Below are 57,671 nucleotides of genomic sequence, written 5' to 3' on the forward strand. Positions count from 1 at the left end.
ATCTCGTAGGCAGAAGTAAAGATTTCCCGGATGAGAAATATACTCAAAAACAAATCCTACAAAAGGTTGCCGAAACTAAAGCAACCTATGCCAGTGAAGATATAGAGAAAATGATCGTACAAAAGCAAAAAGAGATGGAAGCTGCAGCGAAAAACCTTGATTTTATAAAGGCGGCTAAGCTTCGTGATGAAATTGAAGCTTTAAAAGCATAAATAACAGAAAAATCTGATTGTTAGGAAACAGTTTCGGCGGCATCTTCGATGCCGCCGAAACTGTTTCCCTAAAACTTATAAGTCTTATTTTTAGGCTGAGTATAATTTACCGTTCCCCGAATCGGAATCAGCAGATCCATCAAACCATTCAGTTTTATTTCGTAAATCGTTGAAAGCTGCATACCAAGCTTCCCTTTAGGCATTCCTTTTCTGTAAAACCATTCAAGATAGCTTATCGGTAAATCAGCAAGCACTGTTCCTTCATATTTCCCAAAAGGCATTTTAACGACACAGATTTCTTTTAATATCTCCGGATTTATTCCTTCCACAACTTTTATACTATTAAATCAATTTTTTTATCTAAATCATCGTCCTTGTCCGGTAACTGCAATTCCGGGGTATCTTCATCTGAGAATTCATTTCTATACACCTGAATCAGCAGAAGCGTGAGAGAAATCAGAATCGGTCCAAAGATCAGTCCCATAAAGCCAAATAGGTTCATTCCCATGATAATCCCGAAAACCGTGTTCAGCGGATGAACATCTTCCAGCTTTTTCAAAAGGGTGAAACGCAATAGATTATCTGTTAATCCGACAACGATCAGACAATAGGCTGCCAACCCCAAACCGGGCCCTGTGCTTCCTTCAGCGATCATATAGATACAAACCGGAATATAAACAATCGCGGCCCCGACAACAGGAACCATCGATGCAGCCGCTGTTAAAGCAAAAAGTAAAACAGGACTGGGTGCTCCAAAAATAAAGTACCCAACCAAAGCTACAATACCCTGCCCCATTGCTACCACAGGAATTCCAATTGCATTGGCCATAATCAGCTTTCTCATCTTGTCTCCGATCAAAGAAACATTAGCTCTTTTCAAGGGTGCGGACGAAGCAAGAACCCTTTCAAAAACCCTGGGTCTTTCCAGCATAAAGTAAAGAATAAAATACATGGACATCACTACCGTAAGGGTATTGAAGGTTCCACTGAGTGCGGAAGTCGAAACTTTTCCTACCGAACTCTTTAATTTATCCATATTCTCTTTACTCAGGATATCAAAACCTGTTTTTGAAAAAATGTAAGAATGTATTTTTTCCAGAAAAACATTAAACTTAGTCATATAAGCCTGTGCATTTCCGAGTTTTTCAATTAAAAGGTCACCGATAAAATAGATCGGTAAAATAAGGATAATCAGACTCGCCAGCATCAGGAGAAGTGATGAAGCCCATGGTTTCCATTTTTTCTCCTCCTGCAGATAAAAATTATATCTCCGGCAAACTACATAAATAGTAATTGCCCCTAAAACTGAAGGTATAAAAAGAGCGAGGTTAAAACAGATCAATCCCGTCAACACCAAAATGATCGCAAGTAATGAAACCTGCTTTATAGCAACACTGCTTATTTGTTTGTCTTTATTCACCATTATTGTTTAAATACGATTTGTCTTGGTTTTCCTAAAAAGGCACAATATGTAGAATACATTACTGCTGTGATAAAAGTTCCGGTTACAATGATCCCAATACAACAGGCAAAAAAACCGCAGAAGCTCAATATCAGCCCCAGGAATGAAACTCCCAGAAAGGTTCCGTAATTATCTTTTGCAATGTTATAGGCTTTTCCCATTGCTTCCGTTGCCGATGCATTTTCAAAAAGAAGAATCGGATATCCCAACAGGAAAAAAGGGAACACAAAGAAAAACGGAATTCCGCACATGGCCAATGCAATTCTCAGAATAACATGAGTAATCAGACTGTAAATCAGAATATTGACAAAATTCTGTCTGTAACCGATAAACAAATCAGAAAATTCTACCGTGCTTTTTGTATTGTACTTGTTAATAATATAAATCAACCCTACATATAAAGGGGAAAGAACAGCTCCAAGAATACTTGAAAAAGAATAATATAAAGAAAAACCCGGAGAATAATAAGACCTGAAATCAGGAACATTTCCATCCGTATCCCTGATCTCTTCTGCAATATTCCATGAATTAAATCCGGTGATTGACTGTAAAATAGAGTCTCCTATAACATAAATGATCATAGCTACAATCGCGTAGAGAATTACCCCTTTATACATCTCGAAAGCATGAGAAATAATTGATCCCGTATCTTTACCCGGGACGGAACCCTGTTGGTCAAACTCGTTAAATTCAGACATGGTTAAATATTTTTATGATTTTATCAAATTTAACTTTTTTTGACTAAAAAAGTAGTAAGCCGTTTAAAATTTAACTCTTTTCCGAAAAAACCGTTTTATAAAGTGAATAAATCATCGCATTCCAGAATGGGAAAGTAAACAGCCCACCGACAAAGAACAGCATAAACCCGATATATTTAAAAATAAAAGCGACAATGGCACATACCAATATTTCTATAAAATACATTTTCAGTGCTTTAAAGTTTAAACTGATTGCCTCAAAAATCCTTTTATCCGTAAAAAACATCAGTGGAGCCACGAATATCGTTATAAAAACCCACACCACACCGAGTATGATCGTTTGGAATGCATAGCTGAAAACAAAGAACCAGAAAATATAATATCCCACATATTTTAAAAAATTGAAGCCGTTGTATCCTGCAAGTAAATCACCGATTTCCAGTTTTTCTTTGAGATCAAGTTTTCTGTAAATCTGATAAAAACCCAGGTTGAGCGGATATAAAAAGATCGTAGCCCCAATCATTCCCCAGGAAAATCTTTGAAATTCCGGTTGGGAAAGCATTTTGGCAAGATGATCAGAATACACCTGAACGCCGTCTTTTGCATACTTCGCAGTTTCAATATACTGTTCCAGTATACCGTATCTTGAATCAAAGAAAAAGAATACCGTAAGAAAAATCCCGAAATAAAGGATCGAAAACATCAGCTGAAAAACCAATGTTTTATTCCAGTAAAAAAAAGCCTGTTTGAGTATAAAGTCAATTCCCGGTTTCTGAGGATATTTGTTCTGCATTAAAAATATTTTGTGCAAAAGTAAACATCAATAAGTACTTTTGCAGAATGTTTTCAACGAATCATCAAAAATTTATGGAAATGGACGAGCTTTCCCTTCAGAAAGTTCCCTATTTTTTTATCATCGATTTCCTTACAGAGAATGTTGAAATCTATAAAGAAAACGAAATTAAAAAATCAGGCTTATTAATTGATTTTCAGGAATATAAAACACAATACATTCACCATGAATTACCTGAAAAAATTAAATGGAAGTCATACCCTGAGACATTAGAAAGTTTTCAGAAAGGTTTTGACGAAGTTCAGAAAAATATTAAGCTGGGAAATTCTTATTTAGTAAATTATACAAGAAAAACGAGGATTGAAACGAATTTAAGCCTTAAGGAAATTTTTTATCATTCAAATGCAAAATACAAGGTTTTTTATAAAGATTTTTTTGTATTTTTTTCTCCTGAAACTTTTGTAAAGATTATTGACGGTAAAATTTTCACATATCCTATGAAAGGAACTATTGATGCATCTTTAGAAAATGCAGTGGAAATTTTAAGGAATGATAAAAAAGAAAAAGCCGAACATTATACAGTAGTAGATTTGCTCCGGAATGATCTCAGCATGGTGGCGGATAATGTAAAAGTTGATCAGTTTCAACATATTGATTTCATTAAAACCCATCAGAAAGACCTTTACGCCATGAGCTCTGAAATTTCAGGAAATTTAACTCCTGAATTTAACGGGAAAATAGGCAGCATTATGAAAAGACTGCTTCCTGCCGGCTCTATTTTAGGAGCACCCAAACCCAAAACATTAGAGATTACACTCAATGCCGAAGGTTATGACAGAGGCTATTATACCGGGGTTTGCGGTTGGTTTGACGGAAAAAATCTTGACAGCTGTGTGATGATCCGTTTTATTGAAAAAGAAGGTGACCAACTTTATTTTAAAAGCGGAGGCGGAATAACCCATATGAGCAAATTAGAAGACGAGTATCAGGAAATGAAAAATAAAATTTATGTCCCAATTCATTGAAAGTATTAAAGTAGAAGACCAGGAAGTTTTCCTGTTAGATCTTCATCAAAAACGTGTAGATCACACTTTCGCCCATTTCGGGAAAGAAGGCTCAATTGATCTTGCCAAAATATTCAAACATCTGGAACATGATGAAGACGGTCTTTTCAAACTGAGAATCGCCTATGATCTGGATAAAAGAGTCCGTACACAAATGATTCCTTACGCCATTCCTGAAATCCAGGATTTTCAACTGGTAGAAAACAACAGCTTTGATTATTCCTTCAAATTTGAAGACCGGAAAGAACTGGATAAGATGAAAATGAAATCCAAAGCCGAAGAAATCATTATTGTAAAAAACAATCACATTACCGACACTTCTTTTTCCAATCTTCTGTTCCTGAAAGGCAAAGATTGGTTTACCCCGGCCTCCTTTCTATTGAACGGAGTACAGAGACAGCATCTTTTGAAGCAAAAGAAAATCAAAGAAAAGGAAATCACTTTACAGAATATTAAAGAGTTTTCACATTTCCAGCTGATCAATGCTTTGAATGATTTCGACGATATGTTTATTTATCCTATCGACAGAATTATTAATCTGCCCGGTAACGAAGAATATCTGGATCTCTAATTCTCTTTCATAAACTCAAAATAAGCCTTCAGAACATCGGCACTGTTTTTCCCGTAAGTATTCACTTCCAGAATTTTAGGCTGCGTATCCGGTTTGAAGAAATTATCCAGAACCCTGTCTAATGTAGGCTCATCTTCAACTTTAGTATAAGAGAACCCGAAATGCTTGGCCAGATGCTCTGCATTTTTATGGTGTTTCGTTGCGATAAACTCATCCAGCGTATTCGGATTGGCATTTCCCGGTCCCGGAATGATTTTAAAAATATTCCCTTCTCCATTGTTAAAAATAATGATCCTTACAAAAGGCGGGATGTATTGATTCCAGAGCCCGTTGATATCATAGAAAAAGCTCAGGTCTCCCGTGATGAGTAATGTCGGATTAGCATTTTTTATCGCAAAACCCATTGCCGTTGAAGTACAGCCGTCAATTCCGCTTGTTCCTCTGTTACAGTATATTCTTCTTTTCTCAAAATCAAATAGCTGCGCATATCTGATGGCAGAGCTGTTACTGAAATGAACATTATAATTTTCAGGAATCGTTTGTGATGCCTTATTGAAGAAATAAAAATCTGAAAACTCAACTAAATTTAAAAATTGCTGATGTCTTGCATCTTTTTTATCCCTTAAAACATCCCAAAGATTAAAATACGGTCTTGGCTCAAGATTAATGAATTTTAATAATTTGGAAAAGAAAATCTCCGGTCTTACTTCAATTTTCTCCGTTAAGGAATAATAAGTATCCGGCTGCCAGATCTCATCCAGATGCCAATGCTGTTTCGGACGTGCACTTCTCAGGAATTGCTTTACTTTTTTAGAAACCACATTCTGCCCGATTGTAATGAGCAGATCAGGCGCATACATTTTATAATCTTCTTCCGTGAAGTTAAAGATATAGCGGTCAATATGTTTGAAGAATTTTTCATGATGCAGATTAGAATTCGCCTCACTTAAAACAACAACGGAATGGTTTTTCACCAATTGGGTAAGCTGGTTTTCCAGTTCCGGGCTGTAATCTTTTGTTCCTACCAAAAGTAAGATGCGTTGAGAGGTGTTCCAGTCAGCCACTAAATTTGACGGAATTTCATATTCTTTCTGCTTGATCGTTCTTTCAACCGTCGGAAAAGTCGGAAGCTCAGAAACCAATTCATATAAAGGTTCTTCCAAAGGAATATTAATATGCACCGGGCCCTGTTTTTCAAAACAAAGCTCAATGGCTTTCTTGATAATATCAAAATTAATGTCTTCTGCATTCTCCTTACTGTCTTCTATAAGCTGGAAATCTCCGTAAGAATGCTGATGAAAAAGATTATTCTGTCTGATAGTCTGGCCGTCAAAAATATCCACAAAATCCGTAGGCCGGTCAGCCGTTAAAATCAAAAGCGGTATATTCTGGTAAAAAGCTTCAGTAACTGCAGGATAATAATTGGCAGCCGCAGAACCACTTGTACAGGTAATCACCACAGGTTTTTTTTCACTTTTAGCCATTCCCATTCCTACAAAAGCAGCACTTCGCTCATCCACAATACTGAAACAGTTAAACGCATCCACTTCCGAAAAATGGATCGCCAGAGGAGCATTCCTGGACCCCGGAGAAATAACGATATCTGAAATTCCGTACTGTTGAAGAAGATGGGCAAGTAGCTGGATACTTCTTTTGGAAGAATATTTTTTCATTCGGCAAATTTAGTTTATAAATACTTAATTGTAAAATCATTTAATTCAAAAAATATGTAATTTAGCAGTTCGTAAATTTCTAAAAATGGATAAAATACCTAGTGTAGACCTGCGTGATTTCCTTTCGGGTGACCCGGAACGCAAACAGAAATTTGTAAATGAAATCGGAAAAGCTTATGAAGAAATTGGTTTTGTAGCCTTAAAAGGCCATTTTCTTGATGATCAGTTAGTAGATGAATTGTATGGTGAGGTTAAAAACTTTTTTGAACTTCCAACAGAAACGAAGCTGAAGTACGAAATTCCCGGAATCGGAGGCCAGAGAGGCTATGTAGGATTCGGGAAAGAAACGGCAAAAGGTTTTAAAAGAGGAGATTTAAAAGAGTTTTGGCATTTCGGTCAGTATGTATCGGATGACTCAAAATACAAATCCCAGTATCCGGACAACGTCAATGTTGAAGAACTTCCAAAATTCAACGAAGTAGGTAAAGAAGCTTACCAGATGCTTGAAAAAACGGGGAAATATGTTTTAAGAGCATTAGCTTTATATCTTGGTCTGGATGAATTTTATTTCGATGATAAAATCGCAGAAGGAAATTCAATTTTAAGGCCTATTCATTATCCGCCGATCACACAGGAACCCGATGATGCTGTAAGAGCCGCCGCTCACGGAGACATCAACCTGATTACCCTTCTCATGGGATCTCAGGGAAAAGGGCTTCAGGTTCAGAATCATAACGGCGACTGGATCGATGCTATTGCAGAACCTGATGAGCTGATGATCAATGTTGGAGATATGTTATCAAGACATACCAATAATAAACTGAAGTCTACCATTCACAGAGTGGTTAATCCGCCAAGAGAATTATGGGGAACTTCAAGATATTCAATCCCTTTCTTTATGCATCCTGTAAGTGAAATGTCACTGAATGCACTTGAAAACTGTGTGGATGAAAACAACCCGAAACGATATGAAGATACTACCGCCGGAGAGTTTTTACACGAGAGATTAATAGAATTGGGGTTAATAAAAAAATAATCTAAAAAACTGATCTTGCATATAATTTTTTAATTATCTTTACTTAAGTGTCAAATTTTTAATTAAAACAATATGAAAAATTTAAAAAAACTAAGTAACGGCCAATTAAAAAGTATTTCAGGAGCAGGAGGAATAAAACTTCCGGAACCTGAATTTTGTATGTATTACTGCAACGGAGTTGTCATTTGTGCAACCTGCAGCAATGATTTTAAATGCCCTGATGATACTATGTAAGATAAATCATCAGCAAATAATAAGAAAACCGTTCCTTTTGGAGCGGTTTTTATTTTTAATAATTTAAATATTCTGAAATTCACAGGTTATCCGGACTTCACAATCTGTGAAAACTTCTGTAATTTTTATGGTCAAATCAATCAAACAATCTTAACTGCTGATCTTTAGCTCCGGTAAAACCAGACGTTGAAAGCTTCGGAAACTGTTTCCCTTCAAAAAACTTTTTCCGCCCTATTTTAAATGTATTGTGAATCATTTCAGCAATATTCCCTTCTCCCTTCTGCCGGTTGAAATATCTTTTTTCACCAAGCTTTCCGCCCCGCATCGAACGGATCAGATTTAAAACTTTCTGGGCCCGGTCCGGAAAACTGGATTCTATCCATTGTACAAAAACAGGCTCTACCGTGTCATTCAACCTCACAAGCGTATATCCGAAACTCTGGGCACCTGCATCGGAAATTGCTTTTAAAATACTTAACGGCTCGTCACTATTCAAGCCCGGAATTATTGGGGCTACCATTACATTAACCGGAATTTTATTTTCTGATAAAATTTCAACCGCTTTCAGCTTATTTTTTGCTGAGCTGGTTCTCGGTTCCATTTTTCTCCGCAGTTCTTCATTAATCGTGGGAATACTCAAAGAAACTGAAACCAGGTTTTGTTCTGCCAGTGGCTTCAGCAAATCCATATCTCTTAAAACCAATGCATTTTTTGTCAGAATATTGACAGGATGTCTGTAATCAAGACAAACCTGAAGCATTTTCCTTGTAATTTCAAATTGCCTTTCTGCCGGCTGATAGCAATCTGTGTTTCCGGAAAGTAAAATGGGTGCAGCCTTATACCCTCTTTTCTGAAAAAATTTTTCTAATAATTCAGGAGCATTTTTCTTGACCATGATCTTTCTTTCAAAATCGATCCCTGCGCTATATCCCCAATATTCATGGGTAGGCCTTGCAAAGCAATAGGAACATCCGTGCTCACAACCCTGATAAGGATTCATCGAATATTCCATCGGTAAATCCTCACTTTTTACCTGGTTTACAATTGTTTTGGGAAAAACTTCAGTAAAGGAAGTTTTCACAGTTTCGAAATCTTCATCTTCAGGCTCAAAGGTATACTTATCGAAACGGTTGATTACATTTCGCTGAGCTCCCTGACCTTTTATGGTATTTTCGTTCTGCATTATGGTGTAAAATTAGAATGGAATTTTTGTAAAATAATGAGTTTTAACACTAAAGTTTTCCACAAAAAAATCCAACACTTATAAAGCATTGGATTTTCAACATAATTAATATATTTTTTTACTACTTCATCGCATAAAATTCCACTCCGTGATATTCATCGTCGTGGTTTTTCCCATCAAAGTGTCTGTGATAATCTGAATAATAATCACTGTATTTTTTATCTTTTTTGTGTAATATTTTTTTAATGCCTATAAAACCTAGTACTGCTAACAGACCAATTCCTCCTGCCAGCAAAACTCCAACTTCTTTTTTCATATTTTGTCCGATTTATTAATTGGTCTATTGCAAAAAGTATACCTCTTTCTCAATTACCAATTATAATTTTTGTTAACATTCAGCTTCTTTTTTAAAGAAAATATAATCCATCAAAAATCCCTGATTTTAAAATGAATGGTTTAATTATTGTACTAACTTTAGAAAAAATATCATTATGGAAAACCCGGATAACATTGACAGAATGACAACTTTAAGCCAGGTCATGAAAACACTGTCGGAGAGAGGTATACAAAGAGAATTCAGAATGAATGAAAACTGTGAGATGAAATTCGAAAATTCTGACAAAAACTACCAGCCAACTGACTTAACCATATTAAAAACGTACCGTTTTGAGGGTGACAGCAATCCCGATGACAACGCAGTATTGTATGTTTTAAAAGATTCAGCCGGAAATCTGGGCATGATCATAGATTCTTACGGAGCAGACAGCAATTATCCCGGTGAAGAGTTTGATGCATTTTTAAGGGATATCCCGATTCAGGAAAGCGATGAGTTTAATTTTTAAACATTGATATATATAAAACCCGGAGTTACTTTTCTTCGGGTTTATCTTTTTTCTTAAATACGTTTTTCAGAAAACCTTTTTCTTTTTTCACTTCCTCGGGTTGAGGTTCTTCTTTTTTAGTATCCGGACCTTTTATTTCCTTTTTTAATTCTTTAACAGACTGCTTCACCTCTTTGACTGCAGAAACCGTTTTTTGCACCGTTTTCTTGGTTTTATCAATATTGATCCCTATTAAAGTTTTCTTCAAACCATCTTCGATTCCTCTCCAGAATAAATTAAAGAAAGATTTTGTAGGATCTCTTTCCACATTTTCAACAGTAACGCTTTCCGGCAGCTTTCCGGAGTCCGATTTTACCACAAGGTTGGCAACAGCCGTGAGAAATCCTTTTTTCTCTTTATTATTTTTATCTAAAATAGCCACTTTCAACCCTTTATGCTTCAGATTGAATGTCCCATGCAAGCCGGCAGGATTCCCTTTAAAATCAAAAAGCATTTCCTGGATAGTTCCCGTAGCTGTTACATGAAGATAGGGCCGGATAAAAGGATTAATTCCCTGGGCAGGAAGGTTTACTGCTCTTCCCGAAATTCCGAAAACATCATTCTGGTTGGCTACATCGAAGTTCCAGTTTACGGATAATGGTGCCAGATTCATAAATGAGCAGTCGATTTTGATATCAACCCTGGTAGGCTTTCCTTTTGTTTTTGCAGAGTTCAGGTTTTTAACATTCATATTAAAATTGCTGAATGTTAATTTTCCAGGGCCTACACTTTCAGGAGTATCCTCTTCGTACACCAGGACCGAATTCTTCAAATCAAGATTACTGATATACATCGGAATCTTTATGGAACGTAATAATCTTGAATACAAAGGCTTTATTTTAGGATCATCTTTCGGAATTTTACTTCTGAAAATATTAGCATCCGCAGACTGAATAACCACATGGGAAGCATTGATAAACTTATTGTTTGAAAATAAATCCCAGTTTCCATCCGCAATGATCTGATTGGCTTTCAGGTCATATAAATCCCTTTCCACGGGTATCATTCTGATAAACTGGGCTCTCGAAACGAGAGGTTTCATCACAAAGTTATTAACCTGGATTTTATTTTTATTCAGTTTTAAAAGTCCAACACTCATATGGTAGAAATGTGTTTTGTAAGCAAAATTCCTGGTAGTCAGAGAATAATCTTTTACTTTTACAGCAATTCCCGAGTTGTTGGGTTTTGAGCTTAACTCTATATCATTGATTGTTGCATTGAGATCATTAAAAGCCAATGGCTGACTTCCTTTGTCATAAGTGATGTTTGAGTTTTTCAAAATCACTTTTCTGATTATAAGAGGAAACTGAATTCCGTTAATGCCTGCTTTTTTATCCGGTTTATTTTCTCCCGCTTTAATGGTTCCGTTTACATTATTTACCAACACATCTTTCACATCAAGGTTGAGTTTCTTATCAATTATTTCCCATTTATTGATATTGAAAGCAATGTGGTTGGCAGACAAATCCATTGACGTTTTTCCTGAGACGGCACTACCCGGAGTCACTGAAATATTTCTGATCTCTCCGCTCTTAGGGTTTAAGGCAATGCTTTCAGCCTTATAATTCTGGTGATTAGAAAAAAGAATATCCCGTCCAGAAAACTTAAAATCTTTATATTTTACAGGAATAATTTCTTCAGAAGTCTCTTTATTAAATTCAAACTGACTGATATCTAAATTAAGTTTTTTTGCAGAAAGAAGATGACGACCATCGGGCTTCATTATTTCAACTGTTGCGTTGTTCAATTTAATATCATCCAGATCAACTTCATAATTTATTGGCCGATCTGATTTTTTTACAATTGCCCCCGTTGTATATACTAAAAGACTGGGATTATAAAAATCTGCATTGGCAAGAGATACCTTATTTTTTTTCAATACCACATCCTTAAAATCCATTTTTTGAATATCAAACTTAAACAGTTTTGATTTTTTAGGGTAGAACCTTTTAAACTGGGCAAAATTCAGCAATGGGATCAACTGAAAATTCTCAACCGACATTTGTCCGTTTGACGTGCTTATTTTGTTGATTTTTATAGCATAGACAGTATCCGGCCGAAAGAAAAAATTGTTCCCTTTAATATCGTATCGGTCAAAAACAACCGGCAGTTTATTTTCTACCGATTCTTCTGTCATCTGAAGGTTTTCAACAAATAAATTTAACTGTTGTACAGATAAGAATTTTTGTTTTGTATGCCTGAAGATATTGATACTCCCATTATTGATCCTGATATTTTCAAACAATACAGGATTTCTTTTTTTCCCGGTTTTACGATCAACAGGCTTTGCAAGAATTACATTTAAATTGGGGCTTGATAATAACAAATCCGATGAGCTGATCTGCTTATTAAATATGGCATCATAAATCCCGAACCGGCTGATGTTTAATGTATCTATCGTCCCTTGAAGTCCGATAACATCGATATTCTGCGGGTTTTTACTATTGACGGTAATTCCGGTGGAAATAATATTTCCCGAACCCAGATCTACGTCCAGGGTTTTATAAGAGACTTTATAATCTGTATTATTTTTAATATAGTTGGGAAGTTGGGTTTTAAGCCAGATATTTAATCCGAAGTTGGCCAGTAAAAAGAGTACCAGCAAAATTCCAAAACCTATCAGCAGCTTTTTAACCCATTTCTTTTTCATAGTTGTGTTTAGTGTAGATTACATTTTAAATATAAGCTTAATTTTTTATATTTAATTCAACGACATAACCTTCATGCCCTCTTATATTGATAAAATGACCACCTTCAAAACCAAGATACTGTCCTTTAATCCCTGTTAACCTCCCCATAAACTCAGGCTTTTTATCCAGTGTGAAAGAGCTTACTTTCTCGGGTTTTTCGAAAGGATAGTCAAATTTCCACAGATCTTCTCCTTCACTATAGAACTTCTGGAAATCTTCCGGAAAATACTCTTTTATTTTCTGCTGGAAATCAGCTAAATCCATTTCACCTTCAAAATCATCCTGAAGCATTTTTTTCCAGTTTGTTTTATCCGGCAGATGATCTTTCAGCGCAACTTCTATCATTCCTGCTTCATAGCGGTTTTCCGTTCTGGCTATCGGCAGGGCAAAAGTGGCTCCCTGGTCAATCCATCTCGTAGGAATCTGTGTATTTCTTGTAACGCCCACTTTTACATCTCCGGTGTAAGCCAGATATACGGTATGCGGCTGAAGCTGAATTTCTTTTTCTATTTCAAGATCGCGTTCTGCTACACCAAGATGTGCAGTAGAAAGTTCAGGACGAATAATGGTATCGCTGGCATACGGACTTTCAAAAAAACAGCTTTTGCAAAAACCCATTCTGTAAATCGGTTTGTTTTCACCACAGTTTACACATTGGAATCCTGTATGTTTTATCGTAAGTTCTTTTCCAAACAATTCATTCATATGAATCAAATCTCCGGAAAGATTCAGATAATATTGTATGGGTTGATCATCATAACTCGTCATCTTTAAAATTTGCCCTTGAAACTGCATATTAATTTTGTATTACTTTTTTAAGTAAATTTAATAATTATATTTTCAAAACGTAAATTTTATATTTTTGTGCTAATAAAAAACACGGATGACATATCTAGTAACAGGAGGAAGCGGATTTATTGGTTCTCATTTAGCAGAACAATTATTGAAAAATGGACATTCTGTCATAAACGTTGACAATTTTGATAATTTCTACAGCTATAAGACAAAAATTGAAAATACTTTAGAATCTATTGGAGATTTTTCGGATTTTGATTTCTCGGATAAGGAAAAAGACATTGAAACTCTAATTTCAATTTCAAAATCAAATAATTACACTCTTTATTATCAGGATATCAGGGATAAGAAAGGCCTTGAAACTATATTTAAAAATCACAAAATTGATATGGTTATCCATCTGGCTGCTCTTGCCGGAGTGCGACCTTCTATTGAAAGACCATTGGAATACGAAGAAGTAAATGTTCGTGGGACAATGAATCTGTGGGAGCTTTGTAAAGAATACCATATTAATAAGTTTATTTGCGCCTCCTCTTCAAGCGTTTACGGAAATAATGAAAAAATCCCGTTTACCGAAACAGACAATGTTGACAACCCAATTTCTCCTTATGCCGCTACTAAAAAATGCGGTGAAATTATAGGCCATGTATATCATCAGCTATATAATATTGATATGATACAGCTAAGGTTTTTTACGGTATATGGACCACGGCAAAGACCTGATTTAGCCATACATAAATTTATCAGACTGATTTCAGAAGGCGAAGAAATCCCATTCTACGGTGATGGAAATACAGCAAGAGATTATACTTATATAGATGATATCATAGACGGCATCATCAAGTCTGTCAGCTATCTGGAAAACAATTCCAGTGTATACGAAATCATCAACCTTGGCGAAAATGAAGTGATTAATCTGTCTGAAATGCTCTCTGTTATAGAGAAAACATTAGGTAAAACTGCTCATAAAAAAGTACTGCCAATGCAGCCGGGAGATGTACAAAAAACAAATGCTGACATCAGTAAGGCAAAGACTTTAATCGGTTACAAACCAGACACAGACTTCCAAAATGGCATAAAAAAATTTGTGGAATGGTTTTTGAGAAAATGACATCAAGTCCGTTGTTTCCTCGCTGTAAGGCAGGATATAACGGGCTATGAACAAAATTTAATAAAAAGAATTGAAAATCAGGTATAAAAAAGTTTATAATATAACCTATTTTTATACTTTTGCAAAAAATTAGAATATTATGTACTGGACATTAGAATTAGCTTCATATTTAAGCGACGCACCTTGGCCAATGACAAAATCAGAGCTTATTGATTATGCAATCAGAACTGGTGCACCTATGGAAGTAGTGGAAAATCTTCAGGCAATCGAGGATGAAGGAGAAGTTTATGATGCCATCGATGAAATATGGAGTGACTATCCTACGGATGAGGATTACCTTTGGAACGAGGACGAATATTAAACAAAGCGATGAGCTTTAGGCCGTAAGCTTAAAGCTTATTTGCCTTTTTAAATATCATTTTTGCGCAATAGGCGTATTATTAAAACGCTTAAAGTATATCGCTTTAGGCATAAAGTAAAAATTTATGAGTTTTTTAAACAAAGTTCTTAAGGGGTTTTTGGGAGACAAAAAAGCGCAGGACCTGAAAGAAGTAAAAAAAGTTGTAACAAAAATCAAAGCTGTTGAACCTGATATTCAGCAATTGTCTGATGATGGTTTAAGAGAAAAGACTGCTGAGTTTAAGCAGAGCATAAAATCTGCAACCAGCAAGATAACAGCCCAAATAGAACAGATAAGAGAGCAGATAAAAAATTCAACCAACGTTGATGAAAAAGAAACTCTTTTTTCAAAAATTGAATCTCTGAAAAAAGAATCATACGAAATTGAAGAAAAGGTTCTTGGCCAGGTGCTTCCCGAAGCTTTTGCATTGATCAAAGAAACTGCAAGAAGATGGGCACAAAACGGAGAAATCCGTGTTAAAGCGACAGACTGGGACAGAGAGCTTGCAGCAACTAAAGATTTCGTTGAAATTCAGGGAGACACAGCCGTTTGGAAAAACTCTTGGGACGCAGCCGGAACTCCTGTAGTTTGGGATATGGTCCACTATGATGTTCAGTTTATCGGAGGGGTTATTCTTCACAGCGGTAAAATTGCCGAAATGGCGACCGGTGAAGGTAAAACCCTGGTAGGAACATTACCTATTTACTTAAATTCACTTCCCGGAAGAGGAGTTCACGTTGTAACCGTGAATGACTATCTGGCTAAAAGGGACTCTGCGTGGATGGGGCCTCTTTACCAGTTCCACGGGATGAGCATCGATTGTATCGATAATCACCAGCCGAACTCAGACGGAAGAAGAAAAGCATACAACTCGGATATTACATATGGAACCAACAACGAATTCGGATTCGATTATCTGAGAGACAACATGGTAACTTCACCATCAGAACTGGTACAAAGGGAATTAAACTTTGCGATCGTGGATGAGGTTGACTCTGTATTGGTAGATGATGCAAGAACACCTTTGATCATTTCAGGTCCGGTTCCGCAGGGAGACAGACAGGAATTTGATGTTCTTAAGCCTTCTATCGACAGAATCGTTGAAATTCAGAAAAAAACAGTTTCTACTATTTTCAATGAAGCTAAAAAATTAATTGCTGCCGGAAACAATAAAGAAGGAGGTTTCAAATTACTTCAGGCTTACAGAGGTCTTCCAAAAAACAGACAATTAATCAAGTTTTTATCAGAAAGCGGAAACAGAGCACTTCTTCAAAAAACAGAAGCTCAGTACATGCAGGATAACAACCGTGACATGCCGATTGTAGATAAAGATCTTTATTTTGTAATCGAAGAGAAAAACAATCAGGTTGATCTTACAGACAAAGGAGTTGAATACATGTCTCAGGGAAATTCCGACCCAAACTTCTTCGTTCTTCCGGATATCGGGACTGAAATTGCTGAAGTTGAAGCTAAAAATTTAACTAAAGAAGAAGAATTCGAAGCTAAAGAAAAACTTTTCTCTGATTTCGCAGAAAAATCCGAACGTGTTCACACGATGAGCCAGTTATTGAAAGCGTATACTTTATTTGAAAAAGATGATGAATACGTGGTTATTGACGGGGAAGTAAAAATCGTTGACGAGCAGACAGGTCGTATTATGGAAGGTCGCCGTTATTCAGATGGTCTTCATCAGGCGATCGAAGCTAAAGAAAATGTAAAAATCGAAGCTGCAACCCAGACTTTTGCAACAGTAACATTACAGAATTATTTCCGTATGTACAACAAGCTTGCGGGGATGACAGGTACTGCAGAAACTGAAGCAGGCGAGCTTTGGGAAATTTATAAACTGGATGTAGTGGTAATCCCTACCAACCGTCCTATTTTAAGACATGACAGACAGGATTTAGTTTATAAAACTAACCGTGAAAAATATAATGCAGTAATTGAAGAAGTTGAAAAATTAACAGCAGCAGGAAGACCGGTACTTGTAGGTACTACTTCCGTTGAGATTTCTCAGTTGCTTTCAAAAGCGCTTCAATTAAGAAAAATCCAGCACCAGGTACTGAACGCGAAACTTCACAAGAAGGAGGCTGAAATTGTTGCCGGAGCAGGACAGCCGGGAGTTGTAACAATTGCAACCAATATGGCAGGTCGTGGTACGGATATTAAACTTTCAAAAGAGGTGAAAGAAGCCGGAGGTTTAGCTATTATCGGTACAGAAAGACATGATTCAAGACGTGTTGACAGACAGCTTAGAGGTAGAGCCGGACGTCAGGGAGACCCGGGAAGTTCACAGTTCTATGTATCTCTTGAAGATAACCTGATGCGTTTGTTCGGTTCCGAAAGAATCGCTAAGATGATGGACAGAATGGGTCATAAAGAAGGTGAAGTTATTCAGCACTCTATGATCAGCAAGTCAATCGAAAGAGCACAGAAAAAAGTAGAGGAAAATAACTTCGGAATCAGAAAGAGACTTCTTGAGTATGATGATGTAATGAATAAGCAGCGTGATGTAATCTACAAGAGAAGAAAGAACGCTCTTTTCGGAGATCACCTGAAATATGACATCACCAACATGATTTTTGATGTTTCCAACTCTATTGTTACCAAAGGTAAGGCTAACGGAAACTATAAGGATTTTGAATTCGATGTTATTAAGAATTTCACTATGGAATCTCCTGTTTCTGAAAATGATTTCAAAAACAAGCAAATTCCCGAACTGACGAATATCCTTTTCAAAGCAGCTCAGGAAGATTATCAGATGAAGCTTAACCTGTTGAAAGAAAAATCATTCCCTATTATTGAGAATGTATACCAGAATCAGGGTTCAATGTTTAAGATGATCCAGGTTCCGTTCACCGACGGGCACAAAACAATGACCATTGTTACCGACCTTAAAGAATCTTATGAAACTCATTGCGAAAGCTTAATCAATGATTTTGAAAAGAACATCACATTATCCATTATCGATGAAAACTGGAAACTTCACCTTCGTGAAATGGACGATTTGAGAAGATCTTCACAGGGTGCCGTTTATGAGCAGAAAGATCCGCTTGTTATCTACAAACAGGAATCTTTCCACTTATTCAGTGAAATGGTAGATAAAATGAACAAAGAAATAATTTCTTTCTTATACAAAGGAGAAATCCCGGCTTAAGAAATAATTACAAATATTAAAGAACCCCGCTTCAGACAGTGCTGAAGCGGGGTTTTGTTATTCATCACTTAATAATTTTATGACAAATATCAATTTTATTATTTATTTAGAACAATTAAAAACAATATATTTGCAGAAAATATGACTTATTCATGAAAAATGTACTGATCTGTGCCTCATTATTGAGTTCTGTCTCCGTTTTTGCCCAGCAAAAATATTCTACTGGTATAAAGAACATTGATGAGGTCATTATCAATACTTATATCAAGAAATCAAACCTTACTTACAAATTCTAAAAATTTAACGGACTTATCTGTCTTTTACAATAATAAACAATGAAGAAATTAACACTAGGAGTTGCTTTACTGGCTTCAATGATGACGCTGGCTCAGGAAAAAGATACGATCAAATCGAATGATATTGAAGAAGTAATTGTAAATGGAAAATACTACAAAAAATATGTAGAGAAAGAAGGTTCTTCTTCTATACGTTTAGATGAAGCGCTTATTAAAATTCCTCAAAACATTTCTATTATTACCAACAGAGCCCTGGAAGATCAGCAGGTGACAACTTTAAGTGATGGTGTTTTGAGAAACGTTGCCGGAGCACAAAGATTGGAACACTGGGGAGATATGTATACGAGAGTAAACATGAGAGGATCCAGAGCGGCAGCTTTCATGAACGGAGTAAACGTTACTTCAAACTGGGGGCCTTTAAGTGAGGATATGAGCTTTGTAGATCACATTGAATTCATTAAAGGGCCATCAGGATTCCTGATGTCAAATGGAGAACCTAGTGGAATTTATAATATTGTTACTAAAAAGCCAACCGGAGCTTCTTTAAACGGAAGCGCAAGAGTAACTTTAGGAAGCTTCAATATGTATCGAGGTGAAACAGATATTGATACGAAAATTACTGATAAAGTAGCTTTCAGGCTGAATTTAATGGCTCAGAACAAGCAAAGCTTCAGAGATTACGAATTCAATGACAGATATATCATTAATCCATCATTAAAAGTAAATCTTACTGATAAGACCACTTTAACAGCAGAATACATTTATCAGAGAGCAAAGATGTCTGAAGTAGGTTCAGCTTATGTTTTCAGCTTTGAAGGTTACGGAACTAAGCCTGTTGAATATACTGTTACAGATCCGGGAATTGATCCTACAAAAGTAACTAACAATACGGTAAATGTAAATTTACAGCATAAATTTAATGATAATTGGAAATTAACGACTCAGCTAACTTATGTGAATGAATACACAATGGGTAGCGATATCTGGCCGGGTCAATTCATTTCAGATACTCAATTTATCAGGACGCTTAATTTCTGGGAAGCAAGTAACGTAATGAAGTTCGGACAGGCTTTCTTAAACGGTTATATCAAAACCGGACCTGTATCTCATAAGATTTTAGCTGGGTTGGATTTAGGTTCAAAAAAATATTTAGCGGATTGGTCAAAAAGTGGTGCTTTAGATACTGTACAAAATCCATTTGACCTTAATTCCACAACTTATAGTTCACCAAGCAATGGATATCCTCATTTTGATGATCAGGGAAAATCTCTTTTAGAAAGGGCCACTCCATATGGTACTATTGAACAAGAATATACCGGAGTTTATTTACAGGATGAAGTAGGATTTTTAAATGATGCATTAAGATTAACAGTCGCTGCACGTTATACCAACGTTAAAGAAAACAGCTACGGAACAAAAACAGAGGCAAACAGAATTACTCCGCGTATTGGTTTAAGCTATTCTATTGACGAAAACACCTCCGCCTATGCATTATATGATCAGGCATTTTCTCCTCAATCAGGCCTTTTCAGAGACGGAACCACAGCAAAGCCAATCACCGGTAACAGCACGGAAATAGGATTTAAAAGAGACTGGTTTGCAGGTAAATGGAATACGACTTTATCTCTATATAATATCAATAAAAATAACGCAATTGGTGGTGATCCAACGGATCCGACAGGAATGTTCTCTATCTTTCTTGGGAAGACAAGAGTTCAGGGTGTGGAATTTGACCTTAAAGGTGAAATCACCAGAGGATTCAATGCAATTTTTAACTATGCATTTACTGAAAACAAATTCACTGAAACAACTCCTTTAAGCAATAAAGGAGACAAAGTTCCAGGATATGCTAAGCACACGATGAACGGATGGCTAAATTACACTTTCACTGAAGGTGACCTGGAAGGTTTCGGTTTAAGCTTCGGAGGAACATTCCTGGGTGGGAGAAGTACATGGAATTGGGGAAGTACCAATGCACCTTTACAAATGAATGACTATCTGAAATTTGATGCAGGCTTATCTTGGGAAAATACCAAATTCAGAGTTGGTGTGAATGTATTTAATCTTTTCGACAAATACTTATATAGCGGAAGCAGCATTAACTACACAATGGCAGATGGTACCCAAAGAGGAGGATACTACTATCAGGCCGAAGCTCCAAGAAACTTCAGACTATCAATCGGATATAAATTTTAAAATAAACAAAAGTTAGCCTTCGGGTTAACTTTTTGATATGAGGAAAAAACATCATCATAAGAAGAAACCCTCTTTTATGAAAAAATGGTCTGCCAAACTGCATTTGTGGTTTGGCTTGTCCGTTGGCCTTATTGTATTCATCATTTCATTAACCGGAACTTTATATGTGTTTAAAGATGAAATACAGAATACAATCCGGAAAGATGCCATCTATGTAAAAAAGGAAACTGTAAAAGAACAACCGTTATCCATTGTTTTACTCCGCGAAAAAGTAACCCTGGAAATGAATGAAAAATTTCCGGTGAGTTCGGTGGAGATTCCCCTGGATAAAAATAAATCGTACCGTTTTTTATATTACGAGAAGAATAAAAAAGGCTGGAATTACTTTAATGAGGTTTTGATCAATAAGCAGGTTTACATCAACCCATATACCGGTGAGATTCTGGGAATTTATAATGAGAAGTATGACCTCTTCCCTATTTTAAAATCAATTCACTGGAGCCTCCTGCTCAAATCCGAATGGGGTGCGTATGTAGTCGGGATTCCGGTGATCTTATTTATCATCATGCTGATAACCGGGATTGTTCTCTGGTGGCCGAAGAATAAAAAAGCCGGAAAAGGGCGCTTCTGGTTCAACTGGAAAAATATAAAAACCTGGAAACGTAAAAATTATGACCTTCATAGCATCTTAGGATTTTACGTCTCATTTATTGCATTATTATTAAGTGTAACCGGAATTTACTTCACCTATCCTTATGTGAAGAATGTTTTTACTTTCGTGTTATCAGGATCCGTAGATCTTCCCAAAGAAAAGGAAATCAAATCTCCCGATTCACTTGCAGCCAAAAATACTCAGGTTTTTGATCTCACTTTACAGGAAACAAGGAAGCTCTATTCTGCATCTTCAAGCTTCAGGATTCCTCTGAACGGAAAAAACAAAAAAGGGAAAGAGTTAAAAAATATTCCCATTACCGTATATCAGAAAGAAGGAAGGTTCAGCGAAAGAAATCTTCTGGTTTTTGACAAATACTCAGGAAAAATATTATCCAACAAACCTCATCAGAAATTAAACACTGCCGAGAAATATGCCAATGCCAATTATGATATCCACACAGGATCTTATTTCGGTATCGTCGGCAAAATCATCTGGTTTATTGCCGGATTAGTCTGTACCTCACTACCCGTTACCGGATTTATGGTATGGTGGGGAAAACGAAAGAAACAAGGAAAGAAAATATAATGAAAAAGGCTTTTTTATCAGTTGCTTGTCTGGGAACAGTTACCGCTTTTGCTCAGGTTAAAGACACTTTACAAACCAGGAATGTAGAAGAAGTTGTGCTTACGGCTTCCCGAAAAAAGGAAAATATCAAAGAAATTCCAAGCTCTGTTACCATTGTCGGAGAAAAACAGGTGCAGACCCAGCTGACCGTTAATTCTGATATTACAAGCATTCTGCAGTATACCGTTCCGAGTTTGGGAACAAGCTCCGGACAGACTTCCAATTCAGGACAAACCCTCAGAGGCCGTCAGGTTTTAGTGCTTATCGATGGGGTCCCACAATCTACTCCACTCAGAAACGGAGCGAGGGATTTAAGATCAATCGACCCATCCGTAATTGAAAGGATCGAGGTAATCAAAGGAGCTTCATCTATCTATGGAAATGGCGCAGACGGAGGGATCATCAATTATATCACAAGAAGAAACAAGTCAGATAAAAAAATTTCCGGGATTTCTCAGGTAGGTATTACCGGACAGCCTTATGGCGGAACATTAGGCTTCAGGGCCAGTCAGCTTCTTTCAGGGAGAATTACTGATAAATTCGATTATGTAGCCTCATTTGCCTATGAAAGAACAGGCTACATGAAAGATGCAGACGGAGTTAGTTTAAGTCCAACCTACAGCCCGGCAAAAATGGACAACTACAATGGGATGCTGAAACTGGGCTATAACCTTAATGATAATCAGAGAGTGGAAGCTTCATATATCGGATATGCTTCAAGATCCGATCTTGATTTAGGCTTAAAAACAGGAAAATACGGCGTCTCTCCGACTATTGGAGAAGGAAGAGGAAAAAACCGGGAAACCACTCCACAGGGAACACCCAGAAACCATAACTTCAAACTTAGCTATGACAATAAAAACCTTTTCCAGGGAACAGCGTTGAATGTAAACCTTTATTATCAGGATTTCAGGACAGTTTACGGATACAGTGATACGTTCCTGAACGGTGGCCAGTCCAATGTTATTTCAAAGAAAAAAGGAGCCCGAATCAACCTGGATACCCAACTATGGAATGCTAAAGATTCTCAGGCGGAAATCATCTACGGAGTAGATATCCTGAATGACCAGACCGTACAGAAGCTGGAAGACGGCCGCTACTGGACACCGGATATGGATATGACCAATATTGCGCCTTTCGCTTTAATTAAAATCGATTTATTAAAAAAGATAACGATCAAAGGAGGACTTCGCTATGAAAACATAAAAGTGAAAGTGGGAGATTTCAACACACTTTCATCGATCAAAAGTGACGGAACATTCACTGAAAGTATTTTTGTAACAGGCGGAGACCTGAAATATAATGCTTTGGTAGGAAACATCGGAGTGCGTTATAATATCGACAACTCCCTGAATTTATTCGGAAGTTTCTCCCAGTCATACTCCATTAACGAATTGGGAAGAATCCTGAGAACCTCAACACAGGGAACCATAGCAAACCTTGAAACAAAACCCATCATCGTCAACAACTATGAATTCGGGGCAACAGGACAGATTTCAAAGTGGATCAATTATGAGATCACTTCTTATGTAAGCACTTCAAAACTGGGCGCGTCATTCATTCAAAGTGCAGACCGTGCCTTAACGATTCAAAGATCTCCGGAAGTAGTGTATGGTGTGGAAGGATTTTTACACTTTACTCCTAAAAACTGGATCAATTTCGGGGGAAGCTATAGCTGGATGGAAGGAATCACTTCTATAAAAGACGACGGAGATTATTCCGCAAAAATCAATAACAGCAGAATTTCTGCTCCAAAAGTTCTTGCATACGTTCAAGTGAGACCTGTTCAGGCATTATCAATAGGCCTTGATATGCTTCATGCGTTTGGGCAGGACAGATTCGAACCTAATGCAAAAACAGGATTATATGTTTACGGAGAAGGAAAAGTTCCAGAATACACCGTTTTCAATTTAAAATCAAGCTATGAAGTGAATGACAACTGGAAAGTTTCTTTAGGAATCGAGAACCTTTTCAATAAAATGTATCAGCCTGCTATTGCCTGGTGGTCTGCAAGAGACAGTGAATTTGTCAATTCATTAGGAATGAGAGGAACCTTCATGATTGAATATAAATTTTAATTAATCTAAATAAAAAGTAAACCCTTATCTTTGCAGAACTTTTTACGGTATGAAGAAAAAACATCATCATAAGAGAAACAAACCGGGATTTTTTAAAAAATGGTCAGCAAAACTGCATCTGTGGTTTGGCCTTGGTATAGGGTTTTTAATTTTTATTATTTCCATTACCGGTGCCTTATATGTTTTTAAAGACGAAATCGAAAACATTACCCGAAAAGATGTCATCTATCATAATGAACAGAATATTGATCAGAAACAGATTCTTCCGATCCGTGTACTGGAAAAGTCTGTTGTAGAGCAGGTAAAAGAAAAATATCCCGTACACTGGGTGAATATTCCTGTTGACAAAAAATTATCCTATCAGTTTTACTGGTATGAGCACGATCCTAAAGGCTGGAATTATTTTGATGAATTTCCCGTATACAAAGTCGCTTATGTAAATCCTTACACCGGAAAAGTCCTGAGAACTTATGATGAAAAAAACGGCTTTTTCCAGATCGTAAAAATGATCCACTGGAGTTTTCTTTTAAAGCAGGATTGGGGAACTTATGTAGTCGGAATTCCTGTGATTATATTTGTCATCATGCTGATCACAGGGATCGTTCTGTGGTGGCCTAAAAATAAAGCAGCAAGAAAACAGCGCTTCTCATTCAAATGGAAAAATATTAAAAGCTGGAAACGAAAAAACTATGATCTTCATAATGTCTTAGGCTTTTATGCTTCTATTTTCGCTCTTATATTTTCCATTACCGGATTATTTTATGCATTCCTTGTCGTTCAGGCGGCTATTTATGTGATCTTTTCCGGTGGAGAAACCCAATACCCTGACTTTTCCCATATCAAGACAAAAGCTCCCATCGAATTAAGAACAGAAGGAACCCTGGATAAAATCAGCAATACAGTTAAAGCAAAGTATCCTGATGCCTATGGTTTCGCGATCGATCTCGGCCATGAACATATGGATGATCATGAGCACCCGAACTTCGAAGTGTATGTAAAACATTTATCTTATTCTTATCATAAAAGCAGTAGTCTTATTTTTGATGAAAACTCAGGTGAACTGCTTCATACTCACGATCCTAAAGACAAAAATTTCGGAGAAAAAGTTGTCGGGGCCAATTATGACATTCATGTCGGGGCAATTTTGGGACTTCCTACAAAGATCATTGCCTTTATTGTGAGCCTCATATGTGCCTCATTACCAGTTACCGGCCTTATGATCTGGTGGGGAAGAAGAAAAAAGAAAACGGTGAAAACCGCTTAAATATTTTTTTCAATAAATTTTTCGTTAATAATCCATTAATACAATCTTTTTTATAATTTTAACCCTTTAGAATTTAAGAAGAAATGTCATTAATAGATTTATCAAAACACGTTGCCCTTGGAATTGATATTGGAGGAACCAATACAAAATTCGGAGTGGTAAACCACCGCGGTGAAGTTCTTGAAAAAGGAAACTTAAGAACTGATGAGTATGAGAAAGTTGAAGATTTTATCGATGCCTTATATGAGAAAGTTCATCCTTTGATCGAAAGATTCGGGAAAGAAAAAAACTTTGACGGAATCGGGGTAGGCGCTCCTAACGGAAACTATTATAAGGGAACAATAGAGCAGGCTCCCAATTTACCGTGGAAGGGAGTAGTTCCTTTTGGTGAAATGATGACTGCTAAGTTCGGAATGCCCTGTACGGTAACCAATGATGCCAATGCTGCTGCTTTCGGGGAAATGCTTTTCGGAGCTGCCCGCGGAATGAAAGACTTCATCATGATCACTTTGGGAACAGGTGTAGGAAGCGGAATTGTAGCAAGCGGAAAACTGATCTACGGACATGACGGTTTTGCAGGAGAACTGGGACACACAATCGTAAAACCGGGCGGAAGAAAACACTGGAGCACAGGATCTGAAGGAAGCCTTGAAGCTTATGCCTCAGCAACCGGAATTGCGATTACTGCCAAGAAAATGAGAGCTGAATTTGCAGAATCTATGCTTAATCGGTATCCTGAGGAAGAAATCAATTCTAAAACAGTACATGAATGTGCTTTAAAAGGAGATCCGATTGCTATTGAAGTTTTCAGATATACAGGCCAGAAGCTGGGGGAAGCATTAGCTAATTTTGTGATGTTTTCTTCACCGGAAGCCATTCTTCTTTTTGGAGGAGTAATCAAAGCCGGGGATTTTATCTTAAAACCCGCTAAGCTTCATATGGAAAGAAACCTTCTTCCGATCTTCAGAAATAAAGTGAAACTGGTTTTCAGTGAGCTAGACGAAGCTGATGCAGCTATTTTGGGTGCAAGTGCTTTGGTCTGGGAAAAATAATTAAAATCCTTTTACAATATAGAAGCATCCTTTTTCCGGGTGCTTTTTTTATGGTTTCGAGGGTCTTAGCTTGCGGAAGTTTATTATCTGAATTTCTTTTTATTAGAAAATATTTTCATTGAAACATTCATATTCGCTCATAAAATCAACTTATTGATTCAGTTTTACTTTCCAGAACAATGTATAATCTAAAGTTAAACTCTGCGTTTAAAGAATTAACCACAGATGACACAGATTTTCACAGATGATTATGCTTACATTATTGTGTTATTTATGAAAATTATTCGTGAAATTATGATTAGAAAACTGGTGTGTTTTTTTGTTATTGAAAGGAGATAATTCCGTGATAAAATGAAAAAGTTTTTCTTACTTTTGATTAGTTTTTTCCTTATTTCCTGCAATGGCCAGGAGCGGAAAACCATTAAACAAAATAATCAACCTAAAATGGACAAAAATAATTTAGAACAGATCACTTTCGGAGGTGGATGTTTTTGGTGTGTGGAGAGCTGTTTCAATATGCTGAAAGGGGTAGAATCTGCAGTTTCGGGATATTCCGGAGGGCATAAGGACAATCCCACCTATGAAGAGGTATGTACCGGTGAGACGGGACACGCAGAAGTGGTACAGATCACTTATGACCCTAAAATAATTTCCTATGAGCAGCTGATGGATGTCTTCTTCTTTCTTCATGATCCTACTCAATTAAACAGACAGGGAAATGACATCGGAACGCAGTATCGTTCGGTAATTTATTATAAAGATGATGCAGAAAAGGCAAAAGCTGAAGAAGCAATAAAAGTGTCTCAGGAATCAGGAAGATGGACAGGAACTTATGTAACGGAATTAACGAAATTCGATAAATTCTGGCCGGCAGAACAATATCACCAGGGATATTATAATGAAAATCCGACACAACCTTATTGCAGTGCTGTCGTAGGTCCAAAAATCCAGAAATTCAAAAAGCATTTCGGCGAATTGGGAATGTTGAATGAGGAATAAAATTGAACTCTTTTAAGTTTCGGCTAAAGCCAGATTTGATTTTATAAATTATAATAAACGGGCTAAAGCCCGTTTATATTGAATAAATGTATATTTTCCCACATTGATTGTGCAGATTTTTACCGATAATTGAATCATAAAACCCTGCTTAAAATATCGCAAGATATTTCTTAACTCAGCTTAAAACCTTCAATACTCTTAATGTTAAATTTAGGTTTTAGCTAAAACTTTAATTATTAATATTAACCACAAAGTTTGTTATTCGTAGAAATCCAGACTCATTGTGTAACAATTTTTATGATCAGTCACAATTTAGATTCCTACAGAATGACAAATTGCACGAATAAAATCTTATTAAAACAGCAAAAGCGAAGAGAAAAATCTCTTCGCTTTTGTTTGCAAAAATAATCGTTTTATATGAGGAGAAATTAGTATCCCGGATTTTGTGTGAATTCTTTTGATGCATCAAGCGTTGCCTGAGGAATCGGGAAAATTCTTCTGTAAGACTGAGATGCAGGTTTTGCCGTTCCCGGAAGATCAAATTTGTTGAATCTGATCATCGCTTTTCTTCTGTACATTTCCCAATACAGTTCGTACCCGGATTCTTTATACAAAGTATTTGCATCCAAAGAAGCGATCGCAACACCCGGTGCATTGTTAAATAAAGCTTCACGGGTTCTGCTTGTTCTCAGTTTATTAACATCCGCCAAAGCTGCTGCTACATTTCCACCTCTGAAATAAGCTTCCGCTCTCATCATGTAGATTGTTCCCAATCTGTATAAAGGAAGATCCATTCCGCTGGTTCCGTTGTTTCCGTAGCCAGGATCGAATTCAAACTTAAAGTTTCTTACTCCTCTGTTGATCTGAGCCTGTGTAAATACGGCTTCTGAAGGATTATCAAAATTTAATTCAGGTGTGAAATCTGCTGCAAGTGTGGGTGTTTTTTCGGTGAACAATTTATAAACTTTAATTCTTCCATCCGAAGTCAGATCAAAATTTCCGTTGGAAAGAATTTTAGGACCATATTGCTGACCAACCTGCAACCCTCTGTTGAAATGGAACCAAGGCTTTCCTGTTCCTTCCACTTTGCTTGTTGATGGTACACTTACGTCTGTTCCGTCGTTTTTAAACCAGGTTCCATCGTCATACTGATAATATCTGTGAAAACGAGGGTCATCAAAATTCCCGTTCCATGAATAATAGAATTCCGGAGTGATACAAGATGCGTTTGTTCCCCTGTTATCAGGTGAAGGTTTCTGGATTCTTTCCATTGACATATAGGCCATGTCATTGTCAGCATTTCTGTTCGAGTTCTTCTTCTGAACAATCGTAAATATCATTTCCTTACTCGTATCATTATTAATATCAAAATTGTGGAAATAGTTTGACTCTAAGCTGAAAAGAGGATTATTAATCAATAAATTAGAGTACTGAATTACTTTATCCATATCCGTTCCGCCTCCATTTATAGCTTGTTCTGTAAAGTTGAAAGTACTTGCTGTCTTATTTTTTAGAACGGCTCTGTTCAGATACATATCTGCCAATAAAGCGTACGCTGCCTGTTTTGTAAATCTTCCGGCGTGTGTGTTCTGGGTTTTAATATCAGCCAAATTCGGAATAAGTCCTTCCACTTCTGTAATTAAAGCATCAATGGTAGTTTCTGCTTTTCTGATCTCAAGCGGTGCATTTACATTATCCGGGTCCCTGTATGGAGCCTGCCCAAACAAATCGATCGTTGTGTAGGTATAAAATGCCAGTAATCCTTTTGCTTCAGCTAAAAATAAAGCTTTATTGTTTCCGTTGCTCTTATTGATACTTCCAATTGCCGTTAAAGATTTTGTAATCCCGAAGTTCAGCTGGTTCCAGGTTGTTTTTATAACATCATTGTTGGCATCCCAGGTAAATTCGTGCATGGCTCTCCATTTTCCACCGTCGCCCCAGTCACTTCCTCTGGTTGGCAACAAAGCTTCGTCAGTAGAATATTCCTGTAATGCAAAAACACTTCCATGGTCTACAAAAGTTCCGTCACCAAGCTGTCCGTATGCTGCAGCCAGGGCACTTTCAGGATCTGCATTTTCAGCTCCCAAAACCTCATCGATCACTTTTTCATCCAGATTTGTACATGCAATTAAAGACAATGCAAAAACGGATAAAACGATTTTATTAATACTAAAAAAATTAGATTTCATGATTTCTTTTAACTTCAATTAAAATTTAACAGTTGCTCCCAAAATGAAAGTCTTTGCAGACGGATAGGTCGTATAATCAATTCCCAGAGACTGGTTTCCTCCCACCTGTTTGTTGGTATCAACAAGCGGATCGTAACCTGTATAGCTGGTAATTGTGAATAAATTCTGTGCACTTACATAAAGATTGATGCTTCTCAAAAATTTCAGTTGCTTCATATCGAAAGTATATCCTAGTCTTACATTGTTCAGACGGATAAAGTCTGATTTTTCAAGATATAAAGAAGATAATTGCGGCTGGTTGGTGAAACTCGCTCCTGAATCGTAGAAGTTTTTCAGAACATTTCTGTCCGAGGCTAAATTATTGATATTTAAGTCCAATGCTGTATTATTTACCAGATAACCTCCCGTTTGCCCGATAAAAGAGAATGCAAAATCAAACTTCTTGTATTTCATGTAAGAATTGATCCCGAAAGTGAAGTTCGGAATAGCTCCTTCGAAAATCTTTTTGTCTTTCTGGCCGATTGCTCCGTCGCCGTCAACATCTTCGTAAATGTATTTTCCGTTGGCATCAACTCCCAAATAGTGGTACATATAGAAAGATCCTGCTTCATAACCGTTTTTGTAGATATTGGCCGTAACTCCTGAAAGCCCGGGACCTGAAACTTCTCCTGAATAAATTTCCGAAACCGGAAGATTTTTCACAACGTTATTTACCGTAGCTCCATTCACATCAACATTCCATGTGAAATTTTCATTTCTGATAACCTCTGAACCTAAAGTAAATTCAAAACCTTTATTAACAATCTCTGCATCAACATTTCTCCAGATTGTACTTGTCGGGCTCAAAGGTGGCGAAGGAATATTTAAGATCGGATCTTTTGTGGTTTTATTGTAATATTCCAATGATCCGTACAATTTGTTTTTCCATAAACTGAAATCCGCACCGATGTTAGCTTGCTCTACAACTTCCCATTTCAGATCAGGATTTGCAGTTCTATTGACTAAAACTCCATTGACCAGATCTAAATTTTCATATAAGTAATATCCTGCAGACTGTGCCAACGAATAGCTTGCCTTAGTCTGCTTGTTTGGAATTTCCTGGTTACCGGTTTGTCCCCAGCTTCCTCTTAATTTCAATTCATTAACAATTTGAGAATCTTTCAGGAAGTTTTCATTAGAAACCGTCCACCCCACTGCAACAGAAGGAAAATATCCATATTTATTATTCGCTCCGAAACGTGTAGAACCGTCTGCTCTTAAGGAAGCCGTTAATAAATATTTTTTATCAAAATTGTAATTTACCCTTCCGAAATACGACTGTAGTTCATTTTCCTGAGCATAACCCGCTGCCGGAACGAAAGCATCTCCGGAATATCCGGGATTAATTTCCGGTGAGATTCCCGCACCTTGGGCAGCAATATTTCTTACTCCGAAATACGTTCCCGTAGATTTGAATTTCTGATAAGAGAAACCTCCCAATAAGCTGAAATTATGCTTATTTAAGCTAAGGTCATATGTTAAATAATGTTCCAAAAGCACATTATAAGAGTCAAAGTTTGCCTGAACATACATTCCTTTTGGGGTCCTGTCGGTAAGGTTAGGATACATCGTTGTATTTCTTTCCGACATTGATTTATCAATCCCTAAATTGAATTTATAATTTAACCCAGGTAAGATTCTTAATGTGGCTTCCGTATTCCCCAACACTCTGAAAGTATTGGTTTTATCAGTATAAACACTCAACAAATACAGTGGATTGTAATGAGCATTCATGTTGAAATTGGTGTAATTCCCGTTTTGATCATAGACTGAACGGGTAGGATTTGCCATCAAGGCGTGGATAATTACCTGACCATCAGATCCTGCATTCGCTCCATTCGGAATTCCGGTTTCTTTGATATCACTCGCCGTAAGATTTAGTTTAATCTTTAATCTTTTATTATCGAAGAAAGATTCTTCGGCATTCAAACGGGCCGTTGTTCTTTTGAAACCACTGTTCAGCACGATACCGTCCTGATCCATGTGGGAAAGCGATGCAAAATAATTCCCTGTCTCTGTAGATTTTGAGAATGATACCGAATGATTTGATGAAGCTGCATTTCTGTAGATCTCATCCTGCCAGTCTGTGTTTCCGCCGTGGTCGTAAAGTTTATCGATTCCTGCTGATCTGTACTGGTCTGCCGTTAATAAATCCAGTTTTTTGATAACGGAAGAAAAACCTAAATAAGTATCGTAAGTGAACATCGGCTCCCCTTTTTTTCCTCTTTTTGTCGTCACCAAAACAACCCCGTTTGAACCTCTCGCCCCATAAATAGCAGCTGCAGAAGCATCTTTCAGCACAGTAATTGATTCGATGTCACTTGTATTTAAAAAGTTTAACGGGTTTTTCGCCTGGGCATTTCCCAAACCTATATTAGGCCCTGTTGCGCTTACGGCATCATTACTCAAAGGAACGCCATCAACAACAAATAAAGGCGTACTTCCGCTACGGATTGATCCGATACCTCTGATCGAAACATTCACTCCGGCACCGGGTTCACCACTCGACTGAACGATACGGACACCGGCGATTTTCCCCTGCATTAAATTATCAACGGAAATATTCATTCCTTCTTTGAAATTCTCAGCTTTCAGTTGGCTTACCGCTCCTGTTAAATCAGATTTTTTCTGTGAACCATAACCAACCAAGGTTACTTCTTCAATAGAAGTCGCATCTTTTTTAGACTGCAATTTTACGGAAACCGAAGTACCTGAGATTTTCACCATCTGTATCACATATCCGTCATAAGAAATGGATAATGTCTGTCCGATGTTAGCCGAAATTGTAAAGTTTCCGGAAGTGTCGGTAGTAGTTGTGGCACCGGTTTCTACAACCGTGACCTTTGCGCCTTCAATGGCTGAGCCTTCCTGATCTGCTACTGTTCCCGAAATCGTCTCATTAACCTGAGAAAACGCCGGATAGTTTTTCGTAAATCCTTCCGCATGGGCATGGTTGGCCACCAGAAAGATTAATGCTATAGGAATTAGCTTTTTAAACTTAAATAAATTAATTTTGTGGTACATATCATTAAGTAAAGTAATTGTGATCAACGTTACATTGCTTATTAAAAAGCCACTGTTGTTGCCGCAACAGTGGTTTTCTTTAACCCGTTTCGCAGTTATTTTTCGGCATACAAAGTAAAATGATTTACCATGAAATCGTTTTAACATAATATTATCTTAAAATCAACAAAATATAAATATCCCAAAATGGGAAAATAATAGTTCGCTTATTCTCAACAATTTAACAAGCCTCAATTTTCTTTATTTACAAAATCTTAAAACACTCTTAATATCTTATGTAGATTGCTAACGATAAAGACTTATTAATTTCGCTACTACAAAAATTGACGAAATGAAAAAGACCCTTTTGATAGGTTTATATTTGTGTTCATCCAACTTATTCTGGTCGCAGATTCAAAAACTAAATGATTTAAAGATCAATGAAATCCAGGTTATCGGGTCTCATAACAGTTATAAAAAGGCAATCCTGCCTGAGGTATACAGCTATTTATCCAAGAAAGATTCACTGAATTTTTTACCCAGAATTCAATATGAACATATCGCAATCCCTAAACAGCTGGATTTAGGATTACGAAACCTTGAAATCGACGTCTATGCAGACAGCAAGGGAGGAAAATATGCCCATCCAAAAATTCTGGACCTGGTAAAAACAACACAGCCTTTTGACCCTGAAGGAAAGATGAAAAAACCCGGGTATAAAATGATCCATATTACCGACATCGATTACCAGACCTGGTATTATACGCTGGAGGATTGTCTGAAGGATTTAAAAAAGTGGTCTGATGCCCATCCTGACCACGATCCCATATTTATTACCCTTGAGCCTAAAGACGGCGAAAAGAACAGGTTTGGAACAGAGCCTGAACATTATACTTCTAAGCTTTTTGACGACCTTGATAATGAGCTGAAGAACTATCTTGGAAAAAATAAAATCATTACTCCCGATGATATCCGTGGCTCTTACAAAACACTGAATGAAGCGGTATTAAATAAAAACTGGCCCAAAGTAAAAGATGCGAAAGGGAAATTCCTTTTTGTACTGGATAATAACGGAGATAACAGGGATTTGTATATAAAAGGGCATCCGTCGTTAAAAGGAAGAATGGTTTTCACCAATTCCACTCCCGGGACTCCTGAATCTGCGGTTTTATTTATGAATGATCCAAGTCCGAAAATCAGTGAGCTGGTAAAGCAGGGATACATTATCCGGACGAGAGCAGATGCCGATACCATGGAAGCAAGGAATGAAGATTATTCAAGGTTTGAAAAGGCAAAAGAGAGTGGCGCTCAGGTGATCACGACAGATTATTATCTTCCGAGTCAGCTTTTCAAATCTAATTATAAAATTAGTTTTGACGACAATAGTTATGAGAGAAAGAATCCTGTAAACGGAAAATAAGTACATTGTAAACTTCATATTAAAGGGGAAAGGCTGTCTGATTATCGGGCAGTCTTTTTTGTCTAGACCCAGCTGTGGTATGTTTGTTCTTAAAGCACAAAAATCTGATATGTTTGCTCTCGCAGGTTAAGCGAATTTGGTGGATGATTGCACTATAATAATGTGTGAAAATTTAATGAATTATATCGTTGGAATTAAAGTCTTTTCAATGTTTTATTTTTCAAATCTATTCTAAAGTGATCTGCCGGATCTCCGTTTGATAATAAAGAAAGGATTTTGAAAACAGATTTTAGCTGTTTAATAAAAGGATCCTGAGAGGTATTGGATTCAAAAAGTTTTTCTAAAACCTGATACTGTTCCAGTCTTTCTTGCGGAATATCTTTTGTAGCCAGTTCATCAGCCGATTGAAACTTATACAAATCAAACAGAAGGTCTTCGAAATTCCATTTTCCAAACGATTTTGGGTCGAGTCTTTTTTGTTTAGATTCTGTATTCGAATTTTGTGACATCAGCAACAAATCTTCACCGTTCAATACTTTCGCTTTTTCATAAAAATCTTTCGGCCAGTCATCCGGAATCATCCTTAAACGAACCAATTCTTTCAAATGGAACAGCATAAAGTCATGATATGATTGAGTTTTCAGAATATCTTTATTCCAAAGTGTTTTGCTTTTGTCTTTGCTGAGTGTCTGATATTCCTTTTCATACAGTGGAAATAATTCATTGAAACGCGGCACAACATTGATTGTCTCTGTATGCACTTCCATTTTATCCGGTGATTGTATGGTGAGAATTTTATAGGCCGGCTGATATGCAGCCAATGACGGAACCTGAACATTGACTAACATCTTATCTCTCTCTTTTCTGACTCCCGTATCATTGATATGCATATGTCCGGCGAAATGAATCTGTAACCCGGCATCCATAAAAGCCTTCGCAACGTCTTCTTCAGGAACTCTTTCCAGCTGCCATTTTTTTCCGCCCAAAAGATTTTTGATGTCATTGGTCGCTCCGTCATTAAAATCAATCATTGGGTAATGGGTAAATGCAACAACCGTTTTCCCATTTGCTTTCGCTTCAGCTGCAATCTTTTTTACCCATTGAATTATATGCTTTTTGTTGGTCAATACATTGTTATAACCGATGCTTGCTCCACGGTAATTGGTTGGATCATTTGAATTTCCATCCTTATTTTTAGGAATATAGGTATTTCCGTCGATGGCGATCATCCAAACTCCTTTTACCGGTTCTACGACATAACTCAGATCCGGAACGGAAAAGCTTTTTGAAACTTCGTACATTCTGTTGGAATAACCGACATTCTGTAAAGCTTTTTCGTACGAATAATTTTTATAAAAAACCTGATTGAAAGGAGTGCTCCAATACAGGTTTTCTTTTTTAGGGTAAAACCCGAAATCTTTTAGTTCTTCTAAAATTTCTAAATATCCGGATTCTGCTATATCTTTTGTAATGATCTTATCCCTGATTTTCCCCATATTTTCTTTGCTGTAAATTCCTAATGGATTTCCATCCTTTCCGAGAAAATCATCTTTCCCGGCGGCCTGTCGAAACGGCCCTACCGGATCATGATTTCCTGTTGTGATATAAAAATCGATCTTATATTTTTGGTGATACTGATCTAAGATCTTGTGGAGCCCGCGTAGATTATAAGCCTGTCCGTCGTCAGAAAAATCGCCCGGCATAGCCACTATTTTAATTCCTTTGGCCGCAATATCATCCAATGCTGCCAGAAAAGCAAAATAGTTTTCATTAAAAATCCTGGTGGAATGCAACTGAGAGTCCATTGTTCTCAGAATCGTTGGTTTTCCGCTTTCAGGATTTACAATTCCTTTAAAATCATTATCTGAAAAGCTTCCATACAAATCCTGAAAATGTACATCGGAAAGAAAGGCGATCTGTACAGGTTTTTGCTGAGCTGATAGACACAAAAAAGCAAAAAATAAAATTGAGAGAATTCCCTTTTTAGTCATGGTAAAATAATTTGGAAATTAGGGGAATATTTTTCAATTTATTTTACATGAAGTTTAAATAATTATTACGGATAAGCAAATATTTTATTCTCTTTAATTTTTTAAGATATGTGTTTTAATAATATAATCAGTGATCCTTCTTAATGGTTTGTTATTAACGGGATGCTTTCCTGGCCCTGTAAAATATTCATATTTTCCATCTGATTTGGAATACCAGATTTTTCCTTCAGATTTCAATGTAATTGTGTCAGGGAAAGTAATTTTTCTGAAGTTTTCCTGGAGCTCTTTATCAAAAGTAACGGGAGGTCCTGTGATATTTTTGTCATCACAAAATATCTTCTGGTAATGGTCTTCATTCCAATACATACATTTTTCTTCTGGGATATCAGCAATCTTAATTACTTGCTGCCTTTCATCCGCTGCCTTTTTTCTTTCCTGTGAATTTTTATTTATAATAGTATCTGTTGGCGTTATTTTAATCTCTTCTTGAATTGCCGAGCTGTCTATCCGGTTCTCTTGTTTTGTATTTTCATCATCAGATTCCCCATTCAGAAAAAAATAACCTCCAAGTACAATTGAAGCAGCAATAGCAATTCCAATTAAAATCTTTTTTAAATCAAACCTTTGTCCTTCTTCTTCCGGATTATCTCTTTCATTTTCACCCGAAATTGGCTCGTTGATGCCACCGCCATTATTAACAACCTCATTATCATGAAATTGAAGGCCATTTTGCTTTTCAGAATCTTCGGAATTTCCGGAATCCGGATTACTGAAATCTTCTTTGCCTAGTGATTCAATCTTAAATTGCCCATTTACTTCTTCCTGATCACTTGAGTACCCATTTTCTTCATCATCATTACTAAAATCTTTAGTTTTCAACTCAATATCTTCTTCTAAGGATTCATCTCTCAATTCACCTTCATCATTTATTCCTTTTATATCTTTTCCCTCATCCGGTTTTCCCGGGTCAAAGGCTGGAAGCTCCTCATATTTATTTCTATGATCATAAGGTCGGGGTTCAAAATCAATGAGCCAGGACAGTAACTCAATATTCTTACCATCCGTTTCGGAAGTTCTGCCCTTTAAAAAGTTAGCAAGTGGTTTAAACTTATCGGTATCAATATTTCTGATGCTTAAAGAATAATCTGTAGTATCTTCCTTAGTCTGGAAAAAGAGCCTCAATGCTTTATGATCCTTTTCTTTAAACCTTTCCGCGTATACAATCATACACTCACTCTTCAATCTTGAAGGTGTCGGTTCTGTTAAGTTAAGAGAAAGCCCCCCTTTCTCTTTTTTCAATTGATAGGTTTCTATTACCCTCTGCACATAATTAGTAAACATTTCCCAAATAAATCTAATATTAATTAACCCGGAATTACCGGAATTTCACCCGAACAATCGGAATTCCTAAAGAATCATTGGAATCTCCGGAATCTTCCTATGCATCAGCGTTTTGCGAATATAACTTTGCAACAGAAATCAGAAACAACTCTGACTAGCTATCAGGGCAAATGTACAAAACAGATTTCATAATGATGTGATAAAGTGAGGATTAATATCTGACCTGGGAAGCAAATTTCAATTTTCACTTTAGATCATCACACTTCCCAAAAATTTAAGAAGCGCTTCTTTTTCAAAAATGTGTACAGCTCGTGAGAAAATCACGAGAGGAAGAAAAACATCGTCAATTTTTAAATTTTTAAGAAATGTTACAATTAATATTAATGCTACTAGGTTTAGCATTTTCAAATAACAACGCAAATACATCATCATGTAATAACGGAAATACATCAACAACACTAACCATTCCGGATGGCGGGACTGATCCCGGAGAAGGAGTAGATCCGGGAGACGGAGGAACAGGAGGAAATACGGGTCAAACCCCTCCACCATTTACCCCTCCTAATCCATAATAATTAAGGGACAGATTGTATAATCTGTCCTTTTTCTTACCTTACATGCAAAACTAATTTTATGAAATACTCATTATTAATTATCATGTCGATAATCTTATTCTCCTGTAAAAAGGAAAAAAAAGAATTATCAAAACAAATTTTGACCACAAATTCCTATTTCAAAAAAGCTAAAGAATATCAAAAAAATAAAGTTTATGATTCGGCTTTTTATTATTTTAATTTAGCAAAGAATGCTTTTTTAACAGAGAAAGATTCATTAGGTGTTGCAAGAGCCTTAGTAAATATGGCCATAATTCAATCTGATAAAGGAGATTATTATGGTGGAATTGAAACATCATTACGTGCAGATAAATTTTTTAAAAATCAAAAAAAGACCGATAGTCTTGTTAAGCTTGTTCTTGCAACCAATTATAACAATTTAGCTATTTCTTCTTCTAATCTTAAAAACTTCGATAGTGCTATTTCGTATTACAATAAAGCATTGAAATATGTAAATGTTGAAAAAAGTAAGCTTATCTACTACAACAATATCGGTGATGCATTAATTAGTCAAAAGAATTTTACTTTAGCAAAAAAATATCTTAATCTTGCTTTAGCTTCAAAAGATAGTATCGATTATGCAAGAGCACTCAATAATTTAGCGAGAGCAAAATTTCTAGAGAACAAAAATTACAATCCTTTACCAGAATTATTTAAAGCTTTAGAAATAAGAAAAAAAGAAAATAACAGTTGGGCAGAAAATTCAAGTTATGCAACATTGGCGGATTATTTTTATAATAAAGATCAAAACACTTCTTTACTGTACGCTAAAATGATGCTTGAAAAAGCAGTTCAAAATAAAAGTGCGGATGATCAGCTTGAAGCCCTACAAAAAATAATCATACTAGATAAAACTAATTATCTAAAAAACTTTTTAAGATTCCAGTCAATACATGATAGCGTACAAACAGCACGAAATAAAGACAAGGATCAATTTGCTGTTTTCCGTTATGACATAGATGTAAAAACAGCAGAAAATGAAATGTTAAAAGTTGTCAGTGCAGAGAATAAAAATAGGAATTTGCTTCTTTTGATTGCTTTATTCTTTGCGACAATGATAATTATCTGGTACCGTAGAAGACAAAAACAACTAAAACAAGAAAAAGAGCTCGAAGTCAAAAACACACAACTCAAAATGTCTAAAAAAGTTCATGATAAAGTTGCCAACAAGGTTTATCATGTGATGTCAGAAGTGGAAAACACATTGGATATGGATAAGGATATTTTGTTGGATAAGCTGGAAAACATTTATCATATTTCGCGTGACATTTCTTATGAAGATAAAGATCTGGTGTTGGAAAACGACTTTTCTCAACAATTGTCGCAAATGTTCAAATCTTATGCTTCGGAAACAATTATGATTCCTACGATCGGAAATGAAGAATCACTGTGGAACGATGTTCCCGATAAATCGAAAACTGAAATTTTCTACATTCTTCAGGAACTGATGACCAATATGAGAAAGCATAGCCAGGCTGACCGTGTTATCATTAATTTTGAGCGGAAAAATAATCTTATTCATATTTTATATTCGGATAACGGCGTGGGAATTAAGTTTCTTTCTCCAAAAAACGGTTTGGGAAATACGGAAACCCGTATAAATTCTATAGGTGGAACAATTAATTTTGACACGAAAACAGAAAAAGGTTTGAAAATAGCCCTTTCATTTCCAGTTAAAAATTAAATATTATGTTTAAAAAAGTACTAATAGCCGAAGACTACGAGAGTTTTAATATTTCCGTTCAAAAAGCTCTTGAAGAGTTAAAAATTGCAACTGTAGATAATGTACACTATTGTGATGATGCATGGATGAAAATAAAAAAAGGCATCCGGGAAAAAAGTTCCTATGAATTACTTATTACTGATCTTTCATTTGATACGGATCACAGAGAACAGAATCTTACTAACGGAAGGGAACTCATCGAAGCTATAAAAAATGATGAGCCTAATATTAAAATCATTGCCTTTTCTATTGAAAGCAGACCTGAAATTATTGAAACCCTGTTTAAAACCCACAACATCAATGGCTTTGTATCTAAAGGGAGAGAAGACATTAAAGAATTGAAACGCGCTATAAAAGCAGTTTACAACAATGAAAAATACATCTCTGCCAATGTAAAAGATGCTATTAAGAAAAAGAGTTATTATGATTTCACAAAATTTGACATCATTCTTATTACCCAGCTTTCAAAAGGAATGCTTCAGAAAAACATTCCGGATTATCTAAAAGAAAATAATATTAAACCTTCCAGTCTGAGCAGTGTGGAAAAATGTTTAAATAACTTAAAAGAATCTTTAGGAGTAGGCAATAACGAACAACTAATTGCCCTTTGCAAAGACTGGGGAATAATTTAGCCTTAATGCTCTATCGAATATCAACCTTTCATTTTTTTGAAAGGTTTTTTTGTTTTTACGGTTAACCGTAATGATTGGATTTTAAAGGGTTATACTTTTGGAGTATTAAAAAACAATACACATGGAATATAAAGTAATCCCTTTTGTCGCCACTGCAAACCAGCAAAATATGAGTGCAAAAAACATTGCAGAACAATTAGATAATTTAATAACAGTTCACGCCAATGACGGTTGGACGTATATAAGAGTAGAAAGTATATCCACTTATATACAACCTGTTGAAGGTTGTTTTGGCAATACCGCCCAACCTGGTTATATGACTTCGTATCAAATGGTTGTTTTTAGCAAAGAAGAAAATGAAAAACCTATTACTCCTTCTTATTAAAATCTATTGGATAGTGATTCCAGCTTCAAAGAGGAGAAAATGCATTTTTAAAACAAGTTGTTCAAAATACGTTTATAAAAAAACTGTTAACGAAGGTTTTATTTCAGGATTAAAAGCATTCAGATATAGATTTCACAATTGCAGATCAGAAGCTCATCTTATTGAAAATCCAATAACCGGAAAACTCCAAATCATTTTACCAAGCCATCATATTCTTGATGAAACAGAAATTTCAGAAAGATTACTAAAAACAAAAAAATAATATTTATGGGAAAATTTGTTATTACACAGAGAATCAACAAAGAGTATCAATTCAATTTAAAAGCCGGAAACGGAGAAATCATTTTAACCAGCGAAGGCTATGTTCAGAAAGCATCCTGCCACAAAGGAATAGAATCTGTAAGAATCAATTCACAGGATGATTCCAGATATGACAGAAGAGTAGGCTCCAATGGTAAAGATTATTTTGTTTTGAAGGCAAGAAATGGAGAAATTATTGGTAAAAGCCAGTTGTACAGCTCAAAATCGTCTATGGAAAACGGAATTCATTCTGTAAAATCCAATGCTCCGACAGCTGAAATTATTGATGAAACGCTTAAAAACTAAAACAATGGATCTTAAAATTAAACTCGAACAGTTACATCAGAAAGTTGTAGGGCTGAAAGATCAGATCAGTACTGAAGAAGCTACAAAAAACGCCTTTGTAATGCCTTTTATACAAATCCTTGGCTATGATATTTTCAATCCCACCGAAGTGGTTCCGGAACACGTCTGTGATATTGGCACCAAAAAAGGAGAGAAAGTAGACTACGTAATCAAAAACAATAATGAGCCGATTTTCATCATTGAATGTAAACACTGGAAAGAAAGTGCAGATGCCCATAATTCTCAACTTCACAGATACTACCATGTCTCCAAAACCAGATTTGGTGTTCTCACAAATGGTATTATTTATAACTTCTACACAGATCTTGAGAAGCCGAATATTATGGATGAGAAACCTTTTTTCACCATCAATATTGAAGATTTAAAAGATAGTTCCATAAAAATCCTTGAGAGCTTCACCAAGAGAGATTACAATCTTGAAAGTATTTTAGATTCTGCAGAAGCATTAAAATATATCAGAGCCATCCGAAAAGAATTCGAAAAAGAAATTGAAAATCCATCTGATGAAATTGTAAAACTTTTGGTCAGCAGGTTTTTCGAAAAACCAATCACTGCTAACAGAATGATGTCTTTTAAAGAATACACTAAGAAAGCATTATCAACATCTATTAATGAATCTATCAGTTTTAGACTTAAATCTGCCTTGAGTATTAATGAGCAGATTGAAAAACAGGATGAAGAAGTCAAAACCCTTCAATCAATTGACGAAAACAATGATTCCAAAATTGTCACAACAGAAGAAGAGTTGGAAGGGTTTCAAATTGTAAAAGCCATTTTAAGAGAGAAAATTTCTTCTTCGCGGATCGCTTACAGAGATACTTTATCATATTTCGGGATTCTATTGGATGATAATAACAGAAAACCGCTCTGCAGATTGCATTTTAATACTGCTAATAAATACTTGGAAATCTTTCACAATGGTAAAGATTCCGGTGAAAAAATCTTATTAAATAATCTTGATGAGATTTATAACTTCCGAAATGAACTTCATCAAACATTAGAAAATTATTAATCATGGCTGTTTTTGCAATTCCCAACCCAAAAAAAACGCTTAGTGTCGATTTCCCTATTGAAAGAGTAAGAGAAAGTGTCAGAAATATTTATTTGTTGAATCCCCAATATAAATTTAGCTCTTCAAATGAAATTTTTAACCAGTACACTTATGAATCTTATGAGTTTATGAGCCTGGGGGTTTATATTGACATCAATTTAAATTCAATATCAGATAATAAAACAGAAATTACAGTAGAAATAAGAAGAAAATCAGGCACGTTTAATGAGTCTTATGAAGTGACTCACGCAAATAATCATATTTCAAATATTATAAATTATATAGCACAACTAACAATACTTTCATCAGATGACCTTATAAAATTGAAGTCTCAGCAAATACAAATTGTAAATGCAAAAGCTGGAGGAGGAAAGGATAAAAACTTAACTGCCATTTTAGCTTTTCTGTTTGGAGGCCTGGGAGTACACAGATTTTATTTGGGCCAAACATTACTTGGTTTTTTATATTTAATCTTCTGCTGGACTTTCATTCCCTTATGTATTGCAATAATTGACTTTTTTGCTTTCATATTCATGTCTCAAAATAAATTTGACTTAAAATATAACAGGTAAAATTAATAACCATGAAAAAATTAATACCGTTCATTATAATCATAGCATGTTTATTCTCATTGAATGCTTGTCTCAAAGCAAATGATAATATAGGACATGAAGGAAGGTGCACTGGATCCGCGAATTGCAATGCTTGTTCAAACTGTTCACGATGCGGACACTGCAGCTCTGGAGGAACATGTGGCGTCTGTAATGGCAGTTCTTCCGGAAGAAGTTTTTACAATAGCCCATCTGACAAGAAAACTAATAATAAGAAAAAAACTTCTTCAAAAACCAGAAGAACATTTCAATCAGGATCAACCACATCTAATGATTTTTATGATTCTACCATACCTATTGTTTACTATGCAAAAGCCGAGATTGTAAATATCCGTAAAGGGCCGGGTATTGAATTCCCGGTTATTGAAAAGATAAAACAGGGTTCAAAATTAGTGAAAATTGAAAAAAATGGAGACTGGGTTAAAGTAAAAATCAAAAAAACAGGAACAGAAGGATTTGTTTATTATAAAGACATTAAAAATTAATCTCTCAATATACTTTCATACTTTCACAAAAAAAGCGAAGAAAAATCTTCGCTTTTTTATTTTCTTATCATTTCCGTATGCGGAATATCGTCTTCAAGATATTTCTTTCCGGTGTCTTCAAACCCGAATTCAGAATAGAACCTTAATAAATAATCCTGTGCTGAAATTTTGATCTCGGAAGTATGGAAACGGTTTTCTATTGTTTCAACGGCATATTTTATCAGCTGCTTTCCTAAGCTTTTTCCTCTTGCCTGCTCTGTTGTCAAGACCCTGCCGAAAGAAGTTTCGTCATATTTTATTCCTTTGTCAAAAACACGGCAGTATGCCAGTACGTCTCCGTTTTCTTCTGCCCAGATATGAACGGCTTTCTGATCATAATTATCAAGATCCGGATACGGACAGTTTTGTTCAATTACAAAAACATCAATGCGTGCCTTCAGGATTTTGTACAATTCCGGAACGGTAAATTCATCGAATGTCTTTATTTTCCAGATTATATTACTCATCAAAACTTACATTATTATTTTTTAAAAAATCATTGGTCTTCTGAATGAAGCTCAGAATTTCATCCCCTCCCTCCTTCTTTTCAGCAGAAGTAACGTATAATTCCGGAAGGTCTTCCCATGTTTTATGAAGTTCTTTTTTGTACTCTTCTACATTTTTTACCGCTACATTCGGTTTCAGCTTATCTGCTTTTGTAAATACGATGGAAAAAGGAATTCCGCTTTCTCCACACCATTGGATAAATTCCATGTCGATTTTCTGCGGCGTGTGTCTTATATCCACCAGCACAAAAAGGTTTACAAGATTCCTTCTGTTTAAAATATAATTGGTAATCAGTTTTTCAAAATCTTTTCTGATGACTTTTGAAACCTTGGCATACCCATAACCCGGTAAATCGGTAAGATACCAGGTGTCATTCACTAAAAAATGATTAATAAGCTGGGTCTTTCCCGGAGTTCCTGACGTTTTTGCCAAATCCTTATGATTCATCATTGCATTGATCAACGATGATTTTCCAACATTAGATCTTCCGATAAAAGCATATTCAGGAATATTAGGTTCAGGACATTCCTGCCATTTTCCACTGCTCTTTACAAATGTTGCTGTTTTAATAACCATTTCGAATATTTTTAGAAAAATAAACCATTAAGAAAAAGCTCTTAATGGTCTGTTATATTTTTATTTTAAACTTTATCTTTGATCCAGTTGTATAGAATTTCATTGAATTCATCCGGCTTTTCCATCATCGCTGCGTGGCCGCATTGATCAATCCAGAACAGGTCTGAATTCGGAATAAATTTGTGCATGTCTTCCGCTACCTCCGGAGGAGTTACATTATCCTGCTTTCCCCAGATCAGACAGGTAGGACATGTGATTTTCGGAAGGTCATTCAACATATTGTGTTTGATGGCACTTCTCGCCAGCATTACGGTTTTGATTCCTTTCATCCTGTCATTCACCACTCCGAAAACTTCATCTACCAGATCTTCAGTAGCAACGGCTGGATCATAAAAAACCTCTTCCGTTTTCTTCCTTATATAGGATCTGTCACTTTTTCTTGGAAAGCTGTCTCCGAATGTTCTTTCGTATAATCCGGAGCTTCCGGTTAACACAAGATTTTTCACTAAATCCGGTCTTGCTAAAGCTAAGATAAGCCCTACGTGGCCACCCATTGAATTTCCTACAATGGTTACAGGTTCAGAAATGTGACTTTCTATAAACTTGATAATATATTTTGCAAGTGTGGTAAGATTGGTATTGAGTACCGGTAAATCGTAGATCGGCAACTGAGGTACGTACACCTTGAATCCTCTCTCTGAAAAAAAATTCACCATCTTATCGAAATTACTCAAACCACCCATTAAACCGTGCAACAGCACCAATGGATGTCCTTCTCCCGCCTCTACAAAGGTATATTTCTTTTCTTTTTTTGTACTAAATATCATAAAACGCCTTAATAAAGCTTTGCAAAAATACAAATTAAACCTCAAAAATATTTTGATATCTCTAATTTAAAATAAAAATAATATAATAAGCTCCTTTTACTCCTTTTTTTTCAAACCCTTTTTATTATGGCCTAAATAATACAATTCACAAACACCAAACTATCAACAACTTACCTATCCAAAATTAAATCTTTGATAAAACTTATTAACATTAAGTCAAAAAGTGGGAAAAAGTGGGAAATTTTGGAAATATTTATATAAATTTGTCCCAAATGAAGAATTTCATTGGAACATATGAGTGTAAAATAGACGACAAAGGCCGCTTAAAAGTACCTTCATCTCTGATCAAACAGATGGAAAACTTTGAAGACAAAGCTTTTGTAGTCAAAAGATCTGTGTTCCAACCTTGCCTTGAAGTATATCCTATGAAAGCATGGGATAAACTGATGGACAAAATTAATAAACTAAACAGGTTCATTAAAAAGAATGCTGATTTCATAAGAATGTTTACGGCAGGAGTAAAAACAGTAGAGTTGGATAATGCAGGAAGATTACAGATCTCAAAAGACCTTACGCATTTCGCAAATCTTCAGAAAGATATTGTGATCACAAGCGCAGGAGAATTATTTGAAATCTGGGATAAAGAAGCCTATGAAAAGGTGATTTCCACCAACGAAGCCGATTTTGCCAGCCTTGCCGAAGATGTAATGGGCTCTTTCGATGAAGAATAACCACGCTGAATAAAAAGCGAAAAACACAAACTAAAGCATGTATCATAATCCCGTTTTGTTGAAGCAGAGTGTTGATGATTTGGTGACGAATCCGGATGGAACATATGTGGACTGCACTTTTGGTGGCGGTGGCCACTCAAGAGAGATATTGAGCAGGCTTTCAGATAAAGGTAAACTGTACAGTTTCGACCAGGATCTGGATGCTCTTAAAAATACGATAGATGATCCGAGGTTTACTCTGATCAATCAGAATTTCAGATTTCTGGAAAACTCCTTACTGATGTATGGAGCTGCCCAGGTTGACGGAGTTCTTGCCGATCTTGGGGTATCATCTCATCAGTTTGATGAAGCCGAAAGAGGTTTTTCCACAAGAAGCAATGCGCCTTTGGATATGAGGATGAACGTAATGCAAAGCCTTGATGCCAAAAGAGTCATTAACGATTATGAAGAAGAGCAGCTGGCAGATATTTTCTACTATTACGGCGAGCTCAGGGAAGCAAGAAAACTGGCGAGAGATATCGTACACCATAGAAAAAGCAAAAGTATTGAGACCACGGAAGACCTGAAAAAATTGTTCAGCTACCTTCCGCCTCATAAAATAAATAAATTTTACGCCCAGCTTTTTCAGGCGATAAGAATTGAAGTGAATCAGGAGCTGGAAGTTTTAAAAGAAATGCTGGTTCAGGCTTATAATGTTTTGAAACCTGAAGGAAGATTGGTAGTCATTTCTTATCACTCTTTAGAAGACCGTCTGGTAAAAAGATTTTTGAAAAACGGAATGTTTGAAGGGGAACCTGAAAGAGACATTTACGGAAATTATAAAAAAGCATTTGAGCTGCTTAAGAGCAAAGCAATCATCCCGGATAACAAGGAGATTGAAGAAAACTCAAGAGCAAGAAGTGCAAAAATGAGAACAGGAATAAAGGTTTAAAAATGAATGTGTGAATGGTGAATTGTGAATGGTCAAATAAATACATAAAATCGACTATTGATAAACAAAATGAATTCACTGCAAAGCAAATTGATATAAAAAGATTTTGGCAAAAAGAACAACATATCGCCCTCAGAAGAAATTAACTTTTATAGACATTATAAAAGGAAATTTCCTGAACCGCGATGAGATAAAAATACACTACAAGTATTTTTTACTGCTGTTCGTCCTGATGATGGCAATGATTTACAGCAATCACCTTGTCAATAAGAAGATCAAAATTGTAAATGCCTTAAAAGAAGAAACAGAAGAATATAAATCGAGAAACGCTTACGCACAAAGTAAGCTGATCAAAGTAAAAATGGAATCGGAGCTGGGAAAAGAAGTGGCAAGGGATTCTTTAATGACACTGGAAAACCATCCTCACAAACTGTTAATAAAATTGGATAGTACAGATGCAAAAGCAAAATGAATACGATAACAAACGTAAAAAAACGTTAAGGTGGGGCTACCTCTTCGCAGTGGTAGCTTTGTGCGTGTTTGTACTTTTTTTGACAAGGATTGTTATTCTTCAAAATACCAATGTTCAGGAAATCAAAGACGATTATATCAATAAAAACTACCGTGAGGCCACTTTAAAAGCTGCCCGCGGAAATCTCTTTGCTTCAGACGGTTCCATCCTCGCAACCACCGTCATGCGTTATGACATCTATCTCGATTTCAAAACCATGAAAGACACGGTTTACAGCAACAATATCGGTGCTTTGACGGATTCTTTAAGCAAAATGTTCGGGAAATCAAGAGGTGAATTCAGACAAAAATTCGACGAACAAAGAAAAAAGAAAAACCAATATTATACTTTAGCTAAAGGCCTGGATTTCGATCAGTATGACAGAATCAGAAAATTCCCGATCTTCAAAAGAGGTAAAAATAAAGGAGGCTTTATCGTAGACAGGAACTACAAAAGAGAGCTGGCAACTTCAGAAATCGGAGCCGGAACCATCGGAATGGATAACGGTGAATACAAATCCGGCCTTGAAGGAGCTTTCTCAAAATACCTGACCGGAACCGACGGAAAAAGGCTGGAGCAGAGAATCAACTCTTCCCAGTGGAAACCGATTGACTTCTGGAAAGTTCAGGAACCTATTGACGGAGAAGATGTTTATACGACTTTAGACCTTAGAATTCAGGATATTGCACATTCCGCACTGGAAAAGCAATTGATCAATTTCGAAGCCAAACACGGCACGGTAATCGTAATGGAAGTTGAAACCGGTAAAGTTCGTGCTCTTGTTAATTTAAGAAGAACAGACTCCGGAGATTACGAAGATTCATACAATTATGCTTTAAAAGATAATATCGAACCAGGATCCACCTTCAAAACCATTTCGCTTTTAGCAGCAATGGATGACGGCTTCATCGATGAAAATACAACCGTAAATGTAGGAAACGGTGTCTGGACTTACGCAAAACAAAGAATTTCAGACGGTCACGGTGGCGGAACATATGACATCAGTGACGTATTGGCAAAATCCAGTAACGTGGGAACGGCAAAACTGATCACAAAATATTACGCAGATAAGCCACAGATTTTTCTTGACCATTTAAAACGTTGGAAATTATTCGACAAGATGGATATTGAGCTTCCTGGTATTGCAAAACCTAAAATCGTAACACCTGAAAATAAAAGGTGGAATGCAGCAACATTAGCCTCTATCGCTTACGGATATTCATCAAATATCAACCTGTTACAGTTAACAACCTTCTACAATGGAGTTGCCAATGGCGGAAAAATGCTGAAGCCTTTATTCATTGATAAGATCATGAAGGACGGAAAGGTAATGTATCAGGCAAAACCGGAGGTAATGGTCAATAAAATGGCATCGGAGAAAGCGGTAAAAATGATGACCAGCGCATTAACAAAGGCGGTAGAAAAAGGAACCGGAAGAAGTATCTTCACACCTAACCTTAAAATGGCCGGAAAAACAGGAACTGCAAGATTTGAATACTGGCTGCCCGGTCCGATGAAATACCGGGCCTCATTTGCAGGATTCTATCCGGCTGATAGTCCGAAATACACCTGCTATGTAATGATCAGCGAACCGAATACGGCAAAAGGTTTTTACGGTGGTACCGTTTCGGCCCCCGTTTTCAAGGAAATTGCAGGGAAGACCTTCCTGAAAACACCTCAGAATATCGAAAAAGAAATGCTTGTCGACAGAAAGGTAAATCTTAATAAAATGGTTGAGCCTAATGTGAAAATAGCAGTCAATAATAAACAAATGCCAAGCGTAGTAGGATTAATCGGTAAAAACGTAATCCCCCAATTGGAAAACTTAGGATACCGCGTCGACTATAAAGGAGTGGGAAGAATAAAAGAACAGTTCCCATTGGAAGGCACAAGTATCAGTAAAAACCAGAGAATTTATTTATCTCTGCAGAATTAAAACAGAAGAGTCCCGAAGGGACGATTAAAATAGAATAGGATGAAAATCCTGTTTAAAAATGAAAAACAAAACGCATCAAAAAAATGCAATTAATTGAATTATTAAACAGAATTCCAGTTTTAGAAATTCACGGCGACAATACCCGTGAAGTTTCCGCATTGGTATTCGACAGCAGAAAGGTTTCCGAAAACGCTCTTTACATTGCGGTGAGAGGAACGGTTGTGGATGGACATTCATTTATTGAGTCTTCTGTAGAAAAAGGGGCAAAAACAATTGTTTGTGAAGAATTTCCGGAAAGCCTGGATGAAAACGTTACCTATGTTAAAGTAAAAGATTCATCAAAAGCTTTAGGACAGTTAGCCTCGAATTTTTATGGAAATCCGTCACAAAAACTAAAGCTGATCGGAGTTACGGGAACTAATGGCAAGACATCGGTTTCTACCCTTCTGTTTGATGTTTTCAAAAACTTAGGGTATAATTCTGCCCTACTTTCAACTGTGGAGATTAGAATCGGAGAAGAAATAATTCCCGCAACCCATACTACTCCTGATGTGATTACGATCAATCGGATCTTAGCAAAAGCAGTGGAATCAGGTTGTGAATTTGCCTTCATGGAAGTAAGCTCTCACGGGATTTCTCAAAACAGAATTGAAGGATTACATTTTAAGATAGCCGGATTTACCAACCTTACACACGATCATTTAGATTATCATAAAACATTTGATGACTACCTGAAAACGAAAAAAAGGTTTTTTGATGAGCTGGAAGATTCAGCTGTTGCTATCACCAATATGGATGATAAAAACGGAAACGTGATGCTTCAAAATACAAAAGCAAAGAAAATTTCTTATGCTTTGAAAACGATGGCTGATTATCACGGAAAACTTCTGGAAGTTGATTTCAATGGAATGTTATTGAATTTCAACGGAAAAGAATTCTGGACCACTTTAACAGGTAGGTTTAATGTCTATAATCTCTTGCTTGTTTTCGGAATTGCATCTGAACTTGGTTTTGAACAGGGTGAAATCCTTCAGGCCATCAGCAAGCTAAAAAGAGTTTCCGGAAGATTTGAAACCTTTAAATCCGATGGCGGAATATTCTTTATCGTAGACTATGCCCACACACCGGACGCTTTGGAAAATATCCTGGACAGCATTAATGATATCAGGACAAAAAATGAAAGACTGATTACCGTTTTTGGATGTGGGGGCGACAGAGATCACTCCAAAAGACCTGAAATGGGAAATATTGCCACTAAAAAATCAACCCTGGCAATCATCACTTCAGATAACCCGAGAACAGAAGATCCGGCACAGATTATAAAAGAAATTGAAGCAGGCGTTGAACCTCAGAACTTCAGCAAATACACTTCAATTCCCGATAGAAAAGAAGCCATAAAAATGGCCATAAAGTTTGCAGAACCGAAAGATATTGTTCTCGTAGCCGGAAAAGGACACGAAAACTATCAGGAGATTAATGGTGTAAAACATCATTTTGACGACAAAGAAGTAATTAATGAGCTTTGGAAATTGATGAGCAAATAGAATTAATTTAAAAATTGAAGGATTTAAAAATTTAAAATTCAGAAGATGACAAAAAATTTCGAAAACTTCCCTGTTTACAGCAAGAGTTTAGATTTAATTGTGAGCATTTATAAATTCCTTCAAAATCAAAGCTTAGAAAAAGAATTTGAATTTAATAATCAAATAAAAAGAGCCGGTTTTCCAATATCAAATAATATTGCAGAAGGCTCTGAATATAATAATAACAGACAATTTATTAAATATTTGAAAATTGCAAAAGGCAGTTGCGCTGAAGTTAGAAGTATGATGATCGTAAGTAAAAGATTAAAATTAGAAGATGAAAATGTAGCTGAAGAAATAATTAATCTCTCAAGAGAAATTTCTTCAAATATCTCAAACTTTATTAAATATTTAAAAGAGAATATTGAAAGAAAATAGAATCTTTAAATTCTTAAATAAATTAAATCTTTAAATTAAAAAAAGAAGCATGCTATACTATCTATACGAATATCTTACCAACCATGGAATCCACATCCCGGGACTCGGAATGTTAAAATACATTTCCTTCCGTGCCGGAATAGCGGTTCTATTATCTCTTACCATCGCTCTTGTCTACGGAAAAAGAATCATCAACTATCTGAGAGCAAAACAGATGGGAGAATTGGTACGTGATCTTGGATTAGACGGACAAAAACAAAAAGAAGGAACTCCTACAATGGGAGGACTGATCATTATTCTTGCAACCCTAATTCCGGTTTTGCTGTTTACAAGAATTACAAATGTTTACATCGTCCTTCTGATTGTTTCGGTTATTTGGATGGGTGCGATTGGTTTTGTGGATGATTATTTGAAGAAGGTTAAAAAAAATAAAGACGGGTTAAGCGGGAAATTTAAAATTGTAGGTCAGGTCGGATTAGGGTTAATCGTCGGAGTTACAATGTATTTCCATCCTGACATTACCGTAAAAAGAAAATATGCAGATGCCAAAGTGGTAAACAGAAATAATGTGGAACAGAATTTTATGCCTACGGAAAAAATCACTGTTTCTACCGTTCCTTTCGCTAAAAATAATGAGTTCGATTACAGCGGAATGCTTTTCTGGATGAATGATAAAGATGCTCACGAATGGGCCTGGATCGTTTTCATCCCGATTGTAATTTTCATCGTAACAGCCGTTTCAAACGGTGCCAATATCACCGATGGAATTGACGGCCTTGCAGCAGGAACCAGTGCAGTCATATTGCTTGCCCTCGCATTTTTCACCTACGTTTCCGGGAACATCATCTTTGCAGATTATCTCAATATCATGTTCCTCCCCAATATGGGTGAAACGACGATTTTTGTTGTCGCCATGGTGGGTGCCGTAATCGGTTTCTTCTGGTATAATACCTATCCGGCACAGGTTTTTATGGGTGATACGGGAAGTTTGATGCTGGGCGGTGTGATTGCTGTTTTAGCGATTATTTTAAGAAAAGAATTAATGATTCCCGTTTTGTGCGGAATCTTCTTAATCGAAAACATATCTGTAATGCTGCAGGTCATTGTTTTCAAATACAGAAAAAGAAAATATGGGCTGGAATATGCCCAGAACAATAGATTATTTAAAATGTCTCCGTTACATCATCATTATCAGAAAGAAGGTTTCCACGAAAGCAAAATAGTGAACAGGATGATAATCATCGGTGTAATGTTGGCAATTGTATGTCTCATCACATTAAAAATGAGATAAACTTTGTAAAAAGTAAAATGTATTGACGTATTAATGATTTAAAAATACATAAATACAATGTACATAAATACAGAAAATTGATATGAAAATAGTTGTTTTAGGAGGTGGAGAAAGCGGATGCGGCGCTGCTTATTTGGCTAAAAAGAAAGGTTTGGAAGTATTTCTTTCAGACAAGGGGGCCATTAAGGATAACTATAAGCAGTTTCTGACTGAAAATGATATTGAATTTGAAGAAGAAAATCATGACGAAGAAAGAATTCTGAATGCCGACTGGATTGTAAAAAGTCCGGGAATTCCTAAAAAAGCGGATATCATTCACAAAATTCATCTGAAAGGAATCAGGCTTTCCTCCGAAATAGAATTTGCTTCGGAATTTACGAATGCAAAAATTATTGCGATCACGGGAAGCAATGGAAAAACAACAACAACGTCTCTGATCTATTACATCCTTAAAAGCGATGGAATGAATGTAGGCTTAGGCGGAAATATCGGCTACAGTTTTGCAAAACAGGTTGCTGATGAAAACCATGAATATTATGTTCTGGAAGTAAGTTCTTTTCAGCTGGATGATATTCAGAATTTCAGGCCATATATTTCTTTGCTGTTGAATTTATCACAGGATCACCTCGATCAGTATAACTACAACTACGAAGAATATGCATTGGCAAAATTCAGAATAGCCGAAAATCAGGAGAATGATAATTTTTTCATCTACAATAAGGATGATGAAATGAGCAAAAATATTCTTGAAAAGCTGGAGATCAAAGCGAAAATGATCCCTTTCTCAACAAAAGAAAGTCTGAGTGAGGGAGGTTTTATAGACAATGATGCCTTGGTGGTTAAGCTGAAAGACCAATTCTCCATGAAAATTGAAGAATTGTCTTTACTGGGAAACCACAATGTTGCCAATAGCCTCGCAGCTTCAATCGCCGGTAAAATATTAGAAATCAGCAATGAAAGCATAAGAAATTCATTAATGACTTTCCAGGCGGTGGAGCACAGGCTCGAATTTGTAACTGAAATTGATGGCGTAAAATACATCAACGACAGCAAAGCAACGAATGTAAATGCAACCTACTATGCCTTAGAAAGCATGAAAACGCCTACGGTTTGGATCGTCGGTGGACAGGATAAAGGGAATGATTACTCGGAAATTGAGGATCTCGTTAAGAGAAAAGTGAAAGCAATAGTCTGCCTGGGAATTGATAATCAGAAGATTATCAACTTCTTTAAAGACAAAAAAGAGTTTATTTATGACACCTCAAGCATGGAAGAAGCAGTAAGAATATCAAAATCGCTGGCAAAAAACGGAGATACCGTTTTATTATCCCCATGCTGTGCAAGTTTTGATTTATTCAAAAGCTATGAAGACAGAGGCCGTCAGTTTAAAGAACAGGTTTTAAAAAATTAGGAATAGGTAGGAATGTAGTAACGTATTAATGATTTTAACTCATCAATACATTTTACATCAATACGTGAATACAATAATATGGACGAACAGAACACAGAAAGCAGATTCGAGTTTCTAAAGGGCGATAAAGTACTTTGGATGGTCATTCTTGTGATCTCCATTTTCTCTATCTTCCCTGTATATTCTGCAAGTTCGAATCTCGAATATATCGTTAATAACGGGACTACAACAGGTCACGTTATCAAGCATATGTTCTTCGTAGTGTTAGGGTTGGGAATCATGAGACTGGTAGGAACCGTAAAATACGAATACATCGGAAAGCTCAGCAGTATCCTGCTCGGTTTAATGATTGTTTTATTAGTGGTGACTATGTTTACGGGACAAACCATCGATGGAGCAAGTGCTTCAAGATGGCTTAAAATTCCGGGAACACCCATTTCGTTCCAGCCATCGTCATTCGCATTCTTAATGTTAATCATCTACCTGTGCAGATATTTAACCAAGAAAATAACGCGTGAAAGGCTGCCGATAGAAAACATTATGTACATCTTTGGGCCAATTCTACTTGTCTTTGTATTGGTGGCAAAAGATAATGGTTCCACGGCATTAATGATTTTAATGGTTTCCGTGGTGGTTTTGATTATAGGACAGCTTCACTGGAAATACATTGCAGGATTTATTTCCGCATCATTTGTAGCCATTGTTTTATTCCTGCTGATTGCATTGAATACAAACATGATCGGTGGAAACCGTGTACATACCTGGATGAGCCGTGTGGAAACATTTACCTCAAGCAAGGCAAAAACAGCAGATGTAGATGATGAAAGTGTAAAAGCAAAAAATTATCAGGTAATGCAGGCGAAAGCAGCCATCGTTCACGGTGGAATTACAGGAATGGGACCAGGGAAAAGTGCTTTAAAACAAATGCTTCCCCAATCTGCCTCGGATTTTATTTTCGCAGTAATTGTAGAAGAATACGGAGTAATTGGTGCCGTTTTCCTGATAAGTTTATATTTGATTATGATCATCCGAATTGTAATGATAGCCAGTAAAATGCCTGCCTTTTTCGGGTCCTTGCTCGTTCTCAGCCTCGGAGTGATGATTTTTATACAGCTTTCAGTCAATATTGCAGTAGCCATTAATCTGATTCCGGTAACGGGACAGCCTCTTCCCTTAATAAGTTACGGGGGAACATCAATGCTGGTAACCTATTTGCAACTGGGAATTATTTTAAATATAAGCTCAAGAATTCAGATCTATGATGAAGAAGGAATGGGCAAAAAACAAAGCGTAGCAGAAATAAACGATATCGCATAATATAAAACGAAAAGAGTCCCAACTGGACGATTTAACAAAAAATAGGATGCAGTCCTGTACAAGAAAAAAAATGAACAAAAAACTAAAAATAGTATTATCCGGAGGCGGAACAGGAGGACACATCTTCCCGGCTATCGCTATTGCAGATGAGATCAGAAAAAGATTTCCTGATGCAGAATTTTTGTTCATCGGAGCCAACGGAAAAATGGAAATGGAAAAAGTTCCACAAGCCGGCTATAAAATTGAAGGCATTGATATCGCCGGAATCGACAGGGGAAATATGCTGTCGAATTTAGGACTTCCATTCAAAATTTTGAAAAGCCTGTCAAAATCCAAAAGGATCATTAGAAACTTTGCTCCGGATTTTGCAGTGGGAACCGGAGGCTTTGCAAGCGGACCGGCCCTTTACGAAGCAAGCAAAATGGGAATCCCGATTTTTATTCAGGAGCAGAATGCCCATGCAGGAGTGACCAATAAAATATTAAGCAAAAAAGCAAAAGCCGTTTTCACAGCCTATCCGAAAGTAGAAGGTTTCCCGACAGAGAAAATAAAATTTCTGGGCAATCCTATCCGTGAAAATATTATTTCAGGAATGGAAGAAACCGGGGCTGCCAAAGAAAAAATGGGGCTGAATAAAGATAAGCTGACCATTCTTTCCGTAGGCGGTTCTTTAGGTTCAAGAACATTGAACAATGCCTGGAAATCTCATTTAAAAGAAATCATTGGTAAAGATTATCAATTGATCTGGCAGACAGGAAAACTGGATTATAAAGAAATTTCTGAAACAGTCATGCTGAGTGAAACCGAAGCATCTCAAATTCAGATAAAAGAATTCATAAAAGATATGGAAACCGCTTATTCTGCAGCAGACATTATCGTTTCAAGAGCCGGAGCCATTGCCATTTCAGAGCTTGCGGTTGCCCAGAAGCCGGTTTTACTGGTTCCTTTCCCGTTTGCAGCGGAAGACCATCAAACCAAAAATGCAATGAATCTGGTAGAAAAAAATGCAGCCAGAATGGTGAAAGATTCCGAAATGCAGGAGAAATTCTGGAACACTCTGGAAGAGATCTGCGGAAGTGAAAACTTAAGAAAAGAAATGTCTGAAAACCTTAAATATTTTGCAAAGCCCAACGCAGCAAAAGAAATTGTAGATGAAATAATAAAAAAAATATAACCCCAAAAAACAACTACTATGAAAACTAAATTACTGACAACCCTGTTGATTTGCTTTTTAGTAAATCTGTTTACAGCACAAACGCTTGTAAAACCGGCAGATATTAATATTTCAGCTATTGCTACCCATTTGAAAGGCAAAGGCTATGAAATTTTAGAATAGAAAGATACTTTTATTAAGATAAGTAATAAAGACAAGGCTACCCTTTTTATGGATATAGATACAGGGAAGAAGTACATTAATATGAATGTAAATATTCTTTTGAATAAAGGTGTAAGCAAAGAGAAAATTGATAATCTTCTAAATGAGATCAATGGCCTTGCAATGATAAAAGCTGATTATCTGGCCAATCAGAACGCGATAGGTTTCCAGTATTATTTCTGGATCGCCAATGGGTTTACGTATGAAACATTAGAAGACGCCATATTGGAATTCTTTTTATACCAGGGAGACTCATATGCACTGGATAAAGAAAAGCTTTTCAATTATCAATAATTATAGAGAAAAATGAAATTATTAGAAACATATCAGACTTTTTACTTCGTTGGAATCGGGGGCATCGGAATGAGTGCCCTGGCCCGCTACTTTAACGCATCAGGCAAAAAAGTTTTGGGCTACGATAAAACCAACACCAAGCTCACTCAGCAACTGATGAATGAGGGAATCGATATTGTTTTTAATGATGTTATTGATGAAAAAATAACCTCGCTTCAAAATGAAAGCACATTGGTAATCTATACCCCTGCCATTAAAGTATTGAGTATTCTGGATTATTTCAATCAGCAGCAGTTTGAAGTATTAAAGCGGGCAAAAGTTTTAGGATTAATTACCGAAAACACAGAATGCATCGCGGTTGCAGGAACCCATGGTAAAACAACAACCTCTACCCTGGTTTCTCATTTGTGCAAAGAAGCTGATTTGCCGTTTTCATGCTTTCTCGGTGGAATTTCTGAAAACTTTAAATCGAATTTCCTTTACAATGGAACAAAATATTCAGTGGTAGAAGCCGATGAGTACGACAGAAGTTTCCTTAATCTTTCCCCGGACTGGGCGGTAATCACATCAACAGATGCCGATCACCTCGATATTTACGGAGATAAAAGCCATATTGAAGAAGGATTCAGACAATTTGCTGCTTTAGTTCCTGAAGATAAACAGCTATTTGTAAGAAAAGGCATTGAAATA

General features: G+C 36.4%; 55 protein-coding genes (2 of these 55 running past the window's edge). 39 read left to right on the top strand and 16 right to left on the bottom strand.

Annotated features, from left to right (window positions below; all coding sequences use genetic code 11):
- A protein-coding gene (gene uvrB, locus AB8P06_RS00565; RefSeq protein WP_369836475.1) for an excinuclease ABC subunit UvrB crosses the window boundary here: on the top strand, positions 1-212 show its 3' end. Its footprint begins 1,780 nt before the window's first position; 212 of the gene's 1,992 nt are visible here — the last part of the coding sequence; the start codon falls outside the window, past its left edge; it ends in the stop codon at positions 210-212.
- Between the two features lie 68 nt (positions 213-280).
- Here uvrB and AB8P06_RS00570 read toward each other — a convergent pair whose 3' ends face one another.
- The 4 genes from AB8P06_RS00570 to AB8P06_RS00585 form a co-directional block, all read right to left on the bottom strand.
- Positions 281-532: a DUF3820 family protein gene (locus tag AB8P06_RS00570; RefSeq protein ID WP_369838354.1), complete on the bottom strand. Its 252-nt coding sequence runs from the start codon at positions 530-532 to the stop codon at positions 281-283.
- A gap of 14 nt (positions 533-546) precedes the next feature.
- Entirely contained in the window at positions 547-1,635 is a 1,089-nt protein-coding gene (locus AB8P06_RS00575; protein ID WP_369836478.1) for an AI-2E family transporter, read from the bottom strand.
- The gene (locus AB8P06_RS00580; RefSeq protein ID WP_369836480.1) at positions 1,635-2,372 is read right to left on the bottom strand and encodes a beta-carotene 15,15'-monooxygenase; all 738 of its coding nucleotides are present in this window, start codon (positions 2,370-2,372) and stop codon (positions 1,635-1,637) included. Before AB8P06_RS00580 ends, AB8P06_RS00575 begins: the two co-directional genes overlap by 1 nt.
- Positions 2,373-2,442: 70 nt before the next feature.
- Positions 2,443-3,165: a hypothetical protein gene (locus tag AB8P06_RS00585; protein WP_369836483.1), complete on the bottom strand. Its 723-nt coding sequence runs from the start codon at positions 3,163-3,165 to the stop codon at positions 2,443-2,445.
- Positions 3,166-3,245: 80 nt separating this feature from the next.
- On the opposite strand from AB8P06_RS00585, the gene AB8P06_RS00590 reads away from it, so the two are divergent.
- On the top strand, positions 3,246-4,190 hold the full coding sequence (locus AB8P06_RS00590) for an aminodeoxychorismate synthase component I (protein ID WP_369836485.1): 945 nt from the start codon (positions 3,246-3,248) through the stop codon (positions 4,188-4,190).
- The gene (locus AB8P06_RS00595; RefSeq protein WP_369836488.1) at positions 4,174-4,800 is read left to right on the top strand and encodes an aminotransferase class IV; all 627 of its coding nucleotides are present in this window, start codon (positions 4,174-4,176) and stop codon (positions 4,798-4,800) included. Before AB8P06_RS00590 ends, AB8P06_RS00595 begins: the two co-directional genes overlap by 17 nt.
- Here the strand turns inward: AB8P06_RS00595 and menD are convergent.
- A complete protein-coding gene (gene menD / locus AB8P06_RS00600; protein ID WP_369836491.1) occupies positions 4,797-6,473 on the bottom strand; it encodes a 2-succinyl-5-enolpyruvyl-6-hydroxy-3-cyclohexene-1-carboxylic-acid synthase in 1,677 nt (558 codons plus the stop codon). The genes AB8P06_RS00595 and menD overlap by 4 nt on opposite strands.
- An 85-nt stretch (positions 6,474-6,558) precedes the next feature.
- Here menD and AB8P06_RS00605 point away from each other — a divergent pair, with 85 nt between their 5' ends.
- Both AB8P06_RS00605 and AB8P06_RS00610 read left to right on the top strand, forming a co-directional pair.
- The gene (locus tag AB8P06_RS00605; RefSeq protein ID WP_369836494.1) at positions 6,559-7,509 is read left to right on the top strand and encodes an isopenicillin N synthase family dioxygenase; all 951 of its coding nucleotides are present in this window, start codon (positions 6,559-6,561) and stop codon (positions 7,507-7,509) included.
- A gap of 72 nt (positions 7,510-7,581) precedes the next feature.
- A complete protein-coding gene (locus AB8P06_RS00610; protein WP_369836497.1) occupies positions 7,582-7,743 on the top strand; it encodes a bacteriocin-like protein in 162 nt (53 codons plus the stop codon).
- 136 nt (positions 7,744-7,879) lie between these two features.
- On the opposite strand, the gene AB8P06_RS00615 is transcribed toward AB8P06_RS00610, so the two are convergent.
- A complete protein-coding gene (locus AB8P06_RS00615; RefSeq protein WP_369836498.1) occupies positions 7,880-8,926 on the bottom strand; it encodes a PA0069 family radical SAM protein in 1,047 nt (348 codons plus the stop codon).
- 121 nt (positions 8,927-9,047) lie between these two features.
- Positions 9,048-9,242: a hypothetical protein gene (locus AB8P06_RS00620; protein WP_369836501.1), complete on the bottom strand. Its 195-nt coding sequence runs from the start codon at positions 9,240-9,242 to the stop codon at positions 9,048-9,050.
- 175 nt (positions 9,243-9,417) lie between these two features.
- On the opposite strand from AB8P06_RS00620, the gene AB8P06_RS00625 reads away from it, so the two are divergent.
- Positions 9,418-9,768, top strand: a complete 351-nt coding sequence (locus AB8P06_RS00625; protein ID WP_369836503.1) for a hypothetical protein — start codon at positions 9,418-9,420, stop codon at positions 9,766-9,768.
- Positions 9,769-9,793: 25 nt separating this feature from the next.
- Here the strand turns inward: AB8P06_RS00625 and AB8P06_RS00630 are convergent, their stop codons facing one another.
- Complete coding sequence (locus tag AB8P06_RS00630; protein ID WP_369836506.1) at positions 9,794-12,457, bottom strand: hypothetical protein; 2,664 nt, start codon at positions 12,455-12,457, stop codon at positions 9,794-9,796.
- 37 nt (positions 12,458-12,494) lie between these two features.
- The gene (locus tag AB8P06_RS00635; RefSeq protein ID WP_369836508.1) at positions 12,495-13,292 is read right to left on the bottom strand and encodes a DUF2797 domain-containing protein; all 798 of its coding nucleotides are present in this window, start codon (positions 13,290-13,292) and stop codon (positions 12,495-12,497) included.
- An 88-nt stretch (positions 13,293-13,380) separates the two neighbouring features.
- Between AB8P06_RS00635 and AB8P06_RS00640 the strand changes: the two genes are divergently transcribed.
- The 10 genes from AB8P06_RS00640 to msrA all read left to right on the top strand — a co-directional run bounded on the left by AB8P06_RS00640 (position 13,381) and on the right by msrA (position 27,124).
- Entirely contained in the window at positions 13,381-14,403 is a 1,023-nt protein-coding gene (locus AB8P06_RS00640; RefSeq protein WP_369836511.1) for a GDP-mannose 4,6-dehydratase, read from the top strand.
- 139 nt (positions 14,404-14,542) lie between these two features.
- Positions 14,543-14,764 carry a DUF2795 domain-containing protein gene (locus AB8P06_RS00645; protein ID WP_007845303.1) on the top strand — a complete coding sequence of 74 codons (222 nt, stop codon included), beginning with the start codon at positions 14,543-14,545 and terminating at the stop codon, positions 14,762-14,764.
- A gap of 124 nt (positions 14,765-14,888) precedes the next feature.
- Positions 14,889-17,960, top strand: coding sequence for a preprotein translocase subunit SecA (gene secA / locus AB8P06_RS00650; protein WP_369836513.1), 3,072 nt, complete (start codon positions 14,889-14,891; stop codon positions 17,958-17,960).
- Between the two features lie 152 nt (positions 17,961-18,112).
- Positions 18,113-18,256 (top strand): hypothetical protein, encoded by a 144-nt coding sequence (locus AB8P06_RS00655; protein ID WP_369836515.1) that lies wholly within the window; start codon positions 18,113-18,115, stop codon positions 18,254-18,256.
- Positions 18,257-18,295: 39 nt separating this feature from the next.
- Positions 18,296-20,452 carry a TonB-dependent siderophore receptor gene (locus AB8P06_RS00660; RefSeq protein ID WP_369836518.1) on the top strand — a complete coding sequence of 719 codons (2,157 nt, stop codon included), beginning with the start codon at positions 18,296-18,298 and terminating at the stop codon, positions 20,450-20,452.
- 76 nt (positions 20,453-20,528) lie between these two features.
- Entirely contained in the window at positions 20,529-21,692 is a 1,164-nt protein-coding gene (locus AB8P06_RS00665) for a PepSY-associated TM helix domain-containing protein (protein ID WP_369836521.1), read from the top strand.
- Entirely contained in the window at positions 21,692-23,809 is a 2,118-nt protein-coding gene (locus AB8P06_RS00670) for a TonB-dependent receptor (RefSeq protein ID WP_369836524.1), read from the top strand. Before AB8P06_RS00665 ends, AB8P06_RS00670 begins: the two co-directional genes overlap by 1 nt.
- A 49-nt stretch (positions 23,810-23,858) precedes the next feature.
- Positions 23,859-25,073, top strand: a complete 1,215-nt coding sequence (locus tag AB8P06_RS00675; protein WP_369836526.1) for a PepSY-associated TM helix domain-containing protein — start codon at positions 23,859-23,861, stop codon at positions 25,071-25,073.
- A gap of 83 nt (positions 25,074-25,156) precedes the next feature.
- Complete coding sequence (locus tag AB8P06_RS00680; RefSeq protein WP_369836528.1) at positions 25,157-26,125, top strand: ROK family protein; 969 nt, start codon at positions 25,157-25,159, stop codon at positions 26,123-26,125.
- 351 nt (positions 26,126-26,476) lie between these two features.
- A complete protein-coding gene (gene msrA, locus AB8P06_RS00685) occupies positions 26,477-27,124 on the top strand; it encodes a peptide-methionine (S)-S-oxide reductase MsrA (RefSeq protein ID WP_369836531.1) in 648 nt (215 codons plus the stop codon).
- A 428-nt stretch (positions 27,125-27,552) separates the two neighbouring features.
- On the opposite strand, the gene AB8P06_RS00690 is transcribed toward msrA, so the two are convergent.
- Together AB8P06_RS00690 and AB8P06_RS00695 are read right to left on the bottom strand one after the other, a co-directional pair.
- Positions 27,553-29,313, bottom strand: coding sequence for a RagB/SusD family nutrient uptake outer membrane protein (locus tag AB8P06_RS00690; RefSeq protein WP_369836534.1), 1,761 nt, complete (start codon positions 29,311-29,313; stop codon positions 27,553-27,555).
- Between the two features lie 18 nt (positions 29,314-29,331).
- Positions 29,332-32,376 (bottom strand): SusC/RagA family TonB-linked outer membrane protein, encoded by a 3,045-nt coding sequence (locus AB8P06_RS00695; RefSeq protein ID WP_369836536.1) that lies wholly within the window; start codon positions 32,374-32,376, stop codon positions 29,332-29,334.
- 331 nt (positions 32,377-32,707) lie between these two features.
- Here AB8P06_RS00695 and AB8P06_RS00700 point away from each other — a divergent pair, with 331 nt between their 5' ends.
- Complete coding sequence (locus tag AB8P06_RS00700; RefSeq protein ID WP_369836539.1) at positions 32,708-33,775, top strand: phosphatidylinositol-specific phospholipase C1-like protein; 1,068 nt, start codon at positions 32,708-32,710, stop codon at positions 33,773-33,775.
- Between the two features lie 194 nt (positions 33,776-33,969).
- Here AB8P06_RS00700 and AB8P06_RS00705 read toward each other — a convergent pair whose 3' ends face one another.
- Positions 33,970-35,766, bottom strand: coding sequence for a metallophosphoesterase family protein (locus AB8P06_RS00705; RefSeq protein ID WP_369836542.1), 1,797 nt, complete (start codon positions 35,764-35,766; stop codon positions 33,970-33,972).
- Positions 35,767-35,859: 93 nt separating this feature from the next.
- A complete protein-coding gene (locus AB8P06_RS00710) occupies positions 35,860-37,107 on the bottom strand; it encodes a hypothetical protein (RefSeq protein ID WP_369836545.1) in 1,248 nt (415 codons plus the stop codon).
- A 365-nt stretch (positions 37,108-37,472) separates the two neighbouring features.
- Between AB8P06_RS00710 and AB8P06_RS00715 the strand changes: the two genes are divergently transcribed.
- The 9 genes from AB8P06_RS00715 to AB8P06_RS00755 all read left to right on the top strand — a co-directional run bounded on the left by AB8P06_RS00715 (position 37,473) and on the right by AB8P06_RS00755 (position 43,274).
- The gene (locus tag AB8P06_RS00715) at positions 37,473-37,679 is read left to right on the top strand and encodes a hypothetical protein (RefSeq protein ID WP_369836548.1); all 207 of its coding nucleotides are present in this window, start codon (positions 37,473-37,475) and stop codon (positions 37,677-37,679) included.
- Positions 37,680-37,740: 61 nt separating this feature from the next.
- Positions 37,741-39,405 carry a tetratricopeptide repeat-containing sensor histidine kinase gene (locus tag AB8P06_RS00720; protein WP_369836550.1) on the top strand — a complete coding sequence of 555 codons (1,665 nt, stop codon included), beginning with the start codon at positions 37,741-37,743 and terminating at the stop codon, positions 39,403-39,405.
- 5 nt (positions 39,406-39,410) lie between these two features.
- Positions 39,411-40,076 carry a response regulator gene (locus tag AB8P06_RS00725; protein WP_369836553.1) on the top strand — a complete coding sequence of 222 codons (666 nt, stop codon included), beginning with the start codon at positions 39,411-39,413 and terminating at the stop codon, positions 40,074-40,076.
- 121 nt (positions 40,077-40,197) lie between these two features.
- A complete protein-coding gene (locus AB8P06_RS00730) occupies positions 40,198-40,461 on the top strand; it encodes a hypothetical protein (protein ID WP_369836555.1) in 264 nt (87 codons plus the stop codon).
- Positions 40,433-40,723, top strand: coding sequence for a membrane protein insertion efficiency factor YidD (gene yidD, locus AB8P06_RS00735; protein WP_369836557.1), 291 nt, complete (start codon positions 40,433-40,435; stop codon positions 40,721-40,723). Before AB8P06_RS00730 ends, yidD begins: the two co-directional genes overlap by 29 nt.
- A gap of 5 nt (positions 40,724-40,728) precedes the next feature.
- Entirely contained in the window at positions 40,729-41,067 is a 339-nt protein-coding gene (locus AB8P06_RS00740) for a YegP family protein (protein ID WP_369836559.1), read from the top strand.
- A gap of 4 nt (positions 41,068-41,071) precedes the next feature.
- A complete protein-coding gene (locus AB8P06_RS00745) occupies positions 41,072-42,139 on the top strand; it encodes a type I restriction endonuclease (protein ID WP_369836561.1) in 1,068 nt (355 codons plus the stop codon).
- Positions 42,140-42,141: 2 nt separating this feature from the next.
- Complete coding sequence (locus tag AB8P06_RS00750; protein ID WP_369836563.1) at positions 42,142-42,750, top strand: TM2 domain-containing protein; 609 nt, start codon at positions 42,142-42,144, stop codon at positions 42,748-42,750.
- An 11-nt stretch (positions 42,751-42,761) separates the two neighbouring features.
- Positions 42,762-43,274, top strand: coding sequence for an SH3 domain-containing protein (locus AB8P06_RS00755; protein ID WP_369836565.1), 513 nt, complete (start codon positions 42,762-42,764; stop codon positions 43,272-43,274).
- Between the two features lie 56 nt (positions 43,275-43,330).
- Here AB8P06_RS00755 and AB8P06_RS00760 read toward each other — a convergent pair whose 3' ends face one another.
- From AB8P06_RS00760 to AB8P06_RS00770, 3 genes are all read right to left on the bottom strand, one after another.
- Positions 43,331-43,780 carry a GNAT family N-acetyltransferase gene (locus AB8P06_RS00760; protein WP_369836566.1) on the bottom strand — a complete coding sequence of 150 codons (450 nt, stop codon included), beginning with the start codon at positions 43,778-43,780 and terminating at the stop codon, positions 43,331-43,333.
- Positions 43,773-44,396, bottom strand: a complete 624-nt coding sequence (gene yihA, locus AB8P06_RS00765; RefSeq protein ID WP_369836568.1) for a ribosome biogenesis GTP-binding protein YihA/YsxC — start codon at positions 44,394-44,396, stop codon at positions 43,773-43,775. Before yihA ends, AB8P06_RS00760 begins: the two co-directional genes overlap by 8 nt.
- A 65-nt stretch (positions 44,397-44,461) precedes the next feature.
- Complete coding sequence (locus AB8P06_RS00770; protein ID WP_369836571.1) at positions 44,462-45,223, bottom strand: alpha/beta fold hydrolase; 762 nt, start codon at positions 45,221-45,223, stop codon at positions 44,462-44,464.
- 272 nt (positions 45,224-45,495) lie between these two features.
- Between AB8P06_RS00770 and mraZ the strand changes: the two genes are divergently transcribed.
- From mraZ to murC, 13 genes are all read left to right on the top strand, one after another.
- Positions 45,496-45,954 (top strand): division/cell wall cluster transcriptional repressor MraZ, encoded by a 459-nt coding sequence (mraZ, locus tag AB8P06_RS00775; RefSeq protein WP_369836573.1) that lies wholly within the window; start codon positions 45,496-45,498, stop codon positions 45,952-45,954.
- Positions 45,955-45,991: 37 nt separating this feature from the next.
- The gene (rsmH, locus tag AB8P06_RS00780) at positions 45,992-46,885 is read left to right on the top strand and encodes a 16S rRNA (cytosine(1402)-N(4))-methyltransferase RsmH (protein WP_369836575.1); all 894 of its coding nucleotides are present in this window, start codon (positions 45,992-45,994) and stop codon (positions 46,883-46,885) included.
- 106 nt (positions 46,886-46,991) lie between these two features.
- Positions 46,992-47,357 (top strand): FtsL-like putative cell division protein, encoded by a 366-nt coding sequence (locus tag AB8P06_RS00785; protein ID WP_007842000.1) that lies wholly within the window; start codon positions 46,992-46,994, stop codon positions 47,355-47,357.
- Entirely contained in the window at positions 47,341-49,332 is a 1,992-nt protein-coding gene (locus tag AB8P06_RS00790; protein WP_369836579.1) for a penicillin-binding transpeptidase domain-containing protein, read from the top strand. Before AB8P06_RS00785 ends, AB8P06_RS00790 begins: the two co-directional genes overlap by 17 nt.
- Positions 49,333-49,415: 83 nt before the next feature.
- Complete coding sequence (locus AB8P06_RS00795; RefSeq protein WP_369836582.1) at positions 49,416-50,876, top strand: UDP-N-acetylmuramoyl-L-alanyl-D-glutamate--2,6-diaminopimelate ligase; 1,461 nt, start codon at positions 49,416-49,418, stop codon at positions 50,874-50,876.
- Positions 50,877-50,921: 45 nt separating this feature from the next.
- A complete protein-coding gene (locus AB8P06_RS00800) occupies positions 50,922-51,293 on the top strand; it encodes a four helix bundle protein (RefSeq protein WP_369836584.1) in 372 nt (123 codons plus the stop codon).
- Positions 51,294-51,342: 49 nt separating this feature from the next.
- A complete protein-coding gene (mraY, locus tag AB8P06_RS00805; protein ID WP_007841983.1) occupies positions 51,343-52,584 on the top strand; it encodes a phospho-N-acetylmuramoyl-pentapeptide-transferase in 1,242 nt (413 codons plus the stop codon).
- Positions 52,585-52,666: 82 nt separating this feature from the next.
- Positions 52,667-53,995, top strand: coding sequence for a UDP-N-acetylmuramoyl-L-alanine--D-glutamate ligase (gene murD / locus AB8P06_RS00810; RefSeq protein ID WP_369836587.1), 1,329 nt, complete (start codon positions 52,667-52,669; stop codon positions 53,993-53,995).
- Between the two features lie 78 nt (positions 53,996-54,073).
- Positions 54,074-55,312, top strand: a complete 1,239-nt coding sequence (locus AB8P06_RS00815) for an FtsW/RodA/SpoVE family cell cycle protein (protein WP_369836590.1) — start codon at positions 54,074-54,076, stop codon at positions 55,310-55,312.
- A gap of 70 nt (positions 55,313-55,382) precedes the next feature.
- Entirely contained in the window at positions 55,383-56,486 is a 1,104-nt protein-coding gene (gene murG, locus AB8P06_RS00820) for an undecaprenyldiphospho-muramoylpentapeptide beta-N-acetylglucosaminyltransferase (RefSeq protein ID WP_369836593.1), read from the top strand.
- A gap of 18 nt (positions 56,487-56,504) precedes the next feature.
- The gene (locus AB8P06_RS00825) at positions 56,505-56,648 is read left to right on the top strand and encodes a hypothetical protein (protein ID WP_369836595.1); all 144 of its coding nucleotides are present in this window, start codon (positions 56,505-56,507) and stop codon (positions 56,646-56,648) included.
- Positions 56,649-56,696: 48 nt separating this feature from the next.
- Positions 56,697-56,981, top strand: coding sequence for a hypothetical protein (locus tag AB8P06_RS00830; protein ID WP_369836598.1), 285 nt, complete (start codon positions 56,697-56,699; stop codon positions 56,979-56,981).
- Between the two features lie 12 nt (positions 56,982-56,993).
- Positions 56,994-57,671, top strand: partial view of a UDP-N-acetylmuramate--L-alanine ligase gene (murC, locus tag AB8P06_RS00835; protein ID WP_369836601.1) — the 5' end (the start) only. Its footprint extends 693 nt past the window's final position; only the first 678 of its 1,371 coding nucleotides appear in the window; it begins with the start codon at positions 56,994-56,996; its stop codon lies beyond the right edge, outside the window.

This window comes from Chryseobacterium tongliaonense (assembly GCF_041224435.1).
In the GTDB taxonomy this organism is placed as follows: domain Bacteria; phylum Bacteroidota; class Bacteroidia; order Flavobacteriales; family Weeksellaceae; genus Chryseobacterium; species Chryseobacterium tongliaoense.

Coding starts and splice junctions, on each gene's coding strand:
- AB8P06_RS00575 (WP_369836478.1), bottom strand. CDS start 1,635: ATGGTGAATAAAGACAAACAAATAAGCAGTGTTGCTATAAAGCAGGTT.
- AB8P06_RS00580 (WP_369836480.1), bottom strand. CDS start 2,372: ATGTCTGAATTTAACGAGTTTGACCAACAGGGTTCCGTCCCGGGTAAA.
- AB8P06_RS00585 (WP_369836483.1), bottom strand. CDS start 3,165: ATGCAGAACAAATATCCTCAGAAACCGGGAATTGACTTTATACTCAAA.
- AB8P06_RS00590 (WP_369836485.1), top strand. CDS start 3,246: ATGGACGAGCTTTCCCTTCAGAAAGTTCCCTATTTTTTTATCATCGAT.
- AB8P06_RS00595 (WP_369836488.1), top strand. CDS start 4,174: ATGTCCCAATTCATTGAAAGTATTAAAGTAGAAGACCAGGAAGTTTTC.
- menD (WP_369836491.1), bottom strand. CDS start 6,473: ATGAAAAAATATTCTTCCAAAAGAAGTATCCAGCTACTTGCCCATCTT.
- AB8P06_RS00605 (WP_369836494.1), top strand. CDS start 6,559: ATGGATAAAATACCTAGTGTAGACCTGCGTGATTTCCTTTCGGGTGAC.
- AB8P06_RS00610 (WP_369836497.1), top strand. CDS start 7,582: ATGAAAAATTTAAAAAAACTAAGTAACGGCCAATTAAAAAGTATTTCA.
- AB8P06_RS00615 (WP_369836498.1), bottom strand. CDS start 8,926: ATGCAGAACGAAAATACCATAAAAGGTCAGGGAGCTCAGCGAAATGTA.
- AB8P06_RS00620 (WP_369836501.1), bottom strand. CDS start 9,242: ATGAAAAAAGAAGTTGGAGTTTTGCTGGCAGGAGGAATTGGTCTGTTA.
- AB8P06_RS00625 (WP_369836503.1), top strand. CDS start 9,418: ATGGAAAACCCGGATAACATTGACAGAATGACAACTTTAAGCCAGGTC.
- AB8P06_RS00630 (WP_369836506.1), bottom strand. CDS start 12,457: ATGAAAAAGAAATGGGTTAAAAAGCTGCTGATAGGTTTTGGAATTTTG.
- AB8P06_RS00635 (WP_369836508.1), bottom strand. CDS start 13,292: ATGCAGTTTCAAGGGCAAATTTTAAAGATGACGAGTTATGATGATCAA.
- AB8P06_RS00640 (WP_369836511.1), top strand. CDS start 13,381: ATGACATATCTAGTAACAGGAGGAAGCGGATTTATTGGTTCTCATTTA.
- AB8P06_RS00645 (WP_007845303.1), top strand. CDS start 14,543: ATGTACTGGACATTAGAATTAGCTTCATATTTAAGCGACGCACCTTGG.
- secA (WP_369836513.1), top strand. CDS start 14,889: ATGAGTTTTTTAAACAAAGTTCTTAAGGGGTTTTTGGGAGACAAAAAA.
- AB8P06_RS00655 (WP_369836515.1), top strand. CDS start 18,113: ATGAAAAATGTACTGATCTGTGCCTCATTATTGAGTTCTGTCTCCGTT.
- AB8P06_RS00660 (WP_369836518.1), top strand. CDS start 18,296: ATGAAGAAATTAACACTAGGAGTTGCTTTACTGGCTTCAATGATGACG.
- AB8P06_RS00665 (WP_369836521.1), top strand. CDS start 20,529: ATGAAAAAATGGTCTGCCAAACTGCATTTGTGGTTTGGCTTGTCCGTT.
- AB8P06_RS00670 (WP_369836524.1), top strand. CDS start 21,692: ATGAAAAAGGCTTTTTTATCAGTTGCTTGTCTGGGAACAGTTACCGCT.
- AB8P06_RS00675 (WP_369836526.1), top strand. CDS start 23,859: ATGAAGAAAAAACATCATCATAAGAGAAACAAACCGGGATTTTTTAAA.
- AB8P06_RS00680 (WP_369836528.1), top strand. CDS start 25,157: ATGTCATTAATAGATTTATCAAAACACGTTGCCCTTGGAATTGATATT.
- msrA (WP_369836531.1), top strand. CDS start 26,477: ATGAAAAAGTTTTTCTTACTTTTGATTAGTTTTTTCCTTATTTCCTGC.
- AB8P06_RS00690 (WP_369836534.1), bottom strand. CDS start 29,313: ATGAAATCTAATTTTTTTAGTATTAATAAAATCGTTTTATCCGTTTTT.
- AB8P06_RS00695 (WP_369836536.1), bottom strand. CDS start 32,376: ATGTACCACAAAATTAATTTATTTAAGTTTAAAAAGCTAATTCCTATA.
- AB8P06_RS00700 (WP_369836539.1), top strand. CDS start 32,708: ATGAAAAAGACCCTTTTGATAGGTTTATATTTGTGTTCATCCAACTTA.
- AB8P06_RS00705 (WP_369836542.1), bottom strand. CDS start 35,766: ATGACTAAAAAGGGAATTCTCTCAATTTTATTTTTTGCTTTTTTGTGT.
- AB8P06_RS00710 (WP_369836545.1), bottom strand. CDS start 37,107: ATGTTTACTAATTATGTGCAGAGGGTAATAGAAACCTATCAATTGAAA.
- AB8P06_RS00715 (WP_369836548.1), top strand. CDS start 37,473: ATGTTACAATTAATATTAATGCTACTAGGTTTAGCATTTTCAAATAAC.
- AB8P06_RS00720 (WP_369836550.1), top strand. CDS start 37,741: ATGAAATACTCATTATTAATTATCATGTCGATAATCTTATTCTCCTGT.
- AB8P06_RS00725 (WP_369836553.1), top strand. CDS start 39,411: ATGTTTAAAAAAGTACTAATAGCCGAAGACTACGAGAGTTTTAATATT.
- AB8P06_RS00730 (WP_369836555.1), top strand. CDS start 40,198: ATGGAATATAAAGTAATCCCTTTTGTCGCCACTGCAAACCAGCAAAAT.
- yidD (WP_369836557.1), top strand. CDS start 40,433: ATGAAAAACCTATTACTCCTTCTTATTAAAATCTATTGGATAGTGATT.
- AB8P06_RS00740 (WP_369836559.1), top strand. CDS start 40,729: ATGGGAAAATTTGTTATTACACAGAGAATCAACAAAGAGTATCAATTC.
- AB8P06_RS00745 (WP_369836561.1), top strand. CDS start 41,072: ATGGATCTTAAAATTAAACTCGAACAGTTACATCAGAAAGTTGTAGGG.
- AB8P06_RS00750 (WP_369836563.1), top strand. CDS start 42,142: ATGGCTGTTTTTGCAATTCCCAACCCAAAAAAAACGCTTAGTGTCGAT.
- AB8P06_RS00755 (WP_369836565.1), top strand. CDS start 42,762: ATGAAAAAATTAATACCGTTCATTATAATCATAGCATGTTTATTCTCA.
- AB8P06_RS00760 (WP_369836566.1), bottom strand. CDS start 43,780: ATGAGTAATATAATCTGGAAAATAAAGACATTCGATGAATTTACCGTT.
- yihA (WP_369836568.1), bottom strand. CDS start 44,396: ATGGTTATTAAAACAGCAACATTTGTAAAGAGCAGTGGAAAATGGCAG.
- AB8P06_RS00770 (WP_369836571.1), bottom strand. CDS start 45,223: ATGATATTTAGTACAAAAAAAGAAAAGAAATATACCTTTGTAGAGGCG.
- mraZ (WP_369836573.1), top strand. CDS start 45,496: ATGAAGAATTTCATTGGAACATATGAGTGTAAAATAGACGACAAAGGC.
- rsmH (WP_369836575.1), top strand. CDS start 45,992: ATGTATCATAATCCCGTTTTGTTGAAGCAGAGTGTTGATGATTTGGTG.
- AB8P06_RS00790 (WP_369836579.1), top strand. CDS start 47,341: ATGCAAAAGCAAAATGAATACGATAACAAACGTAAAAAAACGTTAAGG.
- AB8P06_RS00795 (WP_369836582.1), top strand. CDS start 49,416: ATGCAATTAATTGAATTATTAAACAGAATTCCAGTTTTAGAAATTCAC.
- AB8P06_RS00800 (WP_369836584.1), top strand. CDS start 50,922: ATGACAAAAAATTTCGAAAACTTCCCTGTTTACAGCAAGAGTTTAGAT.
- mraY (WP_007841983.1), top strand. CDS start 51,343: ATGCTATACTATCTATACGAATATCTTACCAACCATGGAATCCACATC.
- murD (WP_369836587.1), top strand. CDS start 52,667: ATGAAAATAGTTGTTTTAGGAGGTGGAGAAAGCGGATGCGGCGCTGCT.
- AB8P06_RS00815 (WP_369836590.1), top strand. CDS start 54,074: ATGGACGAACAGAACACAGAAAGCAGATTCGAGTTTCTAAAGGGCGAT.
- murG (WP_369836593.1), top strand. CDS start 55,383: ATGAACAAAAAACTAAAAATAGTATTATCCGGAGGCGGAACAGGAGGA.
- AB8P06_RS00825 (WP_369836595.1), top strand. CDS start 56,505: ATGAAAACTAAATTACTGACAACCCTGTTGATTTGCTTTTTAGTAAAT.
- AB8P06_RS00830 (WP_369836598.1), top strand. CDS start 56,697: ATGGATATAGATACAGGGAAGAAGTACATTAATATGAATGTAAATATT.